The sequence below is a fragment of the Bacillus sp. FSL R7-0672 genome (assembly GCF_038601465.1).
Taxonomy (GTDB): domain Bacteria; phylum Bacillota; class Bacilli; order Bacillales; family Bacillaceae; genus Bacillus; species Bacillus pumilus.
This window is the reverse complement of record NZ_CP152010.1, coordinates 1,267,363-1,323,709: the sequence shown is the minus strand read 5'-3', so window position 1 is coordinate 1,323,709 and position 56,347 is coordinate 1,267,363. Positions and strand designations below refer to the sequence as shown.

Here is a 56,347-nt window from a genome sequence, read left to right as displayed (position 1 = left end):
AGAGGGAGATCTGACTCCGCTTCAGCTTTTGAATCTATCTGTAAAGGGCGATAAGGATCATGAATATGATGAGTTAAAAATCCCTTCGTTTTTTGAAAAGCTCGAACGGCGGAAGCAAAAATCAGAGCACGGTCTTTCTACAAATGAAATTGTTGAGCTTGGCAACTTGTGTGAGCTAACGTCTCTTAAATCGACGGCGATTCAAAATTGGATCAAGCGTGATATTAAAGATATGATTGGTCATCCAGAGCTTGGCAAGAAGTACTCCATTGATCAGGTCATTATTTTATTAATAGTCAGGGATTTAAAATCAGTTTTTGACTTTGATGCCATTCGCATGATCTTATCTGCCTTATTTAACACGATCACAGATCGAACAGATGATATTATTAGTCCAATCCGTTTTTATGAAGCATATGCGCACGTCCTAGATTTTATTTATCACCATACACATTTTCCGTTAAAGGAAACAAATTTACGAGAAATGACTGAGGAGCAGACAGACATGCTCCATGAAGAGTTTACAGAATTAACGAAGAATCAATGGAATTTGATTAAAGGCATTATCTGTTCTACCGTCTTCTCTGTGTTCACTTCCCACTTGCAAAGTACAGCGCAAGAAATGATGTTTAATACGCTGCAGGCAGCTAAATAAGGATAAAAGAAAACCGAGGTGATGAGGTCACCTCGGTTTTTTTGTGCAGCAATTGCCAGCATAATTGTACGCCGTTTTCTTCAAAATAAGAAGGCGCAACAAAGATGAGGTGAAAGGAGGAATATGGACATGGCAAATCGAAATCAGCTTCTTGTTCCTGGAGTAGAACAAGCATTAGATCAATTTAAATACGAGATCGCTCAAGAATTTGGCGTGACTCTCGGTTCAGATACAGTCGCACGTGCAAATGGTTCTGTTGGCGGTGAAATTACAAAAAGACTCGTTCAACAGGCTCAATCACAAATGGGCAATCAATCTAAATAAAAACATGGTGAAATACGCCGGAGCTATTCTGGCGTTTTTTTATTGTTCATATGTGTGCTCATACCGGTTCTCACGATACGGGGACGGTGCACCTTTTCCTTGCTTCTTCATATGGTCTTTTTTTCGTTCAGTGAACGGCTGTTTCTGATCCCTGGCGTTTTTTTTTGCGTGCTTTTCAGCACCACCACGTGATGTGCCGTTTGGATTCCTTTTGTCACCAGGTTCCGTTGAGTGATTTTTTTTTTGTTCTTTATCGATCGAGCGATCCTTTTCTACCTTTATTTGATTGTCTTTGTTTTTATCATCAGGTTTTGTTTGGTGAGGCTTTTGAATAGATCCTTGCTCTTCCCTCTCTTGATCCTTCTGCTCTTTGTCTTCAGCTTCAGGAGCCTCTTTATCTGGCTTCATCTCTTCGCTATCGTCTGTCTTGACGTCTTCTTGTTTGTCTTTGTCTGCTTGATCTACATCATCTTTTTTAGGCTCTTCTTCTTTAACAGCGTCACTCTCTGCTGCGTCTTCATCCTTTTGAATGTCTTCTTGTTCTTTATCTTGCATTTCTTGATTTCTGATATATGTGCCTGTTGAAATTCCTGCCTTTTGAGCTTTTTCTCTTGTTTCCAGGTCACTTTCTACAGTCTTTAGCTTGTAATCGCGCTTTTGATATTCACCAGAGATGGTGTTAATTTTACTTTTGACGTTGGTTTTATATGTATGGTCCTGCTTGTTTTCATAAACCGTTGAAATATAAATGCTCTTAGAGTTGTTCACATAACCTTTTTTGTCACAGTCATCTATGATTTCCTGCACGACTTTGGTCATGTCGTTTTTTTCTAAATCCTTCATACTAGCCAGTACTTGTCTCGCATCTTTATTCAGTGGTGTGACACCGATCACTTGATAATTGTGATCAAGCTTCAGTTCAAAGCTTGGATTAATGTCAATCGTCATATATGCATATGCTTTTTGACTTGAGAAAGATGGCATCATAGTAAAAATCACGACAATAATCGCTGCGATTGATAGGATTCCTGCATTTAATGGACGTAAACGAAGCAAGTCAAAAAAACCGGCTTTTTTTCTTTCGAGACGTGATTCATTCGGAAATGTCACTTCTTGACCGATTTCATAATCTTGCTGTTCATATTTTGTCCGCAGAAATTGTCCATCAGGGGTCAGCAGCGTGACATATTTTTTGTTTTTCTCTACTATAATGCCTCTTCTCATGAATTAAGCACCCCTTTAAGGTAATCTTTCAAATACACATAATCACCCGTCATAATGATCGCCATCGCAATGATATATTTTCTATTTCTCTCAATCGTTTTGCGGCTGACTTCCACTAGCTTTTCAAGCTGTTTGACTGGCAATTGTTTTTTCTGAAATAAAATGGTTCTGAGCTCATCGTGTTCAACGAGTGTGTGAGCTACTTTAATGGCATTTTGCCTTGCATCTGCATGCTTTGGTGAATGTTCAAGCAGCTCTTGAAACGTGAGGCCGTATACTTTCAATCGTTCTTTAAAATGTTCAATTTCTTCTCTTCTGTGTTCTTGTTCAATTAAACGTCTATATTCATTTGTAGACAGCTCTGCTTCAATCATGCTTTGAGAGTACTCGCCATTTTCACTTTCTTGCAGGTCCATTTGAACCGTTGGCGCATTTCTTGCTTCTTTTCGAATATAGTCGATCACTTTTCTTTTAATAATTAATTCTGCGAAAGCAAGGAGTGAGTTTCCTTTTTCGGCAGAGTATTTTTCTATCGCTTCGTTAAAGGCAATTAAGCCTATGCTGAATTCATCATCTTTTTCATCTATATATCGTTTACAAACGGATGAAACCGTCTTAGCGACAAATGGTTTGTATTGCTCTATTAATGCATTTTGCAGCTCGATATCACCTTGTTGAATACTGATAGCCGACTGCTCTAATGTTTGCTTTTTCTTTCCTTTTTTAAACAAAAGGCTAAGCAATGGTTTCACCTCAGTTCTCCCTATATTACTCATTTATGATAGCTAATTTATGAGGGAAGCGCAAAGGAAGAAATGAGGAATTCATTTCCTGTTACTCAATTATGACATGTATATCATCATCTACTTTACAATGTTTCGTCTAAAAGCAAAGAAATAAGGGGGTATCTCCCCCTTATTTGTAATATACGTGTTATGAAAATGAAATGATATTTCTTTCAAAAAACCTACTCTTCTAGGCGTCCCTCTTGTTTTTCCTTGTTTTGTTGCCCGCCTTTTCTTGATGGACTTGATAAAAACCAACCAAATGCTGCAATTGCGAGAAGCACTGTCCAGAAAATCACTTTCCATAATGTTGAATGAATAAAATGAGAGGACACGATACCAATGGCTGGATGTGACAGTGTGTAAAGCGTGAGCTTCACACCAACCCATCCGACAATGACAAAGGCTGCTGTTTCTAGGCTCGGTCTTGTTTTGAGCAGTTTCACAAAGACAGTCGCTGCAAATCTCATGATGATCAGACCGATGATACCACCTAAAAGAATGACAATAAATTGACCACCATCAAGTCCACCGATTTGCGGAAGACTTGTTGTCGGCAAAGTTACGGCTAATGCGACCGCCGCCAAGATGGAATCGACAGCAAAAGCGATGTCAGCAAGCTCGACTTTTACGACTGTTGCCCAGAAGCCGCTTTGCTTCATGTTTGTGTCTGATTCCTTTTTCTTAAATACGTGCGATTTTAAAATATGGTGAATGGAAATATAAAGAAGATAAATTGCACCAATGGCTTGAACTTGCCACACATCCACTAAAAACGAAATAAGAAACAGGGAACCAAATCGCATGACAAACGCACCCGCAAGTCCGTAAAACAATGCTTTTTTCCTTTGCTTTTCTGGAAGGTGCTTCACCATCACAGCCATGACCAGCGCATTATCAGCGGCTAAAATCCCTTCTAATCCAATCAGTACGAGAAGAACCCACCCGTACTCTAAAATAATTGCTGCATCCATCATCATTCCTCCTTGTTTTTTATCTATTGTCCCACAACAGACAAAGGCTTATGAATGCAAAAAAGACCTTTGCCTGTATTGGCAAAGGTCTTGCTAGACATGTGATATGTAGAATCATGCCAACAAAGCCGATGGAACTTAAGTCCATGTAATGACGACTTTGTTTCCGGTAAAAACCGGACGCTACTCCCCTTTGGTGGGATATAAGAATATTTAGATTACTTATATTTTAATCAATAGACACTGTATTGTCAACAGGGGACTTTCACCTTGTGTCCAGTGATTAGGCAGTTGGTGTTTCTGCTTTTCTTTTTCTACGTTTCAGCCATATATACATCACGAACAACAACACAATCCCGATCCCAATCGGCAGAAGATATGGATCTAACATTGCGCCAACCTCTTTCCAGTTCTCCCCGAGCACAAATCCAAGATACACATATACAAATGTAATAGGCGTAATCGCTAAAAACGTGTACAGGCAAAAGACCCACACATTCATCTTGGCAATACCGCACGGGATGGAAATAAGCGTTCTGACTCCTGGAATAAACCGGCCGCTAAAAGCGACGAATCCACCATGCTTTTCAAAGAAGGCATCCGATTTATCAAGCGACTCCGGTTTAACAAAAAAGTACTTCCCATATTTATTTAAAAAGGGTCTACCGCCATAACGTCCTAACCAGTACAAGGTCAAAGGACCAGCCACGCCGCCAATAGAGCCGGCTGCCACAACACCAATGAAGGCCATGTCCCCTTCTGAGACCCAGTAACCCGCAAGAGGCAGAACCACTTCAGCAGGAACAAATTCAATACATAATGCAAGGAAGATGCCAAAGTACGACAAGTTCTTAAAGGCATCAGCTAAAGAAATAATAAAATCTTCGATGTTTATCAATCCCTTTCACACATAATCGTTTAACTGATTCTATCTCTTTTAGAATCGCACATATATTAAACGAATAAAACCGAAGAAACGATTCACTTTTCGTCGTTTTTTTACATTAAATTTGATTTTACTATAAAAGACAAGTGAAAAAAACGTTGATTGTGGTATTTAAGTGAAGGAAAAGTGAACACAGAAGCCATTCGATCCGATATATTAGGTATACGTCTGTTTTAAGATACTGGAGGTTTTCTTACATGACCCATTTAACAGGAAGCTACAATGGATGGCTTGTCTTTCTGTCAATCGCAGTCGCCGCTGCCGCCTCCTACTCAGCTCTTCAATTAGCCAGCCGAGTGGCTCAGTCAAGCGGTGTAAAGAAAAAGGTATGGCTGATCGTTGGTGCCATGATCATGGGAATGGGGATATGGTCGATGCATTTTATCGGCATGATGGCATTTCACATGCGTGCTGGCATCACATATGAAACACCCTTGCTCATTTTATCGATTTTGGCATCTTTTGTCGGGTCCTTGATCGCATTCACAATATGCATTCAAGAGCAGCTCTCCACAAGACGGCTGCTCATTAGTTCAATCACCATGGGCTCAGCTATTTGCAGCATGCATTATCTTGGAATGGAATCAATGGCCAATGTCTCAATCAGCTATGATCCAGTCCTCTTTTTTCTTTCTTTTTTCATTGCTGCGATAGCGTCTTTCTTTTCGCTTCATCTCTTTTTTCGGCTCCATCGAACCGGGAAAAAGCAGGAGGATCATCTGTTAAAAATAGCTGGTGCACTCGTGATGGGCGGGGCTGTTTCTGGCATGCATTATACCGGTATGGCTGCTTCTACTATGTTTTTTCATTCAGACGGACAGTCCTATGGGGGTGGTTCTCTTGAATTATCACCATTCAGTCTGTCGATTTTCATCGGCTTAATGACACTGATTGTTCAAACACTGATGATTTTTGGTGCCTATATAGATCACCGAATCATGAAGCAGGCGGATAAGCTAAAGGAAAATGAACAGCGTTTCCAATCGCTCATCAAACATAATATCGATGGCATTATCGTGTTATCGGTCAATCGAAAGGTGCTTTCTGCGAACGACTCAGGTAAACAAATCCTAAAAATGTGCAATTCTTGGATTGGTGATGATGTCAGCCAATACGTCATGCCGACTGACACGTGGGAAGAATTTATTTACGAGTCAAAAAAAGCCATCACACGTGAAGCAGAACTAAAAACAGCAGATCGCTTTTATTATTATCATGTCACTTACATACCTGTTCATGTCAACAATACGCTTGACAGTATTTATCTTGTCTTAAAAGATTTAACGCAGCAGCGGATTGCAGAAAAAGAAATTCATGTCATGGCACATTATGATGCGTTAACTGAGCTTCCTAATCGGCGCCACGCCATCAACCATTTAAGTGATGTTCTCTCCGCTCAAGAAGAGACAGGAACATCGACGGCTGTTCTGTTTCTTGATTTGAATCGTTTTAAAATTATTAATGATGCACTTGGTCATAACATAGGGGACTTACTTCTTAAAGCAGCTGCAAACAGACTAACGCAATGTTTACCAGGCAACGGCTTTATAGCCAGACTAGGCGGGGATGAATTTTTAATGATCTTCCCTGACATGGGGCATGACACACAGAAAATTGAACAGCTTTCTCAAAATATCATTCGGCAATTTGAGCGTCCTTTTTTCATCCAGAATCATCAGCTCATTACTTCTATCAGCATTGGAATCGCTATCTCACCTCAAAATGGCAAAGATGGGATGGAGTTAATGAGGAAAGCCGATATGGCGATGTATTTATCCAAAAAACATAAGCAAAGCCGTTATGAGTTTTTCACCGAATCAATGGAAAGATCAAGTGAAGACAGGTTGAACCGAGAGCTTGAGTTACGGGATGCCATTCAAAGAAAACAGTTTGTGCTCCACTACCAGCCGCAAGTGAGTGCGAAAACAAGACAGATGACTGGCGTAGAAGCTCTTCTAAGAATGAAAGCACCAGATGGTTCGTTAAAATCACCCGAGGCTTTTATTGAACTGGCAGAGGAATCAGGACTGATCATTGATATTGGCAGATGGGTGATTGATACCGCATGCAGGCAGGCTAAAACGTGGTATGACAACGGGCTGAAAATTCCCGTGGCTGTCAATTTATCTGCAAAACAATTCAATTCTGAAGACTTAATTGATTTGATTAAGCTGACACTGAAAAAATACGATATGACACCGTCACTGCTCGAGCTTGAAGTCACAGAAAGTATGACAATGGACAATATCAAGCAATCAAAACAAGTGCTGACCTCACTGAAACATCTGGGCGTTCGCATTAGTATTGATGACTTTGGTACAGGGCATAGCTCCTTAAGCTATTTAAAGGATTTGCCCATTCATCGACTAAAAATCGACAAGTCCTTCATTGAAGATATTTTAAATGATTCGAAATCTGAACAGATTACAGGTGCCATTATCGCGATGGGACATCAACTATCTCTCGAGGTCATAGCAGAAGGTGTTGAAACCTTTGCGCAGGCGCAGCTTTTATCTGCGCAAGGATGTGACGACTTGCAAGGCTTTTATTATGCGAAGCCCCTTCCAGCAAACGATATCGAAAAATTCATTGCCTATCCAGCGCATCAGCTGGACACATAAAAAAGGTGCCAATCATGGCACCTTTTCGTTCTATCTAAATAATAAATGTTGACTGTGAATACCTGCTTTTTTCAATAGACTAATCAATTGTTCTTGTTCTTCTCGCGAGAGGCCAGAGAAGGCACGCGCAATCCGGAGAGAATGAATCGGGTAAATCTTATCAAGATAACTGCGCCCTTTATCCGTTAAATGGGCATAAACCGACCGTTTATCCTTTGGGTCCTGCTCTCTTTCAATGAAACCATTTCGTTCTAATTTGTCAATTACGTACGTCACATTCCCGCTGACAAGCAGGAGTCTTGAGCCGATTTGCTGAAGTTTTTGAGCACCTCTCGTATACAGCAATTCAAGAACCGCAAATTCAGTTGGATTAAATCCATGCTCTTTGCTGTCTCTAATGCTGTGTTCTGAAACGCTTTTAAATGCTCTTGCAAATACCTTGTAAAGTGTCATTGAACGTTCTACTTCTTCTTCATTAAACGATAGTCTCATCACATATCTACCTCTTATAATATTTTTTTAACTTCAAGGCTTTCTTGCGGTGCAGTTGGAGCCTTTCGTAAAAAATAGAAGTACGTTTTTGAAAACCCTTTCAACCACATAAGTGACTCCATTCGTGTTATGTATAAGATTTCGATATAAACTTTTAAAATCCTTCTTATTTTTCACAATCATCTCGAAAAAAAGGTTTTTTAGCAAACCATCAAGATACGACACAGTTTAACATAATCTGTAAGGACTCTATGTTTCTTTACACTGTATTCGTCAAATTTCTACAAAATTCAATATTGCTATAATATTGAGCACAAAAAAAGAACCCTTTATGTGACATACGCACATTTCAAGGGATTTTTACAAATCACGCTCTGTTTTGTTGAAATAGAAGTGATACTCTTTTTTTAAGTCACTAATTGTCATGTTCTTGGCCGCACTAGGGCTGTACACTCCCAATGAACAGAGCTGCTTCGTATAATAATGTCTTTCCTTTGCTAAAGCTTCTGTTAAGATACGCCGCACCGATTATCCCCCCTATCAATTGATCTGGAGCAGGTGCTTATGAAGACCTTTTATACAAATCATTTTGTACAGCTCTTAGAAGAGCATGCGCATTCTGACCTGCAGCCTGCATGAATCGCTCCAGTAATTCATCCCTCTTCATATCTAATGCGATAATTTCTTTTGCCATACAGATGATCCGTGTTTGCTCCATCATATGCTCCTCCTCCTATTTCAACTCATCATCATTATATTCATGCGTAGCAATCACTTCACATATGTTGTCAACTTTCCTTCCATCGTTTTTTCACTTTTATGTTTTTGTGTTATATTTTCTAACAAACGATAGGTTTTTTTCGTTGTCATTTTGTATAATATGAAGAAAAGACTTGCAGGGGTGAGTATATGACGCAGGAAGATGTATCTTATAAAGATAAAAAAGTCATTTCAATCGGGATTGTCAGTGAATTAACAGGGCTATCCGTCAGGCAAATCCGATATTATGAGGAACGCAGACTCATCTACCCCCAGCGCTCAACAAGAGGCACGCGTAAATATTCTTTTTCTGATGTAGAACGATTAATGGACATTGCCAACAAACGAGAAGACGGTGTGCAAACAGCGGAGATTTTGAAAGACATGAAGAAAAAGGAACAGGCCTTAAAAAGCGGACAATATAAGAAAAAAATGCTGGAAGGTCAAATTAACGCACACTTCAGGTACAAAAATCGATAAACAAATAAAGTTTAGCTGACTCTTTTAGGCTTTGTTCGCACTTGATTTTTGGTCATGGCTTAATGAAAAAGAGACAGCTTTTTTTGCTGTCTCCGTTATCAAACCAAAGCCCTTGGAAACCAATTACAGCTTAGAGCTATTTTAGTGAGAGTATAGCTTTAATAGTTCTTGTGTTGGCAAACGATTTGTATTGTTCGTGCCAACAAAATATTCTAATTGCCATTTCTGCGTTTGGATAGCTTGTATGCTAGCAGGTTTATCCCAGCTAGGATAAACCCTCATGGCCATTTTTCCTTTAGTCGTATCTGTTTTAAGAATATGTTGTTTTACAAGAACTTCTTTTGGAAAAACGAATTGACCAAAATCATTTTCACTAGTAAAGGTATTGATCACCAATAAATCCATAGCTTTTTCATATGAAAAAGGTTGGTTTTTATTTTCCTCATCCTTTTCCCAAAAAGCAACAAACTGTCCTATCTTAGTAGGCGTTATTTTTGCCACTCTAAATCTAATCGACTTTGAATTTAGCTGAAACACACCAGCTCCATAATTCGAATTTTGGACTTCTTCTCGGACAGCTTTCAAGGACAGTCGATTGGGTTCATAAAACATTTTATTTACATATGTTAACGCGTTATAAAATTCATTCACTGCTTTATCCCCTTATTTATTACTCATTCCAACGCTCTTTCAACATTATCTTAATTTGAACACAATGCCAAATCCTATTAAGTGAAATAAGCTATATAAGCAAGGACATCAGTTTAAATTTACTTTTTTCAGGCGGCGTGCAACAACATTTCATTCTAAGAAACAACACTATATCAAATAGCGTTTAGGTATATTGTTAAGTGCAGGCGATCTAGCGTTTATCCATTCGTTCAGGAATCGAAACAGTTCGTTCATTGATCACATTCCCCGTGTTTAGAGTCGTTTTTGGTTCAATTAAGAGCAAATGAACTTCTTCTTCAGCAATTGGCTGATGTTCAATTCCTTTTGGAATCACAAGAAACTCTCCTTCATTAAGCGCTATTTCTCTATCCCTAAAACGGATGACTAGATTTCCTTTCCATACAAAGAACATTTCATCCTCGTCATCATGGTGATGCCAAATGAATTCACCCTTAATTTTTACCATTTTCATGTATGAGTCGTTCAACTCTCCGCTTATTTTTGGATTCCAATAATCATTTATTTGCGAAAATTTCTCTTGGATATTAACCTTTGAAATCAATAGATTCCCTCCTCATTTACTTGAAAACGTCTTTTTATCTTTCCTAAGCTAAAACTCCCTACCTCGCAAATTCTCCTCCTCATGATCAGACACCAAGGGACACAATGAGCATCAACCTCTTATATTATTAAGTTTACTTATTCTATTGGATCACGTAAAATCAAAAAATAGTGTATAGTTCATCACAATTTGTGATGCAAAAAGGAGCATTATTTTGGATATTAAATCTTTGGAGATATTTAAAGCAGTAGCTATTGAACAAAGCGTTACAAAAGCTGCTGAGAAATTAAATTATGTGCAGTCCAATGTCACTGCACGAATCCAGCGTCTTGAACAAGAATTAGGTGTTCCTCTTTTCTATCGATATCACAAAAAGATATCCTTAACGCCTGCAGGGCGTGAATTGTTGCCATATGCAAACAAATTACTCTACGATTTTGAAGAAGCGATAGAGGCCGTAAAGCTTTCCTCTACTCCGCGGGGAACTTTGCACATTGGATCTATAGAGTCTACTGCTTCGACAAGATTGCCCAGCATTTTCGCAGCATATCACAAGACATTTTCACAAGTAGAATTGAGCTTGTATATGGCACCTACTGTAGATCAGGTTCATGCTATTCTCAACTACAAGGTAGATGGTGCATTGGTTGATGGGCCTATTCTTCATCCCGACATTATTGAATATCCGGTATTGGAAGAATCTCTTGTTCTCATTACAAGCTACTCCCAGGAGGAATTCCAGGTAGAATCAATTTTGCATGAACCATTGCTTTCGTCATTTGCGCATTGCATCTATTTGGGGCGTTGGCAACGATGGTTAGAGAGCAATGGCTTTGCTCCGATGAAGGTAATGGAATATGGCACTTTAGAGGGCGTGCTTAAATGCGTCGAAAACGGGCTAGGGGTTACCGTATTACCAAAATCTATGGTCGAATCTCGGGTGCAAGGCAAATTTACCTGTCATCCTTTACCGGAACCACATAGAATCGTGCCCACTGTGTTTATAAGGCGCCGCGATTCGTACATGACCAGTGCCCTCTCACGGTTTATGGAATTATTGGGCATAACTCATATGTGATCAGGTCATTTGTGGTAAAAAAGAGGATAGATAGAGCAAAGTTCTTTCAGCTCTTCTATCCTTTTTAAATAAAATCATTTTAACTTTCATTGAGAGGAAGCATCAGTTCCTTCAACGAGCCCTACAAAGTCAATCCGTACACCGCCTTTTTCAGGATCTTCTATGACCCGCATGGCCAGTGCCTTTTTCTCCCCTGTTTTTTCATCTTCGTAATTCGCACGAAAGACGTGAATGCTGGCTTCTTCCAATTGAAAATCTTCATAAGAAAGTGTCTCTATGCCCCATTCTTTTTTCATTTTTAGAATGTCTTTTGGACTTGGGACAGCGCCTTCAACATAGATGTTTTCTATTTTTTGTTTATTTCCTTCGGTAATCGCTTCAATCATATGCTCTGCTGCCACCAGTCTTCTGTCTTTCCCCTCGTCTTCCCTTGAACATGCACCTAGCAATACAATTACAATGCACATTAAAATGAATAAAAACTTCTTCATTTTTCTCTCCCACCTTCTCCTTAAAATGTAAAGGATGGAAGCGCTATATGCAATCTTTATTCAAAAAAGACTGTAAAACGTCACGTTTTACAGTCTTTTTGCTACATCAGTGTATGAAGGAATGCTGTTGCAATTCCAAAATAGATCAGTAAGGATAAAATATCATTCAATGTTGTGATCAGCGGCCCAGATGCAATAGCTGGGTCCACGTTTAATCTGTGTAAAATAATCGGTACGACCGTACCTGCCATAGTCCCAATAATCAGTGTTGCAAGCAGCGAGGAACCGACAACAAAACCTAAAATCATATTGCCCTGCCACACCATTGCGACGACTGTAATAATAATGGAACACACAATCCCAATGTAAATACTCGTTCTCAGCTCTCTAAAAATAAGACGCATGATGGTTTTTTTCGTTAATTCTTCTTTTGAAAGCCCTCTAATGACGACGGCAAGAGACTGTGTCCCTGTATTCCCTGTCATCCCGGCAATCATCGGCATGAAGAACGCTAAAGCAACGACTTGCTGAAGGGTACCTTCAAAATAATTTAAAATACTGCCTGAAATCAGCCCAATGAACAAGAGTAAAATGAGCCACGGAAGACGGCGGTATGCCGCCACAAATGCCGGCGTATCGAACGTGATATCTTTACCAGAGGCAGCAAACTTTTCATAGTCTTCGCCCGCCTCTTGAATCACAACATCAATGATATCATCGACTGTAACAATTCCGACTAGAACATTGTTCTCTTCCACAACAGGAATCGCAAGGAAATCATATCGTTCAATCAGCTTTGCGATTTCCTCCTGATCCTGAAAGGCTCCAACGGCAATGACTCTTGTAAACATGAGATCCTGTACCTTTTCATCCGGTTCACCTAAAATGAGATCCCGGTATGAGAGAACGCCTACAAGCTGTTTTTGATCATTAATCACATATAAATAGTTGATTGATTCCGCAATTTCAGCAAAGCTTTTCAGCTTCACAACTGCATCCTGCACTGTAAAATGCTGAGGAATCCAAACGTAACGGTTGGTCATGATCCGTCCCGCTGTCTCAGCAGGATAATTCATAAGAAGCTGGACGGCTTTTGATTCCTCTGCTTCCATGTTAGATAAAAGCTGATCCTTTAGTTCATCCTCCATCTCATCAAACAAGTTAGCTAGATCATCGTTATCCATTTTGTTTGTGACGAAGGTCGCTTTGTCTTTCCCTACTTTTTCAAGAACAATTTCTTGATATTCCCGCTCCAGCTCACCCATCATTTCTGTCACGTCATCGACTGGTAAAAAGCTGAGGAAGCGGCCGCGGTGTTTCTCTGGAAGTTCTTTAAATAAGTAGGCCATATCATATGGCTGAAGTTCTTCCATGATGTTTTTAAATTCTTTTCGTTTTCCATCTCTTAGTAAAATAATGATGCGTAAAATGAGTTCATCATACGTAATATTTTGTATCATCGCTCTTACCTCCCCAAAGTCAGGAGATACCCGAATCCCTTAGAATGTGCGGGGGTCAGGATCTCCTCTATCTGATGTCTCAATCTGATCTTTTGACATATCCTCTATGTGTCTCGAATCGGGATGATCCATCCCCACACCTCCTTTTCTCATAAAAAAGCACCTTCAACCGAATGAAGGCGCTTTGTAAGCATGACAAATAAACACTTGCTCCTTCAATCGTAGAGCTTTAGCACTGTATGGCATAGGAAAAATCCAGCTGCATTAAAAATCACCTTATGTCGATGATTTCTGTTGACCCATTGGCGTCTTTGGACATTTTTGGGCAGCAGCGTATCTCCATACAGGAGCCTCACCTAACGAAGTCTCATATTGTTGACACACTGAGATTACAGAAAAAGCGCAGTGATGTCAATAAGCAAGATGCCAATTTCCCTTATGTATTCGCTTACTTTTGAAAAAAAGAGCGATAGACAAAGTAGACCATCGCCCTTTCATGTCTTTTATTCCTCTTCTGGCTGATTCATATCCTCTTGGGAGAGGAGATGAAAGGAATCATGCAAAAACAAAGCATATCCTTCTCCGTCAGGATGCGGAACATATTCCGCATGGTCCATTGTTTGCTCTTCTTCTTTTTTCTTCATATTCTCTCGCCTCCTTTCCCGTAGTTTGTCCCAATGAAAAAACCTTACACATGAAAGTGTAAGAAGTGATTAGTACAAAACGGCTGAACTCATAAAGGTGCGGCGAATGTCACCATTGGCAATGCACTGATAACCGTCGCTATAGCTAAAAATGAATGATTGTTTACAAAAAAAAGATCTCTCTGATTAGGGTACAGCCATTGATTGATAACACAATGTATAATACTAAGTATAAAAATTGAATATTGGGGGATATGATAATGAACGAAACTACACTGAACATGCACTTTTCAAATGATTTATTAAAAAAAGTAAGAGAACAATTTTTATATATTGATGAGGATCCTATCCTAAAAAAGGAACGACTTTTTTTTGACAATGCAGGTGGCTCTCTTCGTTTAAAACAGGCAAATCATATATTTTCAATCATTGATGGCATCCCAGATTGTTCTGAAAGAAATCATAAAACTGCAAAACACTTGATTGATATCCATAAAAAGGGGATTGTTGATCTTCAAACCATTTTTAACGTGAAACAAGGAAGCTTCGCCACATATCTGACAGCATCACAGGCTATCTTTCAAACTACGGGTATCATTGCAGAACATATTCAAGGAACAAATATTGTCACAACATCCTTAGAACATCCAGCAGCCTATGACGCAGCTAGTTTTTATGCAAATAAATTAAACAAAGAGCTGAGAGTGGCCAAGTCTAATCCTTTAACAGGTGGAGTGAACGTAGAAGACATCTTGGCATTAATCGATCAAGATACTGTTCTTCTAAGCGTCATCTATGCTTCGAATATCTCTGGTGCTATTTTAGACATTGAACAAATTGTACAAGAGGCAAGAAAAAAGAAACCAAACTTATTTATCATGGTTGATGCCGTTCAACATGCACCTCATGGTTTAATTGATATTGAAAAAACACCTGTGGATGTGATAAATTTTGCCCCATATAAATTTTTTGGTGTTAGAGGCTGCGGGATTGCTTATTTATCGGAAAGAGCTGCTCTTCTCCCTCATCATAAGTTAAAAGGAAAGAAAGAAACTGAATGGGGTCTAGGAACTCCAGCACCTGCTCATTATGCGGCTATTAGCGCAATTGTTGATTATGTGTGCTGGCTTGGAGGTCATTTTACAACAGTGAATGCCAGACGACAGTTATTCGCAGCAGGTATGGAAGCTATCGGAAAACAAGAAAGGTCTTTATTAAAAATAATGCTAGACGGGACACCCAACGTAAAAGGGCTAAGAGAAATCAAAGGAGTTACCGTGCATCTTGATGACCATGATTTATCAAAAAAAGATTTCATCGTAGCCATATCGATAGAAGGAACAAACCATGAGGATGCAGTAAGACAATATGAACAGCACGGTGTGATCGTATATGAAAGGTTGAATACAAGCATTTATTCTAAAAGGATGCTGGATTCCTTTGGAATGAAAGGGGCTATTAGAATATCACCTCTCCATTGTCATACTATTCAAGAGATTGAGACGTTTTTAAGAACAACTGAAATGATAAGCAATCAATATAAAAAGCATTAACATGCTTGCAGATTGTTGACAAAGGGTAAAATGATCTTTATTTTAGCCCTTTGTCTTCTTTTCAGCGTGATAGAAAACCTTTGAAGTCTAGGAAGGACGAGTACTGGAGCGGAGCGAATTTGACATTCGTGAGCACCAGCACGCAGGACTGACACCGAATGCGAGGGTTTGTCTACACGCTGAAAGCATTAACATGCTTGGTGTACAGATACATGGAAGTACGCTATTCAGTTTGATATTCATTTGTACTTGTATACAATCAATTAGGCAAAAATAACGGTCTGAACCATCGGTTCAGACCGCATACAAATTTATCTTAGGATTGCTGGCGTATTAATCATCCCATTCTTGCTTCAGGATTTTGCCTGTTTTAGCGGAAATCTCAAAATCAACTTCCTCGCCGTTTGGTGTGGTGATTTCGACTTCATATAAGTACACACCATTTTCTTTATCTAAATCAGAATCTGTGACTGTTCCTTTTACTTTTGCAAGGGCAATTTGTTCAGCCTGCTTTTTAGTGATTTTCACATTTTGTTTCTTTTCTTTGACTGGATCATTCAACGCTTTTCCTGTTTTGGCATCGACATATACTTTATATTCAAAGCCGCCTTTTTTAATCTCGACCTCGTACACCCATTTTCCTTTTTTACGCTCAAGATCCACATCGTCCACATACCCTTTCACCACTTTTAGGGCTGCTTTTTCTGCTTGTTTCTTTGAGACAAACGAAGATTTCTTTTGCACCACTTGCTCCGCGTGTGCTGTTTGATTTGTATTTTGCGCTTGAAGTGTGAAACCACCTGCGACAAGAGTTCCTGTTAATGCTGTAATTACTAGTACTTTTTTCATCATGTTCATGTCCTCCTCTATTTGATTTCTCCTTTATCTTAAAGAAACAAGATGATAAAGGAAGGAAAGAAACATGAGAAAATCATGAGAAAAGGATTAGTTTTCGTACGTAATTCCTTCTATATCCCCTGTATATGCGTTCACAAGCACCTCTGCCTCTCGCCCATCAGGCAAATCCAGCTCCACCTCAAATACGAGCATACCGCTAAATGTTTCAAGATCGGCATCATCCACTGTCCCTCCGACTTCTTTTACTGCAATTCGGATGGCTTCTTCGACCGTGATTTTTGTCATTTTCTTTTCTTTAGAGGTCGGGTTTTTCTTTTCTGCTTCAAGCACCTTAAACGTTTGCTTATCGACATCGACTTGATATAATTCTTTTTTTGATTGGATCGTAAAGATAAAACGATCGGACTTTTCTTTCTTTTGAATGACCGTACCGCTCACTTTTTTAACAGCCGCTTCTTCTGCCAGAAGCTCAGCATTTTTTTCATTTGGCTTTTGATAGCTTTTTAACTGCTTGATTTCTTTCATTTGACCGCTTGCGGAGGATACAATGATTTGATAGATCCCATTTGAATTTTCCAGGGTCAAGGTATAGTCCTGTTTATGATTGATTAAATCAATATTTGTAATGTTTCCATTGTAGTCTTTTGCGATGATTTTTTTGATCTCTGCTTCACTTAATATTTTTTGATCAATGGTTTGAATCATGAGCATTGCAAAGGCTGCAACGACGAGACATCCTGCAAGCGCAAGCACCATTTTCGTTTTTCTAGACATGCAGCGCCTCCTTCCTATTTCCTATTTTATAAGGAGGAAATGAGAAATTGATGAGAAAAGACCCATTTATTTCGGGAAAAGAATGGTCATGGTTGTCCCTTCGCCGATTCGGCTGTCTACCATCAGCTCAGCTCCATGCTCTTCTGCAATTTGCTTCGCAATTGAAAGACCAAGACCCGTTCCGCCGGTCTCACTGTTTCTTGCTTCATCCACACGGAAAAAGCGGTCAAAGATTTTCGGAAGATTCTCTTCTTTTATGCCAATTCCATGGTCAACGACTGAAATATACGGCTTCTCTCCTCTCCATCCGCAGGTCACATCAACTGGCTCTGTACTATATTTGACCGCATTATCAATCAAGATGGTCAAAAGCTGTTTGATTTTCTCTTCATCCCCCTCAGCGACGAGCGGCTGATCTGTTTGCACATCAGGATCAATGGTTCGATTCGTTGCGACTTCAAGTGTATGGCATATCTGCTTGCATAAATGGCCAAGATCAACTGGCCTCATGTCCAAGTAAAGCGGCTGACCATTTTTCGCAAGTGTTAATAATTGATCTGTCAGCCTTTTCATTTTTTTCGCTTCATCATGAATCGCTTGAGAGGATTCTTCTATAACCTCTGGACGTGTTTGTCCCCAGCGCTTTAGTAAATTGCTGTAGCTCATAATGACGGTAATCGGTGTCTTCAATTCATGAGAGGCATCATGCAAGAATTGCTGCTCTTTCTCATAATGCTTCTCGAGTATTTCTGACATTTCATTAAAGGTTTGTCCCATTTGATACAATTCATCCTTTGAATCCCCTGCTAGTTTGATTCGCTTAAACGCCTTCTCCTTCATACTTGCCTTCATGGTGCTCGTCATTCTACTAATAGGGCGTACGATTTGTTTTGTTAAAATGTGGCCAGCAAAATAGGAAAGCACTATAATTAAAACGCCAGCAGCGATTAAAATCATTCTTAATAACGCCAAATTCTCTTCCGTATTTTCGATTTCTTCATATACTTGAAGCGACACAATCTCTCCATTTGTCCAAATGACCGGAATCGCAGCGAACGCAATCATATGCTTGTTGTATTCTTTTATTTCTGCTGTCTGACCAGTTTCATATGTAAAAGGCAGTGAGCTAAACGTTGATTCCTTTGTGACAGTCAACTTTGACTCACCCTTTTCTGTCACGACACGGATCATACCATTTTGGGGCAGGTACGCTTTCAGCAGCTCCGAGGATGGAAGACCCTCTTCTTCTGATTTTTTTAAGGCAATGGCAATATTTTCAGCGACCTCAGACAGCCGGGACATATCTTTTTGCGTTAAGGTCATCGAAAAAATAAAATAAATGGCTGTATGAAATAGCAGCACCATTAAAAACAAGGACAACGATGTATAAAGCTGAATTTTATTTTTTAATCTCATTCTTTATCCTTTCATCACATAACCCACACCTCTCACTGTGTGAATCAGCTGTTTTTCGAATGGGTAATCGACTTTTTTCCTTAAATAACGAATATAGACATCCACTACGTTTGTGTCACCGAAGTAATCAAAGCCCCAAACGGCTGTTAAAAGCTGATCTCTTGTAAGCACTTGCTGCTGATGCTTCAGCAAGTGGACAAGCAGGTCAAATTCTCTCGGTGTGAGCTCAAGCATTTGCCCGGCCCTTTGTATGTCTCTTGTTTTCTCGTTGACGGTCAAATCTGCTATGCTAAGCTCTGTTTCCTTTTCTTCTTGCGCATGAATATTCAACCTTAGCTGCGCACGAATTCGCGCTAATAATTCTTCTATGTCAAAAGGCTTTGTAATATAATCATTCGCCCCAAGATCGAGGCCGCTTACTTTATCAGGCACACTCCCTCTTGCTGTTATCAAAATAATAGGTGTCGCTGTATTTGTCTTTCGAACCCTTCTCAGCACTTCAAGACCGCTCAATTCTGGAAGCATGACGTCAAGCAGCACCAAATCGAAGCTTTCCTCTTCAAGAGCCTTGAGTCCATCCATTCCTGTCTCTTTGACTGTCACCTCATATCCTTCATATTCAAGCTCTAGTGACAGCACCCTTGCAATTTTCTTTTCATCTTCGACTACGAGTATCTTCCCTTTGTTCATCTCTATCTCTCCTATCTGAAAGGCAAGCTTGTCTTTCCATTATTATATGTTGCCTTTCCCATTTGGAACAGTCACAAACTTCACGTCTTTTTTTACTTAAAAAAGGAACACATATTTAATAAAGCTGTATTCATTTTCATCAATTTTTAAACATAGTCATTCAATCTCACGAAATACAGAGAAATCAAATTGAATAGATGCTCAACAAAAAAAGCCTCTTTCTTGAGGCTTTTTATTTATTTCGTTTTAGGATTATTGTCAAAAAGCTCGTCTACTGTGGTATCCAGAACAGTTGCAATGTCAAAGGCTAATTGTAAAGTAGGATCATATTTATCATTTTCAATGGCATTTATGGTTTGTCTTGAGACCTTACAACGTTTAGCCAGTTCTTCTTGGGATAATTTAAAAGATTTTCTGAGTTCTCTAATATGATTTTGCATTTAATCACCATATTTTTTTCTGTAAATGATTAATGAAAACAAATATATGATTGAGATCAGAGTCAAAAACATGATAGGGGAAACTCCAAAACCTTTATAAGAATTTTTTTCTTGAATCATTAAAAATATGGCCTGTGCGACTTCTAATACCAGTATACCGATTACCACCATAAAAGCATAGGATTGAGCTTTCGAGTAGATAAATTTCTTTCTCTCATCACCTTTTTGAATCATTGGTGCAATAAAGATGAACAGTCCGATCAGTAATAATATAACTGAATACAAAATTTTTACAACATCCATTTATTCGTCCCCTCTCCATCAAAATGTAAAAAACTCTTTACATTTAAAATCATAGCATCATTCCGATAAATGTCAAATACTTTTTACATTTTATTTTATATAACGTTATCATAAAAAAACAATCATTCGCCCCTCGCTTGTGCTCTTCCTTCCCTTCTATTTATCATCTCCTGATTTCATTGTTATGTAGTTTGCCTCTTTTAGTCCTTTTCACCCATTTTCATCTATACAGGTGCAAGCTCACTATGCAGCATTTCCTTCTTTTTCATATGATATCAAGAGTTTTCCTCAAAAGTTGAGTTCTTTCGTCAAGAAGTGAGGAGAACTGCACTTTTGATAATAGATTGATTATTTGAAAAATTATTACAATTGACCCTTTCCGATCAAAAGTTTCTTTTATACAATAACATTACGCAGCCTGAATCTACTTTGAAAACAAAATAAGGAGGGCTTTCTTATGAAAGGTGAAATTCGCTTAATTCCGTATGAAGTAAAAGCCAATGTGATGGAAGCGAAAGAGACGCCGGAAAGTATTCAGGAGATTAAAGCACCCGAACTTTGGTCAAGTGGCTTCAAAGGAAAAGGCATAACCATTGCTGTCCTTGATACAGGCTGTGACACAGAGCATCCCGACTTAAAAGATCAGATTATCGGAGGCAAGAACTTTACCGATGATGACAATGGAGATGCTGAAAATGTAAAAGACTACAACGGGCATGGTACCCATGTAGCAGGAACGATTGCAGCAACAGATCAAAATGGCGGAATTCTAGGGGTTGCCCCTGAAGCCAAGCTGCTGATCGTGAAAGTTCTTGGCGGTGAAAATGGCAGCGGGAAATACGAATGGATCATTAATGGCATCAACTATGCCGCTGAGCAGAAGGTGGATATTATCTCTATGTCTCTCGGTGGTCCAAGCAATGAGTCCGCCTTGCAGGAAGCCATTCAAAATGCTGTGAAAAGCGGTGTACTTGTTGTGTGCGCAGCAGGAAATGAAGGGGACGGGGACGAACGTACAGAAGAATTCTCCTACCCTGCAGCATACAATGAAGTCATTGCCGTCGGCTCTGTCTCCCTTGCAAGAGAATCCTCTGAATTCTCCAACGCCAATAAAGAAATCGACCTCGTCGCTCCAGGAGAAGACATTTTATCCACTCTTCCTAACCATAAATATGGCAGACTCACAGGCACCTCAATGGCTGCCCCTCACGTGAGCGGTGCACTAGCCATTATTAAAAATGCCGAAGAAGAAGCGTTCCAGCGCAAGCTGACAGAGCCTGAGGTCTATGCTCAGCTTGTCAGAAGAACCCTTCCACTGAAGCAATCTAAAGCCCTCGTCGGAAATGGATTTTTATATTTAACTGCGCCTGATGTCCTTTTAGAAAAAACATTGGAAGCAGATCTTTTATCTCTATAGCTTGAATAGAGGTCCTGATAATAGATAGAATTTTCTCAGGATTTTTTTAATTAAAATTATTCAAAATTCACTTTGACGAAATGAAATGGACGTTATATAATCGAACACAATAAATTCATAGTTTGAGAGTCGGTAATTCGATCATACGTCGAATTTTAATTGGGAAGACCGGTGAAAATCCGGCGCGGTCCCGCCACTGTGAGTGAGGAGAGCTTTTCTTATGAATCCACTGTCATAAGGACGGGAAGGATGAAAAGCTTGCAGATTCACCAGCCAGGATACCAGCCGCTCTATCACATCAAACCCCCTACGGTTGATAGGAGATGTCGGAAAAAAGCGTCAGTTCTGCTCACGCCTTATTTCGCACACACATTTTGTCTTTTTAAACCAGACATTTGCCCTCATCAATCTTCACCATGAGTGTAAATGTCTTTTTATATTTAGAGGAGGAATTGGAATTGACAATTGTTAAAACAAGTAATCTAGGTTTCCCGCGAATTGGTTTAAACAGAGAATGGAAAAAAGCACTTGAGTCTTATTGGAAAGGTCAAACTGACCGTGAAACCCTCTTAAGCACACTGGATGAACAATTTTTAACTGCCATTAAAACGCAAATTGATCAACAAATTGATGTTGTTCCTTCTGGAGATTTTACCTTCTACGATCACGTGCTCGATACTGCTGTCATGTTCAATTGGATTCCAGAGCGCTTCCGCAGCTTAAAAGACCCGCTAGATACATACTTCGCGATGGCAAGAGGAACAAAAGATGCTGTCTCAAGTGAAATGACAAAATGGTTTAATACAAACTATCACTACATCGTTCCAGAATACGAAAAAACCACCGAATTCAAACTCACACATAACAAACCGCTTGAAGCTTACGAAAAGGTGAAAAAGGCGTTTGGTGTTGAAACAAAACCTGTCGTACTTGGTCTTTATACATTTGTCTCACTTTCTAAAGGCTATGAACCAAATGAAGTAAAAGAGATTCAGCAGCGTCTCGTCCCGCTTTATACTCAAGTTTTAAAAGAACTTGAAGAAGCCGGCGTCAAATGGGTACAAATTGATGAGCCAGCACTTGTCACAGCTTCATATGAAGACGTGAAATCCGTCAAAGAAATCTATCAAACGATCAAAGAAGCCGTACCTGCCTTAAATATTCTTCTTCAAACATACTTTGATTCAGTAGATGCCTATGAAGAGCTTGTCACATATCCTGTTGAAGCCATCGGTCTTGATTTTGTCCACGATCAAGGACGCAATCTTGATCAAGTGAAAAAGCATGGCTTCCCGAAAGATAAAATTTTATCAGCAGGCGTCATTGATGGAAGAAATATTTGGAGATCAGATCTTGGCGAAAGATTGTCATTCGTTTCTGAGGTCATTGCTGACGCTCAGCCGAAGGAAGTATGGCTGCAGCCATCAAGCAGTTTGCTGCATGTACCAGTTGCAAAACACCCAAGCGAACAGCTTGAAGAAAAACTATTAAACGGACTGTCTTATGCTACTGAAAAGCTGGCTGAATTAACAACATTAAAAGAAGGCTTAACAAAAGGCGCCGCAGCGATTGAAGCAGACATCAATGAAGCCAAGCAAGCACTTCTTACTTTAAAAGAATTTGCAAAAGGAACCAATGCGGATTTGACAGCAGAACGCAACAATCTTTCATCGAAAGACTTTAAACGTCCAGTTGCCTTTGAAGAGCGCCTTCGTATCCAAAACGAATCTCTTGAACTGCCGCTCTTGCCAACAACAACCATTGGCAGCTTCCCGCAGTCTGCTGAAGTGCGAAGTGCTCGTCAAAAATGGCGTAAAAATGAATGGACAGATGCAGAATATGATGAATTTATTAAGAAAGAAACAAAAAGATGGATTGATATTCAGGAGGAAATCGGTCTGGACGTTCTCGTACATGGAGAATTCGAGCGTACAGACATGGTTGAATACTTTGGTGAAAAGCTAGCCGGATTTGCCTTTACGAAATTTGCTTGGGTACAATCCTACGGCTCACGCTGCGTGAAGCCGCCAATCATTTATGGAGATGTCGAGTTTACAGCGCCAATGACCGTGAAAGAGACAGTTTACGCACAAAGCTTAACGGAGAAAAAGGTCAAAGGAATGCTGACAGGTCCTGTCACCATCTTAAACTGGTCTTTCCCAAGAACAGATATCTCCCGAAAAGACATTGCCTTCCAAATCGCTTTCGCATTACGTAAAGAGGTAGAAGCGTTAGAAGAAGCAGGGATTCAAGTCATTCAAGTGGATGAACCTGCACTAAGAGAAGGTCTTCCGCTCAAAGAAAGTGATTGGGCAGACTATTTAAACTGGGCAGCAGAGTCATTCCGTCTATCAACATCATCTGTTCAAAATGAAACGCAAATTCATACACATATGTGCTACAGTAACTTCGAGGATATTGTCGATACGATTGAAGACCTTGATGCCGACGTGATCACTATTGAACATTCACGCAGTCATGGTGGATTCCTCGATTACCTAGAGAAGCACCCGTATTTGAAAGGACTTGGACTTGGTGTATATGACATCCATAGCCCGCGCGTTCCATCTATCGAAGAAATGAGTCAAATCATTGATGATGCACTGAACGTATGCCCGGCAGATCGCTTCTGGGTGAATCCTGACTGTGGTCTAAAAACGAGACAAGAGCCTGAAACCATTGCTGCTTTGAAAAACATGGTGACGGCAGCTGAAGTCGCTCGTAAAAAGCTGGCGCAGCATGCATAATTGATACCCTCTCCCCTGCTATCATGGCGGGGGATTTTTATGCGTAAATTGTCCTGCTTGACCATCTACTAGGAGGTTTCCTTTTCTAGCATGATTCGTTTATACTAGAGAAGTCAGTCGAACAAAGGGAGGAAGACAATGAATCACGAAGATTTTTTACAACGCGCAATTGATCTTGCAGTAGAAGGAGTCAATAGTGGTACTGGCGGCCCTTTTGGAGCAGTCATTGTCAAGGATGGACAGATTATTGCCGAGGGAAGCAACAATGTGACAACAACAAATGATCCAACCGCACATGCTGAAGTCACAGCCATTCGAAAGGCGTGCCAGACGCTGAATACATACCAATTAGAAGATTGTATTTTATATACAAGCTGTGAGCCTTGTCCGATGTGCCTTGGTGCTATTTACTGGGCTAGACCAAAAGCGGTCTATTTTGCTGCTGGACATCAGGATGCAGCAGTTTCTGGTTTTGATGACTCGTTTATTTATGAAGAAATCAATAAAGATTACGAATCAAGAAATATTCCATTTTATCAGCTGACACTTCAAAAAACCCTTGCACCATTTGAAGCATGGGAAACCTACGAACAAAAGAAAGAATATTAAAAAAGACACCTGCTCATCAGCAGGTGTTTCTTTTTTTCAGCGTAATAGAGAACCTTTTTTATTCAGCCACTTCAAGCTCTACTTCGATGTTTCCTCTTGTTGCTTTTGAATATGGACAGAATTCATGCGCAGCCTCGACAAGCTCTTTCGCCTTGTCATGGTCAAGGCCTTTTGCAGATACAATCAGCTTGACACCAAGCTTAAATCCGCCATCACTTTCATCTTTTAAAAGACTGACATGTCCCTCGACTTCTGATTCAATGTTGACCCCTTGCTTTTTCGCTACTTGTTCAAGTGCCCCTCCGAAACATGCTGCATAGCCCGCTGCAAATAATTGCTCTGGATTCGTACCAGTTTCTCCGTCTTTCTTTGCATTAGGCATGACAATGTTATGATCGAGCACACCATCTTCTGAACGAATATGTCCAGCTCTTCCGTGTTGTGCCTTTACTTTTGCTGTGAATAATGGTTTCATCTTCATCTCCTCCTTTATCTATTTATTCCTTTCACGTTCTATCCAATTCTCAAACATTTATCGCACATTAAAGAATTTTTTCGTTTTTGGGCTGTATTTATTTTAAAAAAGAAGAAAATCTTATACAATGATAAGTATGACAAAAAATAGTTGGTGACTGACATGACAAATGAATTCGAGCATATGAAGCTGGAAAATCAGCTTTGTTTCTTGTTATATGCAAGTTCAAGAGAGATGACGAAGCAGTATAAACCGTTATTAGAAGAGTTAGACATTACGTATCCGCAATATTTGGCACTGCTTTTATTGTGGGAGCATGGGACATTAAATGTGAAAACGATGGGAGAGCTTTTATATTTAGACTCCGGTACACTCACACCAATGCTGAAACGGATGGAGCAAAACGGACTCATCATCCGCGAGCGCTCGAAAGAGGATGAACGTTCTGTGCAAATTCGTTTAACGGAATATGGTGAGCAACTAAAAGAGAAGGCTACTGCAATTCCATTTCAGATGCTGTCTGGGACAGGCAGATCGGAAGAAGAGTTAAAAACGCTGCGCGCCTCTTTGCATGAGCTTTTGCAAAAATTAACACAATCAAAAGGCTGAGGGAATATTCCCTCAGCCTTTTATGATATCAATTATTGTGCGACAGCTACTAATTCTACTTCAATATTTCCTTGAGTTGCTTTTGAATATGGGCATACGCCGTGTGCTTTATGAACAAGCTCATCTAATGCTGATTGCTCGATTCCAGTTCCTTTTACTTCTAGCTTAACGCCTAGTTTGAAGCCGCCATCTGAACTGTCTTTTACTAAGCTCACATGTGCTGTTACTTCACTTTCAAAACGGATACGCTCTTGTCTTGCGACCATTTGAAGGGCTGAATCAAAACATGCAGAGTAGCCTGCTGCAAATAATTGCTCTGGATTTGTTGCTTTTTCAATTTTTTTCGCTCTTGGTGTTCCAGGCATTGCTACATCATGCTCAAGCACACCATCAGTTGAAACAACCTTTCCTTCTCTTCCTCCTACAGCTGATACCGTTGCAGTAAATAAAACTTCTGACATATATATAACCCTCTTTCTCTCCAATAATATTTTCTACAATTTAATTGTACACAATTAAAATTCAAGAGTCAACGAATACACACTCTTTTTTTAAGATTTCCTTTCTCCTCTATTTTATGTACACAGTAAAAAAAGCCCTTAATAAGGGCTTTTAGAGGATGTCATGCTGCGCATTTGGTTGTTGTAGCGTATGGTTTCTGTTATCCGGGTCGGCATTTGGTGCTGCTGCCAGCCATAATGCCAGGATGGTGATGCTTGTACAGACGACTGCCCATTTTTTAAAATTCATATAAACAATCCCCTCTCTGAATATAGATTCGAGCATGTTCCGCTTCCCCGTAGAACATGGAAGATTTTTCATAATCTTCCATTTCATTATAATGCTTTGCGGTGTCTAATGCCAGCTCCTCTATATCTGGATATGCATAGGAAGACTCTAAAAAATGAAAAATTCGTTTAATATGCTCCGCATCTTGCTTTAAATACAATGCTTCTAAAAATATCGTCTTTTGAATATGAATATCATCCTGAAGTGCTTCTGCTCGCTTCATACATTCTTCTCTGTAGTGTAAGGCTTCTTCGTGTTTACCTTGTTTGTATAATATCTGAGCGGCTGTATAAAGAGGGTCTATGGATCGACGAAGGTGATCGGATTGATTTTGGTCAAATAACGAGATGGATTCTTTCATTAGTTCCAGTGCGCGGTCAAGATCTCCCATTCGGTAATAACTGTTGCCCATATTAAACAAAGAGGAAGCAATAAAACGCACATTTTGAAAGTCTCTTGATCTCGCAAGCGCTCTCTCGAGATGTGGTAATGCCTTTTCATGTCTTCTCATATCATCATAATTACCTGCCACAATAAATTCGCACTGGATCGTGCGAAGCGCATATAGCTCATGCTGAATATAGACATCTAGCGCCAGTTTGGCATGATGCATCGAGATATGTGTTTGTTTCATGTGATAATATATTTCTGACATTTTAAAATGAAATTCCGCACGTTCAATATCATCTGACACAAAAGAAAGCTTGTGCTCTGCCTTTTGATAAGACGAGATGGCAGCAATATACTGCCTACGGCCAAATTCATACATGCCTCTGAAAAAATGATAGTAGTATTCAAGCATGCCTGTGACATGTGTTTGATGCTCATCTATTTCTTTCGAAAGCTCGGAAAAGTTGGCGCGAAGCTTTCCTTCCTTTAATGGCTTTAAATAATCGAGCATGACCTCATGTCTGAATTCCATTAAAGAAAAATAGAGAAGCAAATTCTGATCTTCTTCCATTGAATCAAGAGAGGTGCGAATTTCCTGCTTTAGTTGTTCTGCTTGTTCTGAATCAAATCTGCGGATTAATTCATACCACTTGTTGATTTTCACTCCAATATCCGAAGAGGGAATGATTTTCGCCATACGTTGCCTTCTCCAATCTTCTCAAAATATAAAACATTACCATATTTTATCATACTTGACCGAAGAAATACAAAAATGAAAGGAAAAAGAGAGCCTATTGTCACGAGACTCTCTTTTGAATTCGTTATTCTCTTATTTGTCCTTGACCGCGAATGACAAACTTTTCAGAGGTTAAGGCAGGCAGACCCATAGGTCCTCTTGCATGCAGTTTTTGTGTGCTAATCCCTATTTCTGCTCCGTAGCCAAATTCAAAGCCATCTGTGAACCGAGTAGAGGCATTATGATAGACAGCGGCAGCGTCAACAGCTGTTAAGAAAAGTGACGCACTTTGATCATTTTCCGTAATGATCGCTTCAGAGTGCTTGGAGCTATACGTTTGTATATGCTGAATCGCTTCTTCTATGCTCTCTACGATTTTAATACTGACAATCGGGGCTAAAAACTCTGTTTCATAGTCCTCTGTGGTCGCTAATGAAGCACTTGGCGCAAGGGCACATACAGCTTTATCGCCCCGTATCTCTACCCCATTTGCATGAAGGGCTTCAAATAACGAAGCGCCATATGTTTTTGCCCATGTTTCATGAATGACAATGCTCTCGATCGCGTTGCAAACAGATGGCCTTTGGGTTTTAGCATTCAGCACAATCTGCTCAGCCATTTCGTTTTTCGCTGTTTCATCAATGTAGATATGACAGTTCCCTGCACCTGTCTCAAGCACTGGCACGGTAGACTCTCTCACGACAAGATCAATTAAATTTTTCCCGCCGCGCGGAATAAGGACATCCAGATATTCATTTAAAGTGAACAGCGTTTTCGCCGTTTCACGGCCTGTATCTTCAATCAATTGCACACTGTCTACTGGAATATCCGTTGTGTGAAGGGCTTCATGGATCACCTTCACAATCGCTTTATTACTATGAATGGCAGAGGAGCTCCCGCGAAGAATAACAGCATTCCCAGTTTTCAAACAAAGGGTGGCAGCATCTACAGTCACGTTTGGTCTTGCTTCATAAATCATTCCAACCGTTCCAAGAGGCACACGTACCTTTTCGATGTACAGACCGTTTTCTTTTTGAATGGTTTCTAATGTTTCACCAATTGGGTCTTTTAGGTGAATGAGTTGAAAGGTCGCGTCTGCGATGGCTTCAATTCTCTCTTCTGTGAGTGTAATCCGGTCAATAACAGAAGGCGTGAACTGCTTTTCCTCTGCAGCCTGCATATCCTTTTTATTCTCCTCGAGTAAATAAGCGGAAGATGCTTTAATTGCAGTTGCGATGGCATGTAAAGCTGCATTTTTTTGCTCCGTCGTTTTTAGCAGCATCTGATCTTTGGCTACACTTGCTTTTATTGCTTTTTCAAGAACTTCATTCATCGTATTCCCTCCTCAGTTTTGTACATGCTGTACCCAGTGATCTCTGTGTATGACTTCAGGCTTCTCATTTGAAAGCTCATCACTTCGCATCCCTTTAATACCGAGAAGCTCATCGGATGCATACAAGGTTTGTCCTTTACCTACTAGTCCGTTCGGCCCTACGACTTCAACGACCTCTCCTTTAGAAAAGTCCCCAGCGACATCAATGACGCCAGCTGGAAGAAGACTTCTGCCATGATGCAAAATCGCCGCTTCCGCTCCTGCATCTATCATAATTTTTCCAGAAACGGGTGAATGGAATTGAATCCATTGACGGCGGTTGTTAACAGCTGATAAGTCCTGTTCTCCGATATACGTTCCGTCTCCTTGACCCGCTAGAATATGAAGCAGCTTATCTTCACCAGTACCTGTGCCAATGAAGACTTTCACGCCTAGTGAAAGTGCCGTTTGTGCAGCAGACAGCTTTGATTTCATCCCGCCTGTTCCCACTTTTGAGCCTGTGCTCTTCGCATATGAAAACAATTCTTCTGAAATGTGTGTTAGAACATCAAAACGCTTCGCCTCAGGATGCTCATTTGGATTTGCATTATAAATCCCATTAATGTCTGTTAAGATGATCAATTGGTCTGCATGAATTAAACCGCTGACAAGAGCTGACAGCATGTCATTATCCCCAAAGGTAAGCTCCTCAATGGAGACAGAATCATTTTCATTAATGATCGGTAAAATTTTTCTTTCTAGCAGCTCCATCATCGTTGCGTAAGCATTTCGATATCTAGTTCGATCTGAAAAGTCATTACGGGTTAAAAGCATTTGCGCAGGTGTCATGTGAAACTGTGAAAATAGTTCTGTATATTTCTGCATTAACAATCCCTGACCAACGGCTGCTGCTGCCTGTTTTCCCTTTAAGGTCACAGGTCTTGATGGATACCCTAAGCTGCCAAACCCTGCTGCCACGGCTCCTGATGAAATTAAAATAATTTCATGCCCAGCCTCTTTCAGCTTTGCTATCGCTTTCACATGATCCTGCATTTTTTGTTCATCAATGGCTCCTTTTTGCTCTGTTAATGAACTGCTGCCAATTTTGATGACGATCCTTTGCTTTTTCATTATTGATTCCCTCCGCTATACCTTTAGGCACAAAAAAATCCCTTTTTCTCCTTATGTAAAGGACGAAAAGGGATTTTCCGTGGTACCACCTTCATTGAATAAGCATACATCTACTTATTCCACTCAACTCCTGTAACGCCAGGCACGCGCTTAGATTTTTCCTCTAAGGCTCAAAGGGTAGGTTCAGCAGCTGTCTGCGGCAAATGTTTCAGCATGTCATTTGCTCTCTTTACGCATCAGTTCCTGCTTACTATTCCTTTTCAACGCTCGTTAATTTTTTTATATTATCACCAATTGCTAAGGAAAAGTCAAGCGGTCAATTAAATACAATCGTTTTATTCTCATGCACAATAATTCGATCTTCTAGATGCCATTTGACGGCACGTGCAAGCACACTCCGCTCAATTGTTCGGCCAATATTTTTTAAAGCTTCCGCATCATCCCGGTGATCTACACGCTCAATATCCTGTTCAATGATCGGTCCTTCGTCTAAATCATTGGTCACATAATGAGAAGTTGCGCCAATTAATTTGACTCCTCGCTCATATGCCCGCTTATATGGATTTGCACCGATAAACGCTGGCAGGAAGGAATGATGAATATTAATGATTTTGTTCGGGTGCTGTTCTATAAATCCAGGCGTTAAAATTTGCATGTATCTAGCAAGCACAATGGCATCAATATCATACTCTTCTAATATTGCGAGCTGCTGTTTTTCCGCTTCTTTGCGAATGTCTTTGTTCGCCTTTACAAAATGGAACGGGATTCCAAGCGCTTCTACTGTATCTTTTGCCGTTTCATGATTGCTGATCACGACCGCAATTTCAGCCATCAAATTGCCGCTTTGCCATTCCCATAGCAGCTCATGTAAACAATGAAGCTCTTTTGACACAAAGATTGCCAGCTTTTTCAGCTCACTTGCACGCGACATGCTCCACGTCATTTGAAAAGATGCTGCAATTGGCTCAAACTGCTGCTTCAGCTGATCCATATTTGCCAAGATGTCTTTCCAATCAAATTCAATTCTTAAAAAGAACCGGCCGCTTTCATGATCTGTTGTGTATTGGCTGGATTCAATGATATTTGCTCCGTGCTCAAATAAAAAGGAAGAGACAGCGGAGACAATTCCAGGCTGATCCGGGCAGCTGACAAGCAATCTTCCTTTTTGCTCATGCTTTTGTCTGTGTAATTCAAGTTTCTCTGTTATCAAAGTTCTCATGTATCATGACCTCATTTACGTTTTCATTCTAATGAAATATTATACTGGACTGGAAAGAGAAAAAGCAATGTAGAGCCCTATTTTTTATTGAATATTCATTCAATTCTGCACCTGGCGTGATATAATGTGAATAGACCTTTTATCATAAAAGGAGTGGTGGAGATGAAAAGTATGACTTTGTTTGGAAAAGTGAGCTTTTGGCTCGGCATCGTTTGTCTGATCACAGGTATTTCCCTTTTTATAGCCGGTGAAAGACTCATTCCTTTTCTCACATTTGGTGTGTGTTTTCTGCTTGTGAGCCAGCTTTACCGCAAAAATGAAAACGATTCCAATCATCATTCGATGTAACAAAAGGCTGGCATCTATCTGCCAGCCTTTTCTTATTCAATGATTTTCAATCCTACTGCCGCAGATAAAATCAGCGCGATGAAGAAAATACGTTTTGCATCTTTCGACTCTCCGTAAAACAGCATACCGACGGTGGCGCCTCCAGCAGCTCCGATTCCTGTCCAAATGGCGTACGCCGTTCCCATCGGAATCGTGTTCATCGCAAGAGACAGCATCAGAAAGGACATCGAAAAGCCAGCCGCAATGAATAAAATCCATTTGACATGCTTGTCTTTTTGGAATTGGTTCATCATGGTCACACAAAACATTTCTAAGATGCCTGCTCCAATAAGTAAAAGCCAGCTCATGATTCAGCCTCTCCCTTCTTTTCACCTGTTGTCAGCTTCAGTCCTAATACACCGCACAAAAGCATGACAATCAAAAGCAGTTTAACAAGCTGAACCGGCTCACCAAGCACCATGCCTATGACGACGGTACCTGCTGTCCCAAGCCCGGTAAAAACGGCATAAAGTGTGCCAACTGGCAGTACACTTGTTGCTTTCATGAGTAAATAAAAGCTCACGATAATACAAACGATGGTTGCGCCCCATTCTATGAGCGAGTGGGCATATTTCAGCCCCATCACCCAGCCGACTTCAAAGATGGCCGCAATAAAGACATTTCCCCATTTCATCTGATCTTCTCCTTTCTGAACGATTCCAACCAACAAAAAAAGCCTGGAAATCGATCGTTTGATCAACTCTCCCGGGCTTTTATCCCTCCGTGTCCATATGGCCTCTTCTAAAGACCCTATGTGTTTTCTCTCGGTCCAGACTGCACCAGCGCACGGAACCCTAGAAAACCAATTCATGATAAACAGATCTGACTTAGAGCAGATTCTGTATTAAAAATCTTATCACACCCCGATATGCCGGTCTACCAGTTTGCTCTCCCTCTTCAAATATACTTGTTCATTTTTCGAAAGAAATGATTTGGGACCGGCGTATACTAAGTGTTAGAAACAGATCAACTGATAAAGAGTATCTGCGGGATATTTGCGTGCTGCTAACCGAAGGGAAATGAACGTATATGACAATCCATTTATTTTTTATTACATTGACGATCAAGCGTAAATACAAGGACATGGAGACCGTTCTTTACGAACAAGAAGTTGAAACATTTTATGAAGAAATGAAACAGAAACAACTAAAGTATATGAGCTAAAACAGAAAAAATATGGAAGAAGGACCAAGTTAGACACGCTCAGACGTTAAAGGAACGATCATATCGCTGGTATAATGAACTCAGATTGATGTGATGAACGTTCAACTTTAGGATGCTGCATTTACAGATCATCCGTTGTATCGGCCCAAATAATGAAACCAAGAGGTGAATCGTATGATGATAACCGACGAACAGAAACATGAATTTTATCAAGCACTGGTTGACAAGAATCCGCAATATGACGGCACATTCTTCGCCGGCATTAAGACGACCGGTATCTTCTGCCATGCCACATGTACCGCTAGAAAACCAAAATATGAGAACTGTGAGTTTTTCTTTACAGCAGAGGAAGCACTGCTAGCAGGATATCGTCCGTGCAAGCGCTGCACTCCATTAACCTATCCAAACAGCATTCCAGAAGAAGTCAAAACACTCGTTTCAGCAGTTGAAACACATCCTGAAAAACGCTGGAAAGAAGAGGACTTTCGTCAATTAGGGATTCACTCTGCAACGGCTCGGCGAAAATTCAAAGAAATCTACGGCATGACCTTTGTTCAATATGCGAGATCACGCCGAATGGGGCTTGCCTTTAAAGAAATTATGAATGGAAAAAAAGTGATTGATCAGCAGGTCGCCTTGGGCTATGATTCTTCGAGTGCCTTCAATGATGCCTTTACGAAAATCATGGGAACCCCCCCTAAAAAGGCACAGACTAAGATTCTCCATGCCAATTTTATTTCCACACCGATCGGACGGATGATCAGCGTGACAGATGCCGCGCATGTGTATTTACTGGAATTTATGGACAGGCGGGGACTAGAAAAGGAAATTGAGAACATGAGAAAAAAGCATCATGCGCGTATTTTAGTTGGGGAAACAAACGTCCATCAGCAATTGGTAAAGGAATTGACCTTATATTTCGAGAAAAAACTGACGCAGTTTACCGTACCGCTTTCCATGCATGGCACCCCTTTTCAAATGAAGGTGTGGGACCTACTTACACGCATTCCTTCAGGCGAAACAAGTTCTTACCGAGATCTTGCTGTGATGCTGGGCGATCCGCATTTGGTCCGAGCGGTAGGGAATGCAAATGGTGCCAATCAATTGGCGATCATCATTCCATGCCACCGCGTCATTCAAACAAGTGGTGAGCTTGGCGGCTACGGCGGAGGGGTTGAACGTAAGAAATATTTACTTCAGCTAGAACAGCGGATATAAAATAAAAACGGCTCTGCTTATTTTGTAAGCGAGCCGTTTTCTTCGTTGCGGGTGATGCTGTATACATCAATGATTTGGTCCCATTTTGAAATGGTTTTTTCTTTTTTCATGCCCATTTTTAAAGCGACCTTTACCGATGCTTCATTGTCTGGGCGGATTAAGCTCACCATTCGTCTGACCTTCATTTCTTGAAAACCATAGGTGAGACAGCCTTTTGCGGCTTCAGCAGCATAGCCATTTCCCCACGCTGCTTTTTTTAGCATGTAGCCGATTTCAAGTTCTGTTTGTCCTTCAATGTTTTGCAGAACAATCCCGCTTTGTCCAAGTGGTTCATTCGTTTCTTTGTCTTCAATGATCCAGAGAGAAGTATGATACATACGGTCATTCTTTTGATTCCATGCAATCCACTCTTTCGTCTGCTGCTCATCCTTCAAAGAAGGATAATACTTCATTACTTCTTCATCTTGGAACAACATGTCATATAAAAATGGCGCATCATGTTCATTCATCGTTCTCAGTCTAAGGCGCTCTGTTTCAAGCACTATGCGTGTTTGAAGTTTCATTTATGGTCTCCCCTCACTTACCGATTAAAAATATCACCGAACAATCCATTTGAATCTGGGGCAAAGTAATGGATTCCCGCACCGGTTAAACTAGCTGCCAACGCCGTCCACATCATTAAACTGACTGTCATCCACACTGCGACTTGCTTTCTTTTCGTTCCGAAGCTCATGCACATAAATGCCGCTAGATGACTGCCGATGATAAAAGGACCAATGAGCGCTAATCCCGGGAGACCATATCGTTCCCAAATTTTTCTGGCTCGTAGTTGCTTTTTTTCTCCTTTTCCATCACTTTTGTCCTCTTTTCTCCTCAACCGCCATGCTTTGAAGCGGTCTACGAAAACAATGAGGAGCAAGACTGTGAGAAAGTTGCCGATGAATCCGATTACAGCCGTTGTCACAGGATGCAGTCCACCTAAGATGGCCAGTGGAACAACACCAACCACTTCAAAAAAAGGCAAAGCAGCCAATACAAAAACAAGTACATATCCCCATAAGATATCCAAACGCAGAACCCCTTTTCATTTTTGTCCTCTTCCCATTGTAATGAAAAATACGCTACCATTTCTACATTTTTTTAGAAAAAGAAAAGCACATCGGATAGGATGTGCTCTCAGATTGTTGACAAAGGGCTAAAATGATCTTTATTTTAGGCCTTTGTCTTCTTTTCAGCGTGATTGATAACCTTTGAAGTCTAGGGAGGACGAGCACCAAAGCAGAGCGAATTTGACATTCGTGAGCACCAGCGCGCAGAACTGACAACGAATGCGAGGGTTTGTCTACACGCTGAAAGCACATCGGATGGGATGTGCTCTGTTTTTTACTTCGTGTTTTCATTTTTCTTGTTCGTCCGGCGTAAGACCATGAGCATAAGCCCTATTACGATCACAACCGATAGTAGACTTTGCATGAGAAGCACGCTTGGTGATGTCCAGCCAATCCATTCGAATATGAGCTGCGGTCCGAAGAAGATGATCGGAATCAATGAAATGAGATTCGCCTTCATGATCGCATTAAAGACAATGATACATAACAGCATAAGTAGGATGACGCCCCATCTTTGACCTGAAGTCAGCACAAGTAATGGTGTGCCGAGCTTTTGATCCAATAGTTTGATTGTGACCATTGAAGTCAGTTGAAAGATTCCTAAGATCCAAAAATAAAGAAATGCCCGGCCGCTTGTCTGAAAGGCAGACGCTCTAAACATCACAATGATCATGATAACATTGGCAACTAAAACGAGCGGATATCCTATTAACGCATACCAAGAATAGGATAAGCTTTGACTGATCGCATCTGATAAAATCATATAGAAGAGTGATCCAATTAAGAAGGCACTGACGAAGGGAACCCAGTCTTTATGGTTTCCTGACAGCTCTTTTGCGAGTTCATCAGCATAGCCCCTCGGATCTCCGCCAAACACAGCCTCCCCTGTTTTGCCATCTTTTTCAGCCTCAACGGCATGTGTCGTTAGCTCATCCATCAGTTCATCAATTTCGTCCTCATTTTTTCCCATTGATATGAGATAAAATTTCAGCTCTAGTAAGATGTGTCTTGTTTCTTTTGATACCATAATCTCACTTCCCTTTTTGTAGTAAACAGTTCACATTTTTTGAAAGCTCACTCCAGCGAGTAATAAACTCTGTGAGCGCTTGTTCTCCAGCTTGTGTGAGCGTATAGTATTTCCTTTTCGGCCCGCTTGCTGATGCTTTTGTGACAGTGGTCACGAGCTGTTCCTTTTGCATACGCAGCAGGATCGGATAGATACTTCCTTCACTAATTTGATCAAACCCATAATAAGCGAGCTTCTTCGTCATTTCATATCCATAAATCTCACCCTCTGAAATAATCGACAGCAGGCAGCCTTCTAAAATTCCTTTTAGCATTTGTGTGGATGTTGTCATCTTTGTTCCTCCGATTTCAGTATCTTGTATCACAAGATAGCATCATCTTACCACACACTATCTTGCCATGCAAGATACCGTCATAGAAAAAAATCACCGCTTAAAGGGTGATTTTTACGCCCATGGTTTATCTGTCCCAAGTGCGTCAGCCAGTGCCTTACTATGCTTTCGGCGGCTTTTTCTTTCTTCAGCTCGCTGTTTTGCGGTTTGATGCAACATGATTTCTTCCTCTGTTTCCGGCATCACCTGCGGGACTCGTTTAGGTTTTCCGTTTTCATCTAACGAGACAAATGTCAGAAATGAAGTGGCTGCAAGTCTGCGCTCTCCAGACATCAAGTTTTCTTTGATGACCTTGACGAACACTTCCATAGAAGACGTACCCACCCATGTGACATAGGACTCTAAACATACCGACTCCTTTTGTCCAATCGGCTCTAAAAAATCAACTGAATCCATTGATGCCGTGACCGTTTCACATCGGCTGTGCCTTGCTGCCGAGATGGAGGCAATGTCATCTATATAACTCATTAATTTCCCGCCAAATAAGGTTTGGTGATTATTCGTATCGAGAGGAAATACCCTGCTGGTTTTGACAACTTTCGATTCCTTGCAGTATTTGAAATTTTCTTCACTCATCATCATAGCTCCTTCTTGCTGTTTTCGTGAATGCGGAACGACTTTTATTAAACACTATTCTTTTAGGTTTGTCTAAACTTTTTGCTTTAGTCTCTTGTGAGAGATTTTCTTTCGGAAATGTTTCAACTATGACTAGAACGAGGAATAATAGAACTATGAACAAACAAGGAGGCCATTTGATGGATTCTATAAGAGCAGAGCAAATACACAAAATGCCGCAATGCATGAGTGAATATGATGATTTACAAGAAGTCCTTTTATGCAGTCCCATCTATATGGAAATCAAACAGATCATCAACGAAACCCAAAAACATTTTGCAAGAGAAAATATTTCTCAAATGAAAGCCATTGCTCAGCATAAGCAATTGATCCAAACCCTAAAAGACCATCAAGTACGCCCCATTATGCTTCCTGCAAATGACCGCTTTCCTGAGCAAGTCTTTACTCGGGATATTGGGTTTACGATTGGACATACACTCTTTGTTTCAAGCATGGCCGCTCCGGTTCGGCAAGGAGAAGAACAATTGTTAAAAGAGTGGGCACAGGGAAATGGCTTGAAAACTGTTACCCTGACAAACGGAACGATTGAAGGCGGCGATGTACTTGTGGATCAAAAACGCGTATTTGTCGGAACGAGCAAAAGAACAAACCCAGCCGCTATTCATGAGCTTAAAAAAGAACTGCCGGATCATGACATCATTCCCATTCATCTTCCTCCTCACATTTTGCATCTCGATTGTGTGATGAATATTCTCTCTCATGATGAAATATTGATTTATCCAGAAGCGTTCAAAAATGAGGATCTTCACCTGCTCAAAATGCATTATCATCTAATTGAAATAAGCGAACAAGAGCAATTCACACTCGGCCCAAACGTTTTATCCATTGGACAGAAAAAAGTGATCAGTTTGCCCATCAATCAAGAAACAAATGCTGCATTAACCGCTCACGGCTACACTGTCATTGAAGTGGATTTTTCAGAAATCATTAAATCTGGCGGCTCTTTTAGATGCTGCACATTGCCGATTCGGCGTTCGTTCACTAAAAAAGCCAGCGTGTAGAACAGCTTGTCTACTTGCTGGCTTTTTATCTGCCTATTTTTATGTCCGATCGTATAAATGACAGGCGACATCATGCCCTTCTTCTACTGCTTGTAATATTGGCTTTTTTTCAGCACACACATCCATCGCTGCAGGACACCTTGTTCGAAATACACAGCCGCTTGGCGGGTTCACTGGACTTGGAATTTCTCCTTTTAAAATGAACCTTTTGCGCTTGTCCTCCACGTCAGGATCTGGAATGGGGATCGCAGACAGCAATGCTTGTGTATAGGGGTGCAGCGGTGTTTGATATAACGTATCACTGCTGGTCAATTCGACGAGATGACCTAAATACATGACACCGATTCGGTCGCTAATATATTTGACCATCGACAAGTCATGCGCAATAAAGAGAAATGTCAGCCCTTCCTCCTTTTGCAGTTTCTTCAGCAAATTCACGACCTGCGCTTGAACAGAGACATCTAGTGCAGAAATTGGTTCATCTGCCACAATAAATTTCGGCGCTAAGGCGAGTGCTCTTGCAATACCGATTCTCTGCCTCTGTCCTCCGCTGAATTCATGAGGATAGCGCGTGGCAAAGTCATAGCTAAGTCCAACAGCTTCCAGTAGTTCTTTCACCCGGGCAACCCTTTTCTTTTGACTCCCATAAAGGTTATGAATCTCCATTGGCTCCAGCATAATATCTTTTACAGACAGCCGCGGATTTAAGGAGGAATACGGATCTTGAAACACCATTTGAATTTGCCGATTAAAATCAAATGATTCTTTTTGAGAAAGGTGATGAAGGCTTTTCCCTTCATATAAGGCTTCCCCATCTGTCGGTTCATAAAGACGCATAAGCACTTTTCCAAGTGTGGATTTCCCGCAGCCGGACTCGCCAACAAGGCCAAATGTTTCGCCTTGTTTCAGCTGAAAGGAGACACCGTCTAGCGCTTTTAGCGTTCTTCCTTTCGATAGATGAAAATGTTTTTTGAGATTGTTTACTTGTAAAAGTGGTTCAACTGCCATGACCTTTGCTCCTCTCGCTTGGCAAATACCGTCTTGCACCTGCCCATTCTTTTTCATATGAAGTGCCAGCAAGGGAAAGAAGTTCAATTTCTCTGCCGGTTTTAGGCGAATGAAGCATCATACCGTCACCTGCGTAGATCCCAACATGGCGGACTGCTCCCTTTCCGTTGTCATTGGCGAAAAACAATAAGTCGCCTTGTTCTAAATGGCTTGATGCGACCGGTGTTCCTTGCACTGCTTGGTCACTTGCGTCCCTCGGCAAAAGATATCCGCACGCTTTATACATGCTGTAAGCAAAGCCCGAACAGTCATAGCCAAAGCTGCTCATGCCGCCCCATAAATACGAAAGACCAATAAATTGTTTTCCCTTGTCTACAACATCTTTGCCGGCCATAGAAAAAATGGATGAAACTGGCTGCACATCTGCTTTATTGATTTCTCTCGTCCCTGCTGGTGTGACAACACGAAAGCAATCACTCGTTTCTTCTACAGCTGCGAGCTCTGTTAAAAAACTAATTTCCATGTCCGCTTGCCCGTTTCGATAGAGCATGGCTTTTTTCTGACAAACGATATGAGATATAGTTGGTGCACTTCCTTCTGTCACTTGCTTTAGTTGGTTCGCAGGTATATAGCCAGGATAGCCTTGTGGGTGTTTCCGGCTGGCCTGCTGCGGAATAACGACTTTCATCCAGCCGTCTGTTTCTTCTAAGCCAATGACTCGTTCACCGAGCAGTACTTGCGACTGGATCAGATTTTCTTCACATAAAGCCAGTTTTTCTTCATATGTTTGCTTGTCAATCCACTCTTTGATTTTGAAGGAGCCATGAAGAACCTTTTGATCGATTTCTCTCGGTGACTGCGGCGCTGTCCATACGTTCGCAACTGCAACCTTTGATTCAAATATCATCATGAGACTCCTTTCACTCCTTGAATGCCTAACCCATGATGCGGCGGGAAAAAGATATCTTTTCCTTTGTACACGATTCCTCCGTCCACCATGTCCTCTTTTAGCATGAGCGGGGCATCAAAATCATAGCGGGTGATATTTGGCTGGCTGGCGGCGAGATGAGCGGCTGCTGTAATGCCAAGTTTTGACTCAATCATGCTGCCAACCATGCACTTTACGCCGTATGCTTCTGCCAAAGCATTGATTTTTAAGGCTTCTTTTATGCCGCCTGATTTCATTAATTTTAAATTGATTAAATCACAGCTTCTCGTTTCAAGCACCTTGATCGCATCATGAAAACTGAAAATGCTTTCGTCTGCCATAATCAGTGTATTTGTTGCCTGCGTCACACGGCGCAGACCTTCGATATCTTCTTTTGGCACTGGTTGCTCGACTAGTTCGATATTCAGTGATTCCATTTTCCGAATGGCTACAACCGCTTCCTTCCACGTCCAGCCCTGGTTCGCATCGAGCCTAATCTGAATATCCGGCCCGATCTTTTCTCGAATTCGCTTGATACGCTGAATATCCGTGTCTATATCATCTTTTCCTACCTTGATCTTTAATGTCTGAAAGCCTTCTGCTGCGTATTGCTTCGCATCTTCCGCCATCTCAAGCGGACGGTTTACACTGACCGTATAATCGGTTTCAAGCTGACTGCGATATCCGCCAAGGTATTGATAAAGCGGAAGCCCTGCCTGCTTCGCTAAACCATCATAAATGGCCATGTCAACCGCTGCCTTTGCGCTTGTGTTGCAAGCGAGCACCCGGTTCATATGAGAAAAAATTTGTTCATATTCTGACAAGGAAGCTCCAAGCAAAATCGGTCTGATCACTTCGCAGATGGCATAGTCGATGCTTTCCAGCGTTTCACCTGTAATCACCGTTGTCGGGACTGCTTCTCCGTAGCTGACGTCACCTTGATCATATGTGATGATAACGATCAGAGATACTGCGTCATACACCGTTCGTAAAGCGGTTTTGAAAGGCTTTTTTAGCGGTACACTCATTCTGCATGTACGAACATCGACGATTTTCATTTGATCGCCTCTTTCGCTGCAACGCCTGGAGAAATATGCAGTTTTTTTCCTGTCGCATCTAATGCAGCCTGCGTGCCCATTGGAATGGCAAAGTTCGGCGAAGAATGACCGATTCGGAAGCCCCCAAGTGTAGGTTTCTTTTGCGGGACAATATAGGTGTCCCATACTTGATTCAATGTGAGAGACTGATCTTTCTTTTTTGGCTCACATTGATGAAAATCTCCAATGATGAATCCAGCCGCATCATCCAATTTTCCAGCAGATTTGAGGTGCTGCATCATTCGATCGATTTTATAGGGCTCTTCGTCAATATCTTCAATGAACAATAGCTTTCCCTTCGTATCGATTTCAAAAGGCGTACCAAGTGTTGTCACGATGAGGGCAAGATTTCCTCCTACAATCTCACCTGAAGCGGTGCCCGGATAGAAAGTATGAAGGGGTGACAAGTGGTGCGCATACGTAAAAGCTTTCGGTGCGAACAGCTGTAAAAAGGTATCTTTCGTATAAGGATGGACCTCCTCAAGTCCCACATCAGAGGAAAGCATTGGCCCATGAAACGTCACAAGACCCGTCTGCTGCTGGATGGCCGTATGTAAAAACGTAATATCACTATAGCCCCAAAAGATTTTTGGATTCCGGCGAATGAGGTCATAGTCAATGGCTTCCGCAAGTCTGCCAGTCCCGTATCCTCCGCAAGCACAAATAACCGCCTTCACTTCTGGATCTTGAAACATACGATGGAGATCATCCACTCTTTCATGATCATGACCTGCTAAACACCCATAACGGCGGCCCAAATACTTCCCTTTTTTCACCTTTAGCCCGAGGCTTTCTAAAAAGGCAATCCCTTTTGCTAATTTCAGCTCATCAGGCGGGCTTGCTGGTGCAATAATCCCCACCGTATCCCCTGTTTGAAGTGCCACTGGCAGCTGGCTCATGCCATATCCCCTCTTTCTCTTTATTTCTTTCAATCTATGGGTTTCTGCTTCATAACATGAACGAATATAAAGGAACAGACGCTTTTATCTAAAAGCGTCTTTTGATCCTAATATCACTCTCCATCTACTTGTGCCCATTTCAAATCGATATACCCAACAGGGTGACGGACAATCCCCTTCACACCTTCTTTTTGTAAATGAACTTGGTTATAAAAATGAATCGGAATGATCGGTGCTTCTTCAATAAGTAGTGCCTCTGCATCATGAAGGATGTTGTTTCTCTTTTGTTCGTCTGCTTCCTGGCTCGCCTTCTTGATCAGTTGGTCATAGGTATCGTTTGACCATCCTGTCCGGTTCATGGCATTCCCTGTTTGAAAGCTCTCTAAGAAATTGATCGGATCTGCATAGTCTGCTAAAAATGAACTTTGTGAGAATTGGAATTTCAGTGCCTTTTGATCTTCTGCAAATACATTGGCTTCCATGTTTGCAAGCTTCACATCTACACCTAGCGCTTCTTTCAGCTGCTGCTGGATGGCTTCAGCTTTTTTCTTGTTCTCAGGCTTTGTACTATATGTCAATGTGACGGCTGGCAGTTTTGAATAGTTCTCTTCTTTCAGCCCTTTTTCTAGTAGCTTCGCAGCTTCACTCTTATCATTCTTCACAAGATCACCGCCAGCTTTTCTGAAATCTTCACCCTTTGAATCAAGAATGCCTGGCGAGACGAAGGCACGTGCTGGCTTCTCTTCATTTTTCGTTACATAATCCACGATATCTTGCGGGTTGATCGCCATTTGAAAAGCTTTGCGGATGTTCTTATTTTGAAAAGGTTCCATGTTCACATTCAGACGATAAAAGAACAATCCAGCCTGGTCTTCAATTTGTACATCTTTATTTTTCAGCAGGTTTTCACTTTGCTCTGCTGGGACAAAGGCAGTATCTAAATCTCCTGATTGATACATTTGATAGTCTGTGTTTCGATCACTGATCATCAGCCACTTCACTTGATCCAGCTTGACTGTTTTTTTGTCCCAATACGTCTCACTTTTTTCCATTGTGAAGCTCTCATCATGCTTCCACTCTGTCAGCTTGAACGGTCCATTTCCGACAAAGGTTTTGGCGTCTTTTGCCCAGTTTGGGTCCTTCTTAGCTACCTGTTCATTGACAGGAAAAAAAGCAGGGTTTGCGGTCATATTTAAGAACGATTTCTGCGGATATGCCAGTGTGACCTTGAGCGTTTTGTCATTTACAGCGCTGACTTTCACGTCTTCTTTCTTTCCTTTTCCGCTGTTAAATGCCTCTCCGCCTTCAATCATGTAGGCTAGGAACGATGCAGATGAGCCTGTTTTCGGATCAAGCAGCCGCTTCCACGCATATTCAAAGTCACTCGCTTTCACTGGATCACCATTTGACCACTTGATGTCATCTCTTAAATGGAACGTGTACGTTTTTCCATCCTCTGAAATCTCCCATTTTTCAGCCATTGCAGGAGATGGTTCCTGCTTTTCATTTAGTCTTGTTAATCCCTCCATTAAGTTATTGAGTCCTTGCCACGATACATTATTAAAACCAATCGGCGGATCAAACGACGTCGGTTCATTTTCGTTATTTAAGGTTAATACTTTCTTTTCACCCTGATTGCTTGATGATCCTTTCCCTGCCTGCTCATTGGCTGTACATCCTGCGAGCAGCATGATCGTGAACAAACATATACTGATGATCCACCCTTTTTTTTTCATCAAAAACTCCCCCTTTGTGTTGAAGATAAAACCGTTTGATTCGCTCGCTTATCTTGGAGCCAGCAATGCACTGTGTGGGTAGGTGACCGCTGCGTTTCGTGCGGCATGATATGATCACATACCTTCATGGCGGACGGGCAGCGATCTGTATACGGACAGCCCTTTGGCGGAGCAAATAAATCAGGTGGGCTTCCTTCAATTGGAATGAGTTCATCTTTCATATCAAGTCTTGGAACGGATTGCAGAAGTCCTTTTGTATAAGGATGCTGCGGACTGTAAAAAATATCTCGCCTCGTTCCGACCTCCACCATTTTCCCTCCGTACATGACCGCCACTCGCTCTGCGACTTGGGCGACGACCCCTAAATCATGTGTGATTAAAATAATGGTGACACCTGTTTTTCTCTGAATCTCTTTAAACAGCTCTAATATTTGTGCCTGTATGGTCACATCCAGCGCTGTCGTTGGTTCATCAGCAATCAGCACTTTGGGCTCGCAAATCAGTGCCATGGCAATCATGAGCCGCTGCCTCATTCCCCCGCTGAACTGATGAGGGTATTGCTTTAGCCTTTCCTTCGGCTGCGGAATGCCGACCAAATCAAGCATTCGGATGGCGGCTTCTTTCACTTCTTTTTTCGTCAGCTTTTGGTGCTCCTTTGCCGCCTCCATGAGCTGATCGCCGATTGTCAAGGTTGGGTTCAGTGCGGTCATTGGATCTTGGAAGATCATCGAAATATCGACACCTCGTATGGCGCGCATTTCTTTTTCAGATAATGACAGCAAATTGCGGTCTTCAAACCAGATTTCTCCCTGATCAACATGAGCACTGTATGCTGGCAGCAGCCTCATAATGCTTTGTGAAGTCACACTTTTCCCGCAGCCTGATTCTCCCACAATGGCAAGGGTTTCTTTTTCATATACATCCACATTCACCCCGCGTACCGCTCGAACTGAGCCGCCATATGTCCGAAAGCTGACGTGCAGATCGATGATTTGTAGAACTTTTTTCAAAGCGCCATCACCTCTTCATCTTCGGATCAAGCGCATCTTGCAAGCCATCACCTAAATTGTTAAAGCAAAACATTGTGAGCGAAATAAAAAACGCAGGGAAAAATAAACGCCACCAATGTCCATTATCTGATAGCACTGTCGGCAGCGCATCATTTGCCATCACGCCCCAGCTTGCAAACGGTGCTTGAATGCCTAAACCAAGAAAGCTTAGGAACGCTTCTGCAAATATCGCGGTCGGCACAGTTAAGGTCATCTGAACGATAATCGGCCCCATCGTATTCGGCAGCAGGTTGCGGCGAATGATACGAAGGCTCTTTGCACCAAAGGTTTTTGAGGCAAGGACATATTCCTGGCTTTTCAGCTGAAGAACTTGACCTCTCACGATTCTTGCCATTCCAATCCATCCGGTGACAGTGAGCGCTACAATAATGGTGACAAGCCCTGGTCCCATCAGAACCATCAATAAAATGACAACAAGTAAATAAGGAAGTCCGTAGAGCACCTCGACGATTCGCATCATGACATGGTCATATCTCCCGCCCTTATAACCGGCAATCCCTCCATAGATCACCCCGATGGCAAAATCAATCAAGGCTGCCATGACGCCTACAAATAACGAAATACGCGCCCCGTACCATGTACGCGTGAACACATCTCGTCCAAGCTCATCCGTTCCGAACCAGTGAGCAGCGGATGGCGGCAGATTTTGCATCGAAAGACGCTGCTCTGTCACGCTATTAGGCGCAAGCAATGGGCCTAATAGTGCCATGATAAAAAGAAAAATCAATACCGATAGACTAAACATCGCAAGCTTATTTTGCTTCAGTCGTCTCCATGTGTCTGCCCAATACGAAAGAGAGGGTCTTTTAATGGCATGGGCCTCTGTGTTCTTTTGCTCTCTCGGAGAAAACCATTCGTCCGGCACTTCATGATGCGGATTCGGTTGATCCTGCTGCAAATGTATACTCATGCCTTTCCTCCTTTCTGATGCAGCTGAATCCTTGGATCAAGCAGGCGATACGCCACATCAACAATGAAAAGAAGTGTGATTAAAATGATGCTGTAAAAAACAGTGGTTCCCATGATGACAGGATAATCACGGTTGTTAATACTCTCGACAAAGTATTTTCCCATGCCAGGAATCGCAAATATTTTTTCAATGACAAAGCTTCCTGTTAAAATGCTTGCGACAAGCGTGCCAAGAATGGTCACAACAGGCAAAAGCGCATTTCGAAGCGCATGTTTGAACACAATTTTAAAGGGAGAAAGTCCTTTTGCTTTAGCAGTGCGAATATAGTCCTGAGACAGCACTTCAATCATGCTCGATCTTGTTAACCGGGCAATAATGGCCATCGGACTAACGGCAAGAGCAATGGTCGGTAGCACCATATGCATCGGACTTGTCCACATCGCTGTAGGAAAGAGCTTCAAATTCACAGCAAGCTGCTGAATTAATAAAGTAGCAAAGATAAAGTTTGGAATGGATATACCGAAAACAGCAATGGTCATGGCGATATAATCAATCAAGCCATTGTGCCGGAGGGCAGCCATGACCCCTAGCAGGATGCCGGAGATGACAGCAATCAATATTGAGATAAGACCAAGTTCTAATGAGACTGGGAAGCCTCTCGCCAATAGATCATTGACACTTTCAGAAGGCTTTTTAATGGAAGGACCAAAATCAAAGGTAACGATGGATTTTAAATAGATGACATATTGAACATACAGTGGTTCGTCTAAGTGATAGTAGCTTTCGAGGTTTCGCTGGACGGTTTCGTTTGTATTTCGTTCTTCATTGAAGGGCGATCCTGGGATGACCTTCATTAAAATAAACGTTAATGTCGTAATCGTTAAGATCGTGGCAATCATCGCAATAAAACGCTTGAGCAAAAAGCTGGTCATCTGCCGTCTCCCCCTCGCTTAACAAAATGTTGTACGTGCGGCAAGCTCTGTCATGACAAGCATCGCTTGGTAGGCTTCTAATATATTCTCTGCTTGATACGTCACCGTTGTTGTCCCTTCAATAATGGCAGTACCAGGCATTAAATTCGCCCATTCAGCTTGTCCATAATTGGCAAACTCAATCTTCAGCAGCGGCTGATCAGGAGGCGTCAGCGGCTTGATGTGATGAATCTGTTTCATTGCGGCTTCCACTTGCTGCAAGATTTGTTGGTTGACTTTGGCAGGAGTGAGACATTTCACAGCAGATCTTGAAATGGTCTCTTTCACTGCCACTGTTTTCACACCAGGCATCAGCTTTTCTGCTTCAAGTGCTGCTTGATCATCTCCGCAAACAAGAATCACTGGCACACCATAGTAGCCTGCAACATACGCATTAAAGCCCATTTCACCAATTGGATGATCATTTATGTAAAAATGTCGGACACCAAAAATCATACTGTGAGACATCACACCTTTCATAGACGCCCTCGCATGATAGCCTAAAAAAACAGCAGCATCATAGGTTTGATCTAACCCTTGAACCATTGAATAAGGCTTGACGTCACCAGATATAAGAGATGCTTCTTCATGCAATTCTTCAATCAACAAATTATTCATTTTAGAATGACTGTCATTGACCAAAATATCCGTTGCGCCATGCTGAAGAAGTGCCTCCACACAGGCATTCACTTCACCCGTCATGATCTTTCTGCCCCGTTCATAATTGTGCTGACGGGCATCGACAAATGTATGATCAGCTAGACCAGTAATCCCCTCCATATCGACAGATACATAGAGCTTCATCCCCATCCCCCTTTAATTAAACTTAAAATTTGTGTATATTTTTCTAAATTTTCTAAAAAATTATATGATTACTTGATTGATTTTTCAATACAATGTCTGAAAATAAGGAAATTAGACTCAGTTAATACAGGTCAATAGACTGAATGAGAAAGGATTTTTTTAACAAATAAAACACCACTAACTGTGTCTTTAGTGGTGTTTGTCCGCTTCGTTAATCTGTGATTTCAGTTGTTCATATTTCTTCATGGTTTGTGTAAATAGATCATCAAACATCTGAGGTGCCTGCTTTTGAATCACCTCGGCGCCTTCTCCTGTAATGCCCCCTTTTGTCGCCACCCTATCGACAGTTTCAGCAAAGGTGAGGCCTCGTTCTACAAGGACTTGACCTGTGCCTAAAAGGGCATACGTTAAAAATTCATACGCTTCCTCTAAGGAAAGCTCACTATTTCTCACAGCGGCTCTCGCCATTTCTTCAAAAAGAGCAGCGATAAAACCAGGAGATGAACTCGTCAAGTTACTCGCCGCATCAAGCCGGTCTTCCTCCACTTCACGTACGATGCTAAAAGCTGAAAGCAGACGATGCAAACGCGCCTTTTCTTCCTTTCCAGCAGTTTCGCCATGCACAACGAGGGATACGCCCGTTCCAACAGCTGACGTGAGCGTTGGGATGTATCTGGATACTGGTTGAGTCGAATGCTTTGATAACTTGTCTAACGTCACAGCCGCGGCTACTGATACAATATGGACCGATTTGGTTGCTGAAGGCAGTTGATCGAGTACATCAAGTACAGCAAGTGGCGGCACGCAGATAAAAAGTACATCACATGACGCAGAAAGTTCGTCTAATGAGCAGATGTTTATTTCTTGATGCTTGTCTTTGAGTTGAAGCAGGCGGTCCGTTTCACTTCTTGTGTGGATCATGATTTGATGGGCATTGAGTACTTCTTTTTCCAGCCATTTTTGCACCATCATATCAGCCATGCTTCCATATCCAATGATTCCAATTGTCTCCACAGTTTAATCTCCTCTATTTTGCTTAGATTCACTACTTATTTTAACAATTTCCCACAATGTTTTCATTTTTATCCCACACTTTTTTCTTACGATCAAGTCAGTATCCACCACAAAAGGTAAAACCCCTTAAACCCATTCATGAAAAAATGATGAAAGAGAGTGATTTGAATGACACATCACAAAAATGAACAACAACCTTCTCAAGAACTTCAAACAACGGAACAGCCACAAAAACAAAAGAAGAAGCCAAACGGATGGTTTAAGCCATTTGTCAGCGGTGTTTTAGGCGGTACGCTGGCGTTAGGTGTGTACGTCCTTTCGCCATATGCCCAGCACGCATCAGACAACACAGCACATAACTCAGCAGCAAAAACAGAAGCTGTATCGACAAATGATACAAGTGCCAATTCCTCAAAAACAACCGCCGTCCAAACATCACATTCATCAAACAGCATCACCAGCATGGTAGAAAATGTATCACCAGCCATTGTCGGCATTACAAACTACCAAGCGCAAAGTCAAACAGACACGAGCTTCGGCGATTTCAATACACCTTTTGATGAGTCACAGCAAAATAAAAGCAGTCAAGAGGAAAAAACAGGTACAGGCTCAGGAGTGATTTTCAAAAAATCCGGAAGTAAAGCCTATGTCTTAACAAACAACCACGTCATTGAAGGGGCAAATAAACTAACAATCTCCTTGCACGATGGCAAAACCGCCAAAGGTAAATTAGTCGGAGCTGACCCGCTGACTGATCTAGCAGTTGTAGAAATTAGCAGCAACCAAGTAACGAAGGTCGCGGCATTAGGCGATTCCTCCTCGCTGCGTGCTGGAGAAACCGTCATCGCGATCGGAAACCCGCTTGGTGAAGATCTATCAAGAACCGTGACCCAAGGAATTGTCAGCGGTGTCGATCGAACAGTCTCGATGAACACATCAGCAGGCGAAAGCAACATTAATGTGATTCAAACAGATGCAGCTATTAACCCAGGAAACAGCGGCGGCCCACTTCTTACGACAAATGGAAAGGTTGTTGGGATCACGAGTATGAAAATTTCTGAAACAGGTGTTGAAGGCATCGGATTCGCTCTTCCAATCAATGATGTCAAACCAATCGCCGATCAGCTTCTCGCAAAAGGAAAGATTGAGCGTCCATATATCGGCATCAGCATGCTGGATCTCGAACAAGTCCCGGACGTGTATCAGAAAGAAACACTCGGTCTCAAAAATAGTCAGCTTGATCAAGGCGTATACGTCAAAGAAATCGCCGCAGGCTCACCTGCCGCCAAAGCCGGCTTAAAGTCAGAGGATGTCATTACCGCCATCAATGGGAAGCAAATCAAAACCGGAAGTGAATTACGTCATGAGCTATACACGAATACAAAGATTGGAGACACCGTGAGCATCACACTCATTCAAAACGGAAAAGAAGAAACGAAGAAGGTGACATTAACACAAACTGAATCTAAGCAGGTAAGTTCCTAATACAAAAAGAAAAAGGGCTAAAATCATCTTGATTTTAGCCCTTTTTCTTCTTTTCAGCGTGATTGAAAACCTTTGAAGTCTAGGAAGGCCAGCTACTTTTGCGGAGCGAATTTGCAATTCGTGAGCACCAGCGCACAGGACTGACAAAGAATGCGAGGGTTTGTCTACACGCTGAGCTGCTTTTATTATGATGACTGAATTGGCGTTAATCTTTGTTCTATTTCTGCTCGTTTGTGCTCTAGAAATGGCGGAAGGGCTAATTGATCGCCAAGCTCATCTACTCCTTCGTCCACTGTAAACCCAGGACCGTCTGTTGAGATTTCAAATAAGATACCATTCGGTTCTCTAAAGTAAAGGGCTTTAAAGTAGAAACGTTCCACAACACCAGAATTCGTGAAGCCTGCTTTTGATATTTTGTCATACCATTTTTCCAGTTCCTCTGCATCTTCCACGCGAAAGGCTACGTGATGCACACTTCCTCTGCCGGAACGCTCAGAAGGCCCTTCCGTTTTTTCGATCACATGAATTTCTGTTCCAGCACCGCCATTTCCTGACTCAAAAATGGTCACGATCTCACCATCATTTGATTGTTCACGCGCTCTTTCGGTGAAGCCAAGGATGTCTGTTAAAACACGAATCGTTTTGTCCGCTTCTGCAACGGTTAATTCCACTGGCCCCAAGCCTCTAATGGCAAACTCTGCCGGAATATCATCATGCACTGGCGGTGAGCCTGCTTCTTGTGCGTTCGGTTCTACTGTTAAAAATAGCTGCTGTCCTTCTGGATCTTGAAAGCGCAAGGCAGGTCTGCCCCCTCTCAAGGAAGCCGTTTCTTGCTGCACGCCTGTCTCTTCAAAACGCTTTTCCCAAAATGAGAGTGCTTCTTCAGAAGAAACGAGAAGGCCTGTGCTTGTGATGGCGTTTGTTCCTTTCAAACGACGGGCGAGCATTGGAATTTCAAAGAATGTGAGCTCCGTTCCCGGTGAAGCGACCTCATCTCCATAAAATAAGTGATACATAGATGGGTCATCCTGATTGACCGTTTTCTTTACAAGTTTTAAGCCAAGAATCTGGCGGTAGAAATCAACATTTTTTTGAGCATTGGCTGTTAATGCAGATACGTGGTGAATTCCATTGATTTTCATTACGTTCACTCCTCTTTCAAAATATCTCGAATTCAAGATAATATCCTTATGAATAAAATAGGTCATTTTTCAAGAAAAGTCAACCATTTGGCTAGATGTTCGGTTTCTAACGATAAAATTAACATTAAATCAAAAATAATCTTTTATTGTTCGTTTTTAACGAAACATTTACCCTGATATCTCCAATAAACGAACACTTTTAAATACAAATACGAAAATCAGAAAATTTTTTTAATTCTTGTTTTCCTAAAATCGTATTACAATGAACAAAATACATGTCACAGTAACGTACGAAAGTGATGCAGGAGGTCGCGAGTAATGAACAAAGAACAACCAGCGTTAAAACAGGACATCGGCTTATTTTTCGCCCTATCTCTTGTCATCGGGACGATTATCGGGTCCGGCGTCTTTATGAAGCCAGGCAACGTCCTTTCCTATTCAGGAAGCTCAAATATCGCATTATTCGCTTGGCTGCTAGGCGGCATTTTAACCCTTGCAGGCGGACTCACTGTTGCTGAAATTGGTACACAAATCCCTCGGACTGGCGGATTGTATGCCTACCTTGAAGAAGTGTATGGTGAGTTTTGGGGCTATTTATGCGGCTGGGTGCAGATTATCATTTACGGACCTGCCATCATCGGTGCACTCGGTCTTTATTTTGGTTCATTGTTAGCCAATTTATTTTCTCTTTCTTCTTTATGGTCGACAACAATCGGCATTATCACTGTTTTATTTTTATGTTTGATTAACATCATGGGAACAAAATACGGCGGTTTTGTACAAGGACTGACCACCATCGGGAAGCTTGTCCCGATTGCCGCTATTATTGTGTTTGGCTTATGGAAAGGAAACGAAAATATTTTTATGGCTGTCAATGATAGCATCGCTCAAATGAACTTCGGTGCAGCGATCTTGGCTACGTTGTTTGCCTATGATGGCTGGATATTGCTTGCAGCACTTGGCGGTGAAATGAAAAACCCAGAGAAACTGCTTCCTCGTGCAATGGCAGGCGGGATTTTAATCGTCACGGCTTGCTATCTCTTTATTAATGTCGCTCTTTTGCACGTGTTACCAGCAGATCAAATTGTACAGCTTGGAGAAAATGCGACAAGTACTGCTGCGACAATGCTCTTTGGACCAATCGGCGGTAAGGTCATTAGTATCGGCATCATCATTAGTATCTTTGGCTGTTTGAACGGAAAGGTTCTTTCATTCCCACGTGTGATTTTCGCGATGGCAGAGCGAAAGCAAATTCCTTTCGCAAACGCGATCTCACGTATTCACCCTACATTTAAAACACCGTGGATTGCTGTATTTGTACAAATTTTGATCGCCATTGTGTTTATGGTCGTCAGCAATCCAGAAAAGCTGTCAGAGGTTTCGATCTTCATGATCTACATCTTTTATGTCATGGCCTTTTTCGCAGTCTTTAAACTGAGAAAACAAAACAAAGGAATGGAGCGTGCTTATAGCGTACCACTTTATCCGCTCACACCAATCGTTGCGATTATCGGTTCTTTATTCGTCTTAATCAGCACCATGATCACCGACTGGAAAAGCTGTCTCATCTCCATGCTGATCGGGATTGCTGGACTGCCTATTTATTATTATATGAAAAAAGCACACAAAAAAGCAGAGCGTTAATCGGAACTGACCCCCGTTTTTGAGACAGGGATCAAAACACCTTTATACAGCCAATTGCCGATAGTTTATCGGTGATTGGTTGTTTAGTTTCGTTTGAATACGAATGTTGTTATAATAATAAATGTATTCTTTGACAGTGCGTTCTACGATGCTGGTCGTAGTGCGGTCAATCCTGTTAAGATAGAACGTTTCAGACTTTAGTGAGGAATGAAACGATTCGATGGAGGCATTATCAGCGGGCGTCCCTTTACGGGACATGCTCATGGTAATGCCTTTTATATGAACAGCTTTCTGATACTCGTAAGATGTATACACAGAACCTTGATCGCTATGTAACACGCAATTCTCAGGCAGTGCTGGGAGCTGATTAAGTGTGTTTAAGATAAAGTCTGTGTCCTGCTTATCACCAATCGTAAAAGCAATCACTTCTCCATTATATAAATCCAATATACTGGAAAGGTACAATTGTTTCTGTCCATAAGGCAAATACGTGATGTCCGTTACTAGTTTTTCAAGAGGGCGATCAGACTGAAAGTTCCGATCCAGTATATTACCGGCCACGGCATAGGGCTGCCCATTCTTCTTACGCTTTTTCATTTTAACCCGGCATTGCCACTGGTTTTTCTGCATGATACGTTGAACAGTTTTATGGTTAATACGCATTCTCCTTTTTAGTATAGCTGTGATTTTTCGATAACCATATCGATATTTGTGCTTTCGGCACAACGTGCCGACCTGTTTCTCTAGTTGTCTTTTAGAATGATTCTGAGTCAGATCCTTTTTCCATCTATAATACGAAGTACGTAAGATGCCTAAATGGACACAGATGTCCTGTACCGTCATCGTTTTGCACAATTCTTCTACCAGTTTGATTGACGTTTCCTTATCAACTTCCTTTCCAATTCGTTGTACTTTTTTAAAACTTCATTCTGTTGACTCAAATAGCGATTTTCTGCCTGCAGTCTCTCTAATTCGGAAGAGTACTCGGGACCCTTTCCATAGGTATATTGTTTTCCAACAGGCTGTTCGAACCGGTGTGTATCCCCAGCCTTATGCCACCTCACCCATGTCTGAACCTGCGTCTTATTCTTGATATTCAATTTCTGCATGATCTCTTTCATAGGTACGCCTGCCAATCTCATTTCTACAGCCTTCTGTTTGACTTCAACCGGATAACTCACTCTTGTCCCCATAGAAAAAACACCTCCATGTTTTATTTCGGATCACAACGATCCATTTTCAAACTTGAAGGTGTTTTTTATTTGTCTCATCTTATGGGGTCAGTTCCATCAGCTCTGCTTTTTTTTATATTGCTTAATCACTTTGTATGATTCGTTTAAATATCTCATGAGCCGGTATGGCTTACTAAGCACGCGGATTGGGAGTCTTGAGATAAATCCATTCAAATTCGCCTTGTATTCCTGCGTCATCCGCTTAGGCTTTGTCGCAATTTTTTCGTATACTTCTTTGTAAAATTCCTTCATGATGTCGACTTTCACACTGATCTTCTGATGACACTCTGTACACTCAACGCTTTTCATCTGATCATTCACATAAACGATGCTGTGGAGGGTCTCTTCTTGGCACCGAGTACAATGTAGGTTTGCTTCCATTTCGGTTTTCTTCAAGATACACAGCTCCTTTCTCGTTTGATGTTGCTCTTTTTATACAATTCGATGGCTGTTAGCCGTTTATTGGACGGAAGCTTCCTTTAATATGGCTGCGGCCGTTAGTTCGTCTGTCACCAGCACTTGAATAAAGCCGCCATTTAAAGCCCCTAAAATACTTTCAGCTTTATGGGTTCCTTCTACAACAGCGATGACCGTTTTGACGCTCTTTAACTGCTCCAGTGATAAACCAATGACCTTTTGATTCAATTCATCTTGGACAGGCTTGCCTTGACCGTCAAAGAAACGAAAGCCAATATCACCAACAGCCCCTGATTGCCTTAAACCAGATAAATCCTCTTCTTTTAAGTAACCAACTGTTTTTAACGTTGAACCTTTATGCGGGTTGCCAATACCGATGAGGGCAATGTCTACATTTTTACCTTCTTCAAGCACAGCTTCTATATCCTGCATTGCCATAAGCCGCTCTTTTAATTCTTCTGTTTCTAAAATCGCCGGGGCATATAAATAGGAACACGTGCCATTCATTTTCTTTGCCAGCTCATATGCCAGCTGATTGGCATGAATGTCGACTGCCTGCCTGCCCATTCCGCCCTCTAATGGAATGACCTTCACATCGTTTCTTCGCTCGAACGGGTATTCCTTTACAAGCGCAGCCAGTGTAGTTCCCCATGAAATACCGATTTTCTCCGCGTCTTTCATGTTTTTAGATAAATAATAGGCGCCTGCTTGACCGACTGCCCGTTTCACCATCTCAGACATTGTCCCGACGCTTGGGACAACGACAGCATCTGTTAATTGAAAAGTTGTTTCTAGCTGCTTTTCCAGTTCCACCGTATGAATACTTTCGTCTTTAATGTACACCTCAACGATTCCCACATCTTTTGCTTTTTGTAAGAGCTTTGAAATGACTGGTCTTGAGACATTGAGCTTTTTTGCAATTTCCTGCTGCGTCCACCCGTCTGTATAATAAAGATGAGCAACTTTGACGAGCTGTCGTCTTTCTTCCCAATTCAGCATGTGACATCATCCTTTTAATATACTATGATTCCCAGTATACCAAACATTCGTTTCTAATTGGCACAATTGTTATGAAAATGACAAAAAGAGCGATTACCTCTCCGCTCTTTTTCCCTCCGTATATTTTGGCTGATACGTTCTCCCGCCGTCTAACAGGATAATTTGTCCGTGTAAATAGCTTCCCTCGTCACTTGTAAGAAATAAAGTGAGTCCTGCGATATCGTCTGGTCTTCCTAATCTCCCGACAGGAATGAGCGATTGCAGCTGCCTTTTCTCCACCTCAGTAGGATAGAGCGTATCAAGCATTTGAGATTCAATCACGCGGGGTGCAATCACATTGATACGCACATGGTGTGCCCCCAATTCCTTTACAAGCGAACGCATCAGGCCAAAAGCACCTGCTTTTGAGGCGTAATACTGAAT

At 41.5% G+C, this 56,347-nt stretch carries 63 protein-coding genes, 4 riboswitches and 1 other annotated feature (2 of these 68 running past the window's edge); of the genes, 16 read left to right on the top strand and 47 right to left on the bottom strand.

The genetic code is table 11. The annotated features are described in order from the left end of the window. Together MKY18_RS06495 and MKY18_RS06490 are read left to right on the top strand one after the other, a co-directional pair. Positions 1 to 655, top strand: partial view of a DUF1836 domain-containing protein gene (locus MKY18_RS06495; protein ID WP_065097144.1) — the 3' portion only. It extends 59 nt beyond the left edge of the window; the window shows 655 of its 714 coding nt (coding positions 60-714); the start codon falls outside the window, past its left edge; it ends in the stop codon at positions 653 to 655. Positions 656 to 784: 129 nt separating this feature from the next. Beyond that, positions 785 to 979, top strand: a complete 195-nt coding sequence (locus MKY18_RS06490; protein WP_003211343.1) for an alpha/beta-type small acid-soluble spore protein — start codon at positions 785 to 787, stop codon at positions 977 to 979. Between the two features lie 39 nt (positions 980 to 1,018). Here the strand turns inward: MKY18_RS06490 and MKY18_RS06485 are convergent, their stop codons facing one another. From MKY18_RS06485 to MKY18_RS06470, 4 genes are all read right to left on the bottom strand, one after another. Then, the gene (locus MKY18_RS06485; RefSeq protein WP_185106973.1) at positions 1,019 to 2,203 is read right to left on the bottom strand and encodes an anti-sigma factor domain-containing protein; all 1,185 of its coding nucleotides are present in this window, start codon (positions 2,201 to 2,203) and stop codon (positions 1,019 to 1,021) included. Then, positions 2,200 to 2,955, bottom strand: a complete 756-nt coding sequence (gene sigI / locus MKY18_RS06480; RefSeq protein ID WP_034662939.1) for an RNA polymerase sigma factor SigI — start codon at positions 2,953 to 2,955, stop codon at positions 2,200 to 2,202. Before sigI ends, MKY18_RS06485 begins: the two co-directional genes overlap by 4 nt. Before the next feature lie 215 nt (positions 2,956 to 3,170). Beyond that, a complete protein-coding gene (locus tag MKY18_RS06475; protein ID WP_065097142.1) occupies positions 3,171 to 3,962 on the bottom strand; it encodes a TerC family protein in 792 nt (263 codons plus the stop codon). A gap of 96 nt (positions 3,963 to 4,058) precedes the next feature. Next, a riboswitch (yybP-ykoY riboswitch) is annotated at positions 4,059 to 4,166 on the bottom strand. 79 nt (positions 4,167 to 4,245) lie between these two features. Further along, positions 4,246 to 4,860 carry a DedA family protein gene (locus MKY18_RS06470; RefSeq protein WP_003210834.1) on the bottom strand — a complete coding sequence of 205 codons (615 nt, stop codon included), beginning with the start codon at positions 4,858 to 4,860 and terminating at the stop codon, positions 4,246 to 4,248. 245 nt (positions 4,861 to 5,105) lie between these two features. Here MKY18_RS06470 and MKY18_RS06465 point away from each other — a divergent pair, with 245 nt between their 5' ends. After that, positions 5,106 to 7,529, top strand: coding sequence for an EAL domain-containing protein (locus MKY18_RS06465; protein WP_185106976.1), 2,424 nt, complete (start codon positions 5,106 to 5,108; stop codon positions 7,527 to 7,529). A 30-nt stretch (positions 7,530 to 7,559) separates the two neighbouring features. On the opposite strand, the gene MKY18_RS06460 is transcribed toward MKY18_RS06465, so the two are convergent. The 3 genes from MKY18_RS06460 to MKY18_RS06450 form a co-directional block, all read right to left on the bottom strand. After that, on the bottom strand, positions 7,560 to 8,024 hold the full coding sequence (locus MKY18_RS06460) for a MarR family transcriptional regulator (protein ID WP_088004396.1): 465 nt from the start codon (positions 8,022 to 8,024) through the stop codon (positions 7,560 to 7,562). A 357-nt stretch (positions 8,025 to 8,381) separates the two neighbouring features. Beyond that, on the bottom strand, positions 8,382 to 8,546 hold the full coding sequence (locus MKY18_RS06455) for a hypothetical protein (RefSeq protein ID WP_044138874.1): 165 nt from the start codon (positions 8,544 to 8,546) through the stop codon (positions 8,382 to 8,384). 37 nt (positions 8,547 to 8,583) lie between these two features. Beyond that, a complete protein-coding gene (locus tag MKY18_RS06450) occupies positions 8,584 to 8,739 on the bottom strand; it encodes a hypothetical protein (RefSeq protein WP_095117785.1) in 156 nt (51 codons plus the stop codon). A gap of 191 nt (positions 8,740 to 8,930) precedes the next feature. On the opposite strand from MKY18_RS06450, the gene MKY18_RS06445 reads away from it, so the two are divergent. Next, the gene (locus tag MKY18_RS06445) at positions 8,931 to 9,260 is read left to right on the top strand and encodes a MerR family transcriptional regulator (RefSeq protein WP_012009715.1); all 330 of its coding nucleotides are present in this window, start codon (positions 8,931 to 8,933) and stop codon (positions 9,258 to 9,260) included. Positions 9,261 to 9,401: 141 nt separating this feature from the next. On the opposite strand, the gene MKY18_RS06440 is transcribed toward MKY18_RS06445, so the two are convergent. Next, a complete protein-coding gene (locus MKY18_RS06440; RefSeq protein WP_106067725.1) occupies positions 9,402 to 9,911 on the bottom strand; it encodes a MepB family protein in 510 nt (169 codons plus the stop codon). A 211-nt stretch (positions 9,912 to 10,122) separates the two neighbouring features. Continuing rightward, positions 10,123 to 10,494 (bottom strand): cupin domain-containing protein, encoded by a 372-nt coding sequence (locus MKY18_RS06435; RefSeq protein WP_080772912.1) that lies wholly within the window; start codon positions 10,492 to 10,494, stop codon positions 10,123 to 10,125. 214 nt (positions 10,495 to 10,708) lie between these two features. Between MKY18_RS06435 and MKY18_RS06430 the strand changes: the two genes are divergently transcribed. Further along, positions 10,709 to 11,572 (top strand): LysR family transcriptional regulator, encoded by an 864-nt coding sequence (locus MKY18_RS06430; protein WP_065097139.1) that lies wholly within the window; start codon positions 10,709 to 10,711, stop codon positions 11,570 to 11,572. Between the two features lie 86 nt (positions 11,573 to 11,658). Here MKY18_RS06430 and MKY18_RS06425 read toward each other — a convergent pair whose 3' ends face one another. From MKY18_RS06425 to MKY18_RS06415, 3 genes are all read right to left on the bottom strand, one after another. After that, the gene (locus MKY18_RS06425) at positions 11,659 to 12,063 is read right to left on the bottom strand and encodes a hypothetical protein (RefSeq protein WP_065097138.1); all 405 of its coding nucleotides are present in this window, start codon (positions 12,061 to 12,063) and stop codon (positions 11,659 to 11,661) included. A gap of 101 nt (positions 12,064 to 12,164) precedes the next feature. Then, positions 12,165 to 13,523, bottom strand: a complete 1,359-nt coding sequence (gene mgtE, locus MKY18_RS06420; RefSeq protein ID WP_003212108.1) for a magnesium transporter — start codon at positions 13,521 to 13,523, stop codon at positions 12,165 to 12,167. Positions 13,524 to 13,730: 207 nt separating this feature from the next. Continuing rightward, positions 13,731 to 13,894: riboswitch (M-box (ykoK) riboswitch) on the bottom strand. Positions 13,895 to 14,026: 132 nt separating this feature from the next. After that, on the bottom strand, positions 14,027 to 14,167 hold the full coding sequence (locus tag MKY18_RS06415; protein ID WP_003212346.1) for a hypothetical protein: 141 nt from the start codon (positions 14,165 to 14,167) through the stop codon (positions 14,027 to 14,029). A gap of 260 nt (positions 14,168 to 14,427) precedes the next feature. On the opposite strand from MKY18_RS06415, the gene MKY18_RS06410 reads away from it, so the two are divergent. Beyond that, the gene (locus MKY18_RS06410) at positions 14,428 to 15,720 is read left to right on the top strand and encodes an aminotransferase class V-fold PLP-dependent enzyme (protein ID WP_185106978.1); all 1,293 of its coding nucleotides are present in this window, start codon (positions 14,428 to 14,430) and stop codon (positions 15,718 to 15,720) included. 333 nt (positions 15,721 to 16,053) lie between these two features. Here the strand turns inward: MKY18_RS06410 and MKY18_RS06405 are convergent, their stop codons facing one another. The 6 genes from MKY18_RS06405 to MKY18_RS06380 all read right to left on the bottom strand — a co-directional run bounded on the left by MKY18_RS06405 (position 16,054) and on the right by MKY18_RS06380 (position 20,201). After that, entirely contained in the window at positions 16,054 to 16,572 is a 519-nt protein-coding gene (locus tag MKY18_RS06405) for a PepSY domain-containing protein (protein WP_003211816.1), read from the bottom strand. Between the two features lie 93 nt (positions 16,573 to 16,665). Beyond that, positions 16,666 to 17,352: a PepSY domain-containing protein gene (locus tag MKY18_RS06400; protein WP_106067723.1), complete on the bottom strand. Its 687-nt coding sequence runs from the start codon at positions 17,350 to 17,352 to the stop codon at positions 16,666 to 16,668. A 66-nt stretch (positions 17,353 to 17,418) separates the two neighbouring features. Continuing rightward, positions 17,419 to 18,768, bottom strand: a complete 1,350-nt coding sequence (locus tag MKY18_RS06395) for an ATP-binding protein (protein ID WP_106067722.1) — start codon at positions 18,766 to 18,768, stop codon at positions 17,419 to 17,421. A gap of 3 nt (positions 18,769 to 18,771) precedes the next feature. Then, entirely contained in the window at positions 18,772 to 19,458 is a 687-nt protein-coding gene (locus MKY18_RS06390; protein ID WP_106067721.1) for a response regulator transcription factor, read from the bottom strand. A 236-nt stretch (positions 19,459 to 19,694) separates the two neighbouring features. Beyond that, entirely contained in the window at positions 19,695 to 19,898 is a 204-nt protein-coding gene (locus tag MKY18_RS06385; RefSeq protein ID WP_050945187.1) for a helix-turn-helix transcriptional regulator, read from the bottom strand. After that, positions 19,899 to 20,201, bottom strand: coding sequence for a hypothetical protein (locus tag MKY18_RS06380; protein ID WP_065097134.1), 303 nt, complete (start codon positions 20,199 to 20,201; stop codon positions 19,899 to 19,901). A gap of 457 nt (positions 20,202 to 20,658) precedes the next feature. Here MKY18_RS06380 and MKY18_RS06375 point away from each other — a divergent pair, with 457 nt between their 5' ends. The 3 genes from MKY18_RS06375 (at position 20,659) to MKY18_RS06365 (ending at position 24,974) form a co-directional block, all read left to right on the top strand. After that, on the top strand, positions 20,659 to 21,618 hold the full coding sequence (locus tag MKY18_RS06375; RefSeq protein ID WP_113767584.1) for a S8 family peptidase: 960 nt from the start codon (positions 20,659 to 20,661) through the stop codon (positions 21,616 to 21,618). A 113-nt stretch (positions 21,619 to 21,731) separates the two neighbouring features. Then, a riboswitch (cobalamin riboswitch) is annotated at positions 21,732 to 21,923 on the top strand. 153 nt (positions 21,924 to 22,076) lie between these two features. Continuing rightward, positions 22,077 to 24,365: a 5-methyltetrahydropteroyltriglutamate--homocysteine S-methyltransferase gene (gene metE / locus MKY18_RS06370; protein WP_106067719.1), complete on the top strand. Its 2,289-nt coding sequence runs from the start codon at positions 22,077 to 22,079 to the stop codon at positions 24,363 to 24,365. A gap of 138 nt (positions 24,366 to 24,503) precedes the next feature. Then, positions 24,504 to 24,974, top strand: coding sequence for a nucleoside deaminase (locus tag MKY18_RS06365; RefSeq protein WP_003212370.1), 471 nt, complete (start codon positions 24,504 to 24,506; stop codon positions 24,972 to 24,974). Positions 24,975 to 25,032: 58 nt separating this feature from the next. On the opposite strand, the gene MKY18_RS06360 is transcribed toward MKY18_RS06365, so the two are convergent. After that, a complete protein-coding gene (locus tag MKY18_RS06360; RefSeq protein WP_065097132.1) occupies positions 25,033 to 25,449 on the bottom strand; it encodes an organic hydroperoxide resistance protein in 417 nt (138 codons plus the stop codon). A gap of 162 nt (positions 25,450 to 25,611) precedes the next feature. On the opposite strand from MKY18_RS06360, the gene MKY18_RS06355 reads away from it, so the two are divergent. Then, positions 25,612 to 26,058 carry a MarR family transcriptional regulator gene (locus MKY18_RS06355; protein WP_003212097.1) on the top strand — a complete coding sequence of 149 codons (447 nt, stop codon included), beginning with the start codon at positions 25,612 to 25,614 and terminating at the stop codon, positions 26,056 to 26,058. 32 nt (positions 26,059 to 26,090) lie between these two features. On the opposite strand, the gene MKY18_RS06350 is transcribed toward MKY18_RS06355, so the two are convergent. From MKY18_RS06350 to purU, 6 genes are all read right to left on the bottom strand, one after another. Beyond that, positions 26,091 to 26,519, bottom strand: coding sequence for an organic hydroperoxide resistance protein (locus MKY18_RS06350; protein ID WP_044138892.1), 429 nt, complete (start codon positions 26,517 to 26,519; stop codon positions 26,091 to 26,093). Between the two features lie 151 nt (positions 26,520 to 26,670). Further along, on the bottom strand, positions 26,671 to 26,808 hold the full coding sequence (locus MKY18_RS06345; RefSeq protein ID WP_065097131.1) for a phosphatase: 138 nt from the start codon (positions 26,806 to 26,808) through the stop codon (positions 26,671 to 26,673). Beyond that, positions 26,798 to 27,934, bottom strand: coding sequence for a Rap family tetratricopeptide repeat protein (locus MKY18_RS06340; RefSeq protein ID WP_065097130.1), 1,137 nt, complete (start codon positions 27,932 to 27,934; stop codon positions 26,798 to 26,800). Before MKY18_RS06340 ends, MKY18_RS06345 begins: the two co-directional genes overlap by 11 nt. Before the next feature lie 124 nt (positions 27,935 to 28,058). Beyond that, the gene (locus tag MKY18_RS06335; protein WP_185106981.1) at positions 28,059 to 29,306 is read right to left on the bottom strand and encodes a glutamate-5-semialdehyde dehydrogenase; all 1,248 of its coding nucleotides are present in this window, start codon (positions 29,304 to 29,306) and stop codon (positions 28,059 to 28,061) included. A 12-nt stretch (positions 29,307 to 29,318) separates the two neighbouring features. Next, positions 29,319 to 30,416 carry a glutamate 5-kinase gene (gene proB, locus MKY18_RS06330; protein WP_113767581.1) on the bottom strand — a complete coding sequence of 366 codons (1,098 nt, stop codon included), beginning with the start codon at positions 30,414 to 30,416 and terminating at the stop codon, positions 29,319 to 29,321. A gap of 55 nt (positions 30,417 to 30,471) precedes the next feature. Continuing rightward, positions 30,472 to 30,689, bottom strand: a binding site (T-box leader). Between the two features lie 43 nt (positions 30,690 to 30,732). Further along, positions 30,733 to 31,635, bottom strand: a complete 903-nt coding sequence (purU, locus tag MKY18_RS06325; RefSeq protein ID WP_065097127.1) for a formyltetrahydrofolate deformylase — start codon at positions 31,633 to 31,635, stop codon at positions 30,733 to 30,735. A gap of 162 nt (positions 31,636 to 31,797) precedes the next feature. Here purU and MKY18_RS06320 point away from each other — a divergent pair, with 162 nt between their 5' ends. Then, the gene (locus MKY18_RS06320) at positions 31,798 to 31,983 is read left to right on the top strand and encodes a hypothetical protein (protein WP_034663011.1); all 186 of its coding nucleotides are present in this window, start codon (positions 31,798 to 31,800) and stop codon (positions 31,981 to 31,983) included. 32 nt (positions 31,984 to 32,015) lie between these two features. Here the strand turns inward: MKY18_RS06320 and MKY18_RS06315 are convergent, their stop codons facing one another. Together MKY18_RS06315 and MKY18_RS06310 are read right to left on the bottom strand one after the other, a co-directional pair. Next, on the bottom strand, positions 32,016 to 32,330 hold the full coding sequence (locus tag MKY18_RS06315; protein ID WP_065097126.1) for a multidrug efflux SMR transporter: 315 nt from the start codon (positions 32,328 to 32,330) through the stop codon (positions 32,016 to 32,018). After that, complete coding sequence (locus MKY18_RS06310) at positions 32,327 to 32,656, bottom strand: multidrug efflux SMR transporter (protein WP_065097125.1); 330 nt, start codon at positions 32,654 to 32,656, stop codon at positions 32,327 to 32,329. The genes MKY18_RS06315 and MKY18_RS06310 overlap by 4 nt, the downstream gene beginning before the upstream one ends. A gap of 66 nt (positions 32,657 to 32,722) precedes the next feature. Further along, positions 32,723 to 32,831, bottom strand: a riboswitch (guanidine-I (ykkC/yxkD leader). A gap of 220 nt (positions 32,832 to 33,051) precedes the next feature. Here MKY18_RS06310 and MKY18_RS06305 point away from each other — a divergent pair. Beyond that, a complete protein-coding gene (locus MKY18_RS06305; RefSeq protein ID WP_065097124.1) occupies positions 33,052 to 33,186 on the top strand; it encodes a YrzI family small protein in 135 nt (44 codons plus the stop codon). Positions 33,187 to 33,360: 174 nt separating this feature from the next. Further along, positions 33,361 to 34,404, top strand: a complete 1,044-nt coding sequence (locus MKY18_RS06300; RefSeq protein ID WP_065097123.1) for a trifunctional transcriptional activator/DNA repair protein Ada/methylated-DNA--[protein]-cysteine S-methyltransferase — start codon at positions 33,361 to 33,363, stop codon at positions 34,402 to 34,404. 17 nt (positions 34,405 to 34,421) lie between these two features. On the opposite strand, the gene MKY18_RS06295 is transcribed toward MKY18_RS06300, so the two are convergent. The 5 genes from MKY18_RS06295 to MKY18_RS06275 form a co-directional block, all read right to left on the bottom strand. Next, positions 34,422 to 34,967 (bottom strand): GNAT family N-acetyltransferase, encoded by a 546-nt coding sequence (locus MKY18_RS06295; protein ID WP_065097122.1) that lies wholly within the window; start codon positions 34,965 to 34,967, stop codon positions 34,422 to 34,424. A 17-nt stretch (positions 34,968 to 34,984) separates the two neighbouring features. Continuing rightward, a complete protein-coding gene (locus MKY18_RS06290; RefSeq protein WP_065097121.1) occupies positions 34,985 to 35,473 on the bottom strand; it encodes a small multi-drug export protein in 489 nt (162 codons plus the stop codon). 314 nt (positions 35,474 to 35,787) lie between these two features. After that, positions 35,788 to 36,540, bottom strand: a complete 753-nt coding sequence (locus tag MKY18_RS06285) for an NADH dehydrogenase (RefSeq protein WP_065097120.1) — start codon at positions 36,538 to 36,540, stop codon at positions 35,788 to 35,790. A gap of 4 nt (positions 36,541 to 36,544) precedes the next feature. Further along, the gene (locus MKY18_RS06280; protein ID WP_065097119.1) at positions 36,545 to 36,871 is read right to left on the bottom strand and encodes a PadR family transcriptional regulator; all 327 of its coding nucleotides are present in this window, start codon (positions 36,869 to 36,871) and stop codon (positions 36,545 to 36,547) included. A 114-nt stretch (positions 36,872 to 36,985) separates the two neighbouring features. Further along, positions 36,986 to 37,507, bottom strand: coding sequence for an acyl-CoA thioesterase (locus MKY18_RS06275; protein ID WP_065097118.1), 522 nt, complete (start codon positions 37,505 to 37,507; stop codon positions 36,986 to 36,988). Positions 37,508 to 37,686: 179 nt separating this feature from the next. Between MKY18_RS06275 and MKY18_RS06270 the strand changes: the two genes are divergently transcribed. After that, on the top strand, positions 37,687 to 38,568 hold the full coding sequence (locus tag MKY18_RS06270) for a dimethylarginine dimethylaminohydrolase family protein (protein ID WP_065097117.1): 882 nt from the start codon (positions 37,687 to 37,689) through the stop codon (positions 38,566 to 38,568). A gap of 39 nt (positions 38,569 to 38,607) precedes the next feature. On the opposite strand, the gene MKY18_RS06265 is transcribed toward MKY18_RS06270, so the two are convergent. From MKY18_RS06265 to proG, 10 genes are all read right to left on the bottom strand, one after another. Then, complete coding sequence (locus MKY18_RS06265) at positions 38,608 to 39,576, bottom strand: oligopeptide/dipeptide ABC transporter ATP-binding protein (RefSeq protein WP_065097116.1); 969 nt, start codon at positions 39,574 to 39,576, stop codon at positions 38,608 to 38,610. After that, positions 39,566 to 40,483 (bottom strand): NlpC/P60 family protein, encoded by a 918-nt coding sequence (locus MKY18_RS06260; RefSeq protein WP_185106993.1) that lies wholly within the window; start codon positions 40,481 to 40,483, stop codon positions 39,566 to 39,568. Before MKY18_RS06260 ends, MKY18_RS06265 begins: the two co-directional genes overlap by 11 nt. Then, positions 40,483 to 41,562, bottom strand: a complete 1,080-nt coding sequence (locus MKY18_RS06255) for a dipeptide epimerase (protein WP_065097114.1) — start codon at positions 41,560 to 41,562, stop codon at positions 40,483 to 40,485. The genes MKY18_RS06260 and MKY18_RS06255 overlap by 1 nt, the downstream gene beginning before the upstream one ends. After that, positions 41,559 to 42,500: an LD-carboxypeptidase gene (locus MKY18_RS06250; RefSeq protein ID WP_185106998.1), complete on the bottom strand. Its 942-nt coding sequence runs from the start codon at positions 42,498 to 42,500 to the stop codon at positions 41,559 to 41,561. The genes MKY18_RS06255 and MKY18_RS06250 overlap by 4 nt, the downstream gene beginning before the upstream one ends. Before the next feature lie 113 nt (positions 42,501 to 42,613). After that, on the bottom strand, positions 42,614 to 44,236 hold the full coding sequence (locus MKY18_RS06245; protein WP_126741788.1) for a peptide ABC transporter substrate-binding protein: 1,623 nt from the start codon (positions 44,234 to 44,236) through the stop codon (positions 42,614 to 42,616). Next, positions 44,236 to 45,246 (bottom strand): ABC transporter ATP-binding protein, encoded by a 1,011-nt coding sequence (locus tag MKY18_RS06240; protein WP_185107000.1) that lies wholly within the window; start codon positions 45,244 to 45,246, stop codon positions 44,236 to 44,238. Before MKY18_RS06240 ends, MKY18_RS06245 begins: the two co-directional genes overlap by 1 nt. Positions 45,247 to 45,253: 7 nt before the next feature. After that, positions 45,254 to 46,216: an ABC transporter permease gene (locus MKY18_RS06235; RefSeq protein ID WP_065097110.1), complete on the bottom strand. Its 963-nt coding sequence runs from the start codon at positions 46,214 to 46,216 to the stop codon at positions 45,254 to 45,256. Then, a complete protein-coding gene (locus MKY18_RS06230; RefSeq protein WP_003211100.1) occupies positions 46,213 to 47,148 on the bottom strand; it encodes an ABC transporter permease in 936 nt (311 codons plus the stop codon). The genes MKY18_RS06235 and MKY18_RS06230 overlap by 4 nt, the downstream gene beginning before the upstream one ends. A gap of 18 nt (positions 47,149 to 47,166) precedes the next feature. After that, positions 47,167 to 47,991 carry a M55 family metallopeptidase gene (locus MKY18_RS06225; protein ID WP_065097109.1) on the bottom strand — a complete coding sequence of 275 codons (825 nt, stop codon included), beginning with the start codon at positions 47,989 to 47,991 and terminating at the stop codon, positions 47,167 to 47,169. Between the two features lie 189 nt (positions 47,992 to 48,180). Then, the gene (gene proG / locus MKY18_RS06220) at positions 48,181 to 49,005 is read right to left on the bottom strand and encodes a pyrroline-5-carboxylate reductase ProG (RefSeq protein WP_065097108.1); all 825 of its coding nucleotides are present in this window, start codon (positions 49,003 to 49,005) and stop codon (positions 48,181 to 48,183) included. Positions 49,006 to 49,173: 168 nt separating this feature from the next. On the opposite strand from proG, the gene MKY18_RS06215 reads away from it, so the two are divergent. Beyond that, the gene (locus MKY18_RS06215; RefSeq protein ID WP_342497782.1) at positions 49,174 to 50,490 is read left to right on the top strand and encodes a trypsin-like peptidase domain-containing protein; all 1,317 of its coding nucleotides are present in this window, start codon (positions 49,174 to 49,176) and stop codon (positions 50,488 to 50,490) included. Positions 50,491 to 50,675: 185 nt separating this feature from the next. Here the strand turns inward: MKY18_RS06215 and MKY18_RS06210 are convergent, their stop codons facing one another. Continuing rightward, positions 50,676 to 51,632, bottom strand: a complete 957-nt coding sequence (locus MKY18_RS06210) for a ring-cleaving dioxygenase (RefSeq protein WP_044138917.1) — start codon at positions 51,630 to 51,632, stop codon at positions 50,676 to 50,678. 318 nt (positions 51,633 to 51,950) lie between these two features. Here MKY18_RS06210 and MKY18_RS06205 point away from each other — a divergent pair, with 318 nt between their 5' ends. Beyond that, a complete protein-coding gene (locus MKY18_RS06205; RefSeq protein WP_217012898.1) occupies positions 51,951 to 53,276 on the top strand; it encodes an amino acid permease in 1,326 nt (441 codons plus the stop codon). Between the two features lie 42 nt (positions 53,277 to 53,318). On the opposite strand, the gene MKY18_RS06200 is transcribed toward MKY18_RS06205, so the two are convergent. From MKY18_RS06200 to MKY18_RS06185, 4 genes are all read right to left on the bottom strand, one after another. Then, positions 53,319 to 54,469 (bottom strand): IS3 family transposase gene (locus MKY18_RS06200; protein WP_106030396.1). Its coding sequence is split into 2 segments (ribosomal slippage): positions 53,319 to 54,196 and positions 54,196 to 54,469, totalling 1,152 coding nucleotides; the frame shifts between segments, so codons are not numbered across the junction. Between the two features lie 96 nt (positions 54,470 to 54,565). Continuing rightward, positions 54,566 to 54,904 (bottom strand): bh protein, encoded by a 339-nt coding sequence (locus tag MKY18_RS06195; RefSeq protein ID WP_034619978.1) that lies wholly within the window; start codon positions 54,902 to 54,904, stop codon positions 54,566 to 54,568. A 63-nt stretch (positions 54,905 to 54,967) separates the two neighbouring features. Further along, on the bottom strand, positions 54,968 to 55,924 hold the full coding sequence (locus tag MKY18_RS06190) for a sugar-binding transcriptional regulator (protein ID WP_003211594.1): 957 nt from the start codon (positions 55,922 to 55,924) through the stop codon (positions 54,968 to 54,970). A 93-nt stretch (positions 55,925 to 56,017) separates the two neighbouring features. Next, positions 56,018 to 56,347 carry the 3' portion of an SDR family oxidoreductase gene (locus MKY18_RS06185; protein WP_185108909.1) on the bottom strand. Its footprint extends 456 nt past the window's final position, so 330 of the gene's 786 nt are visible here — the last part of the coding sequence; its start codon lies off the right edge, out of view; the stop codon is at positions 56,018 to 56,020.

Bases quoted from the DNA above. Each gene is read 5' to 3' on its own strand.
- MKY18_RS06490 (WP_003211343.1), top strand. From the start codon at position 785: ATGGCAAATCGAAATCAGCTTCTTGTTCCTGGAGTAGAACAAGCATTA.
- MKY18_RS06485 (WP_185106973.1), bottom strand. From the start codon at position 2,203: ATGAGAAGAGGCATTATAGTAGAGAAAAACAAAAAATATGTCACGCTG.
- MKY18_RS06475 (WP_065097142.1), bottom strand. From the start codon at position 3,962: ATGGATGCAGCAATTATTTTAGAGTACGGGTGGGTTCTTCTCGTACTG.
- MKY18_RS06465 (WP_185106976.1), top strand. From the start codon at position 5,106: ATGACCCATTTAACAGGAAGCTACAATGGATGGCTTGTCTTTCTGTCA.
- MKY18_RS06450 (WP_095117785.1), bottom strand. From the start codon at position 8,739: ATGGAGCAAACACGGATCATCTGTATGGCAAAAGAAATTATCGCATTA.
- MKY18_RS06445 (WP_012009715.1), top strand. From the start codon at position 8,931: ATGACGCAGGAAGATGTATCTTATAAAGATAAAAAAGTCATTTCAATC.
- MKY18_RS06425 (WP_065097138.1), bottom strand. From the start codon at position 12,063: ATGAAGAAGTTTTTATTCATTTTAATGTGCATTGTAATTGTATTGCTA.
- mgtE (WP_003212108.1), bottom strand. From the start codon at position 13,523: ATGATACAAAATATTACGTATGATGAACTCATTTTACGCATCATTATT.
- MKY18_RS06415 (WP_003212346.1), bottom strand. From the start codon at position 14,167: ATGAAGAAAAAAGAAGAAGAGCAAACAATGGACCATGCGGAATATGTT.
- MKY18_RS06410 (WP_185106978.1), top strand. From the start codon at position 14,428: ATGAACGAAACTACACTGAACATGCACTTTTCAAATGATTTATTAAAA.
- MKY18_RS06405 (WP_003211816.1), bottom strand. From the start codon at position 16,572: ATGATGAAAAAAGTACTAGTAATTACAGCATTAACAGGAACTCTTGTC.
- MKY18_RS06400 (WP_106067723.1), bottom strand. From the start codon at position 17,352: ATGTCTAGAAAAACGAAAATGGTGCTTGCGCTTGCAGGATGTCTCGTC.
- MKY18_RS06395 (WP_106067722.1), bottom strand. From the start codon at position 18,768: ATGAGATTAAAAAATAAAATTCAGCTTTATACATCGTTGTCCTTGTTT.
- MKY18_RS06390 (WP_106067721.1), bottom strand. From the start codon at position 19,458: ATGAACAAAGGGAAGATACTCGTAGTCGAAGATGAAAAGAAAATTGCA.
- MKY18_RS06385 (WP_050945187.1), bottom strand. From the start codon at position 19,898: ATGCAAAATCATATTAGAGAACTCAGAAAATCTTTTAAATTATCCCAA.
- MKY18_RS06380 (WP_065097134.1), bottom strand. From the start codon at position 20,201: ATGGATGTTGTAAAAATTTTGTATTCAGTTATATTATTACTGATCGGA.
- MKY18_RS06375 (WP_113767584.1), top strand. From the start codon at position 20,659: ATGAAAGGTGAAATTCGCTTAATTCCGTATGAAGTAAAAGCCAATGTG.
- MKY18_RS06365 (WP_003212370.1), top strand. From the start codon at position 24,504: ATGAATCACGAAGATTTTTTACAACGCGCAATTGATCTTGCAGTAGAA.
- MKY18_RS06360 (WP_065097132.1), bottom strand. From the start codon at position 25,449: ATGAAACCATTATTCACAGCAAAAGTAAAGGCACAACACGGAAGAGCT.
- MKY18_RS06355 (WP_003212097.1), top strand. From the start codon at position 25,612: ATGACAAATGAATTCGAGCATATGAAGCTGGAAAATCAGCTTTGTTTC.
- MKY18_RS06350 (WP_044138892.1), bottom strand. From the start codon at position 26,519: ATGTCAGAAGTTTTATTTACTGCAACGGTATCAGCTGTAGGAGGAAGA.
- MKY18_RS06345 (WP_065097131.1), bottom strand. From the start codon at position 26,808: ATGAATTTTAAAAAATGGGCAGTCGTCTGTACAAGCATCACCATCCTG.
- MKY18_RS06340 (WP_065097130.1), bottom strand. From the start codon at position 27,934: ATGGCGAAAATCATTCCCTCTTCGGATATTGGAGTGAAAATCAACAAG.
- MKY18_RS06335 (WP_185106981.1), bottom strand. From the start codon at position 29,306: ATGAATGAAGTTCTTGAAAAAGCAATAAAAGCAAGTGTAGCCAAAGAT.
- proB (WP_113767581.1), bottom strand. From the start codon at position 30,416: ATGAAAAAGCAAAGGATCGTCATCAAAATTGGCAGCAGTTCATTAACA.
- purU (WP_065097127.1), bottom strand. From the start codon at position 31,635: ATGAGAACTTTGATAACAGAGAAACTTGAATTACACAGACAAAAGCAT.
- MKY18_RS06320 (WP_034663011.1), top strand. From the start codon at position 31,798: ATGAAAAGTATGACTTTGTTTGGAAAAGTGAGCTTTTGGCTCGGCATC.
- MKY18_RS06315 (WP_065097126.1), bottom strand. From the start codon at position 32,330: ATGAGCTGGCTTTTACTTATTGGAGCAGGCATCTTAGAAATGTTTTGT.
- MKY18_RS06310 (WP_065097125.1), bottom strand. From the start codon at position 32,656: ATGAAATGGGGAAATGTCTTTATTGCGGCCATCTTTGAAGTCGGCTGG.
- MKY18_RS06305 (WP_065097124.1), top strand. From the start codon at position 33,052: ATGACAATCCATTTATTTTTTATTACATTGACGATCAAGCGTAAATAC.
- MKY18_RS06300 (WP_065097123.1), top strand. From the start codon at position 33,361: ATGATGATAACCGACGAACAGAAACATGAATTTTATCAAGCACTGGTT.
- MKY18_RS06295 (WP_065097122.1), bottom strand. From the start codon at position 34,967: ATGAAACTTCAAACACGCATAGTGCTTGAAACAGAGCGCCTTAGACTG.
- MKY18_RS06285 (WP_065097120.1), bottom strand. From the start codon at position 36,540: ATGGTATCAAAAGAAACAAGACACATCTTACTAGAGCTGAAATTTTAT.
- MKY18_RS06280 (WP_065097119.1), bottom strand. From the start codon at position 36,871: ATGACAACATCCACACAAATGCTAAAAGGAATTTTAGAAGGCTGCCTG.
- MKY18_RS06275 (WP_065097118.1), bottom strand. From the start codon at position 37,507: ATGAGTGAAGAAAATTTCAAATACTGCAAGGAATCGAAAGTTGTCAAA.
- MKY18_RS06270 (WP_065097117.1), top strand. From the start codon at position 37,687: ATGGATTCTATAAGAGCAGAGCAAATACACAAAATGCCGCAATGCATG.
- MKY18_RS06265 (WP_065097116.1), bottom strand. From the start codon at position 39,576: ATGGCAGTTGAACCACTTTTACAAGTAAACAATCTCAAAAAACATTTT.
- MKY18_RS06260 (WP_185106993.1), bottom strand. From the start codon at position 40,483: ATGATATTTGAATCAAAGGTTGCAGTTGCGAACGTATGGACAGCGCCG.
- MKY18_RS06255 (WP_065097114.1), bottom strand. From the start codon at position 41,562: ATGAAAATCGTCGATGTTCGTACATGCAGAATGAGTGTACCGCTAAAA.
- MKY18_RS06250 (WP_185106998.1), bottom strand. From the start codon at position 42,500: ATGAGCCAGCTGCCAGTGGCACTTCAAACAGGGGATACGGTGGGGATT.
- MKY18_RS06245 (WP_126741788.1), bottom strand. From the start codon at position 44,236: ATGAAAAAAAAAGGGTGGATCATCAGTATATGTTTGTTCACGATCATG.
- MKY18_RS06235 (WP_065097110.1), bottom strand. From the start codon at position 46,216: ATGAGTATACATTTGCAGCAGGATCAACCGAATCCGCATCATGAAGTG.
- MKY18_RS06230 (WP_003211100.1), bottom strand. From the start codon at position 47,148: ATGACCAGCTTTTTGCTCAAGCGTTTTATTGCGATGATTGCCACGATC.
- MKY18_RS06225 (WP_065097109.1), bottom strand. From the start codon at position 47,991: ATGAAGCTCTATGTATCTGTCGATATGGAGGGGATTACTGGTCTAGCT.
- MKY18_RS06215 (WP_342497782.1), top strand. From the start codon at position 49,174: ATGACACATCACAAAAATGAACAACAACCTTCTCAAGAACTTCAAACA.
- MKY18_RS06210 (WP_044138917.1), bottom strand. From the start codon at position 51,632: ATGAAAATCAATGGAATTCACCACGTATCTGCATTAACAGCCAATGCT.
- MKY18_RS06205 (WP_217012898.1), top strand. From the start codon at position 51,951: ATGAACAAAGAACAACCAGCGTTAAAACAGGACATCGGCTTATTTTTC.
- MKY18_RS06190 (WP_003211594.1), bottom strand. From the start codon at position 55,924: ATGCTGAATTGGGAAGAAAGACGACAGCTCGTCAAAGTTGCTCATCTT.